We start from the raw sequence: 57,671 nt of genomic DNA on the forward strand, positions 1-57,671 counted from the left end.
CAAATTGAGATTAGTATTTCTTTAGAAAAAGGTTTAATTTGCTTAAATATCACAGACGACGGTGACGGTTTTGATAGTGCAAAAACGAAGAAGGGTATTGGCTTAAAAAACATGAAATCGCGCGTTGAAGATATAAACGGAACCATCACTTTTACCTCTGAAAAAGGAAATGGTACCCTTGTAAATGTAAAATTCCCCTATATAAATTTATAATTCATGGAACACATTAAAATATTAATGGTCGATGATCATCCGATTATAATTGAAGGCTATCAAAATGTATTGACGGCCACTAAAAAGGACGATCAAACCCTGTATATTGACACAGCTAATAATTGCGATACGGCAGTAGCAATGATGGAACGTGCTTCTAAAAAATACCCTTATCACGTCTGCTTTTTTGATATAAGTTTACCCGGATCGGAAGATGGAAAGTATGCCTCTGGTGAAGATCTCGCTTTATTGGCCAGAGAACTTATGCCAAGAACTAAAATCGTTATTTTAACGATGTTTAATGAGACCTTCCGTATTCATAATATCGTTAAAGAAATTAACCCAGATGGCTTTCTTATAAAAAGTGATTTGACGTCTATGGAATTGGCTGATGGCTTTCAGCAAATTTTAGAATCGCCTCCTTATTACAGCAGCACGGTACAGAGTTATATAAAAAAGACCATTACAAGCGATATTTACGTCGATGATATCAACAGAAAAATTCTACATTTATTAGCACAGGGTATTCGTACTAAAAATCTTAATGAGTATTTTGATATTTCTACCAGTGCTATTGAAAAACGAAAAAAACAGCTTAAAGTTTTGTTTGAAATCGAGGATGGAAAAGATGAAACGCTACTAAAAGAAGCTCGTGAAAAAGGCTATTTATAAATAAAAATGTTAAAAAACAGCTTTTTTAGTAATTTAAAAATGCTTGAAACCCCAGTAAAATAAGGAAAGTACGGTTTTACCACAACATGGTTACGGTTTTTCCGCAGTTCAAAGTTAAATGTGTTATATATCTTTGTACCATCAGCAAAAGTTAATTAATCCCTTATTAAGTTATTGTTGAATTAATAGCAAGAAAAACAAGCCTAGTTATCTCTTATATAACTAGGCTTTTTCTATTTTTTACAGTTAATACCAGGCCGAATTATGGTCTGATAACTCCACAATAAAGCAGCCCAAATAAATAAGGGCCACTATAAATTTTAAAAAGGTTGAGGCTATAAATCCTAAGAATGCCCCGAAGGCCGCTTTTAAGGCTTTATTAAAATCATTACGATGTAGCATTTCGCCAATAAGCGCACCAATAAAAGGCCCAATTATAATTCCAAAAGGAATTGGTGAAATTAAACCGATAAGCAATCCTAAGGTAGTGCCAATCATTCCGGCTTTGCTACCACCAAAACGTTTGGTGCCCATAGCGGGAATAATATAATCTAAAACATAAATAAAAATAGCAAAAAGGAGGGTGACGATTAAAAAAGTTAGACTTAAGCTTACACCTTCAGTAAAATGAAGCACTAAAAGCCCGGTCCAACTAGTGAGTGGTCCAGGTAGTATTGGTAGAAAGCTCCCTATAATCCCTAAGAGCATTAAAAGTAGGGCTAAACACACTAGAAAAATTTCCATATTCTTTAATTTAATGTAGTGATAAGACGTTTTTCAGGCTTTAATGTTACAACTTTATAACTAAAAAATTAGTTCAAACTAATTTTTTAGTTATATTAGCGATATGATTTACAGTATTATACATGGTATTTTGAATTGATTTCAAGATCTCATATTGGTTTAACATAATATGAATCCAACTTTATAGAAGGCATAACTATGAAACAATTAACTAAGGCTGAAGAGGAGATTATGCAAGCGTTATGGCAGCTTAAAAAAGCCAATGTAAAAGCGGTAATAGAAACCTTACCCGAGCCAAAGCCGGCTTATAATACCGTATCTACGATAATTAGAATTTTAGAGTCTAAAGGTTTTGTAGACTATGAGAAAAAAGGAAAAGGACATGTGTATTTTCCTGTTGTGGCTAAAGAATCTTACAGTAATCAATCCATTAATAAATTAGTCGATAATTATTTTCAAGGTTCATTTAAAAGTATGTTGTCTTTCTTTGTTCAGAAAAATGATGTAGACATAAAAGATATAGAAGTCTTATTAGAAGAAATTAATCAAAAGGACTAATTATGCTTTACACCATTCTTCAAATTATAGCATTTCAGGCTTTGTTTTTATTGGTTTACGATTTGTTTTTAAAGCGTGAAACCTTCTTTAATTGTAATCGAGCCTATTTAATGTTGACGTCTATTTTGTCGCTTATTTTACCTTTTGTAAAGTTCTCGACACTAAAAACGATGACAACTAAAGATATGGTGATTCACTTGCCTGAAGTATTTATTGGTGCCAAAGCACCAACGGTTTATGAGGTGCAAACGGCAGAATTAGCAGGTATTGTTTTAGAGCAACCGCAAACCCCAATTTGGCGAATTATCGCTTACACAGGTATTGTAATAGCAACACTTATTTTCCTCGTAAAAATCATCAATTTATATTGGGTCAAATATAAAAACCCAAAACGTTGGAAAGGGAATGTGCTTATTGTGAGTCTTATAAAGAGTGCTACGGCCTATTCATTTTTCAATACTATTTTTTTAGGAGAACGCATTTCGGAAACTGAAAAATCAACTATTTACGAGCATGAATTAGTGCATATTAAGGAACTACACACTTTAGATTTATTATTTTTTGAAGTGCTACGTATCATTTTTTGGTTTAATCCATTAGTCTATATCTACCAAAATAGAATAAAAGAATTACACGAATACATTGCTGATGCTAAAGCGGTAAAGCAAAGCGGGATATCGGAATATTATAAAAGTTTACTCAATCAGGTTTTAGATGTTAATCAGGCGTCTTTTACCAATGCATTTTTCAATTCATCATTAATCAAAAAACGAATCGTTATGTTACAAAAATCAAAATCAAAACAACTTCATCTTATTAAGTATGCCTTATTAATTCCTATGGTATTTGGGATGTTAATTTATACCTCTACCGAAGTTAGAGCGCAGGAGAAAACAACGGAACAAGAGCAGGTATCTGATCAAGAACTAACTGAGGCAGAACTGGTAGAGAAGTACCGTAATAAAATACTTGAAATGAAAAAAAATGGAGCCACCTTTTTTGAAATTTCAGATTATGCAGGCATGGATGGAAAAAGTGAAGAGCGATACATCCCATCTAAAACACGGTATTTAAAGTTTAAAGCTTACATGCAATATATTGCAGATGGTATGATTAAAAGAAAAACTGAAGACGGTACTTTGTCACAGTCCCATAAGGATACTGCAGAGCTTATGAGTATGGATACATTTGCTAGCTACCAAGAATTCAGGGATTTTAAAAACACAAAAGAGGAAAAAGAACGATGGGAAGCAAATACGGATGATGGTGTTTTAAAACTATTTGTTGAAGATACTGCCAACAAAACGGAAGAAGAAACTAAACGCTATAATGCTTTATTGAAGCAATTAGAAAATGATGCGTACTTTAATAAATTAGTAGTCACAGATGGTCGCTCAACACTAGTCTTAGATTCCTATATTTCAGCAGAGGGAGAAGAGGTTATAAAAGATGAAATTGTGGAAATTCCATTTACAGTAGTCGAAGAAAGTCCAACAACAGTTGAGTGTAAAGATTTAGAACGCAATGAGGACCGAAAGGATTGTTTGAGTATGCTTGTTAACAAACATATAAGTGAAAACTTTAATACAAGTGTGGGTGACAATTTAAGCCCAGGAAGAAAACGCGTTTTTGTACAATTTAAAATTGATAGTGATGGTACGGTAAAAGAAATTATGGCCAGAGCTCCAAGCCCAATGTTAGAAGAAGAAGCTAAGCGTGTTATTGCGACACTACCTCAGTTTATTCCGGGGAAACAAAAAGGTGAAATTGTAGTGGTGCCATTTTCTATTCCTATTGTTTTTGAGGTTGCATCAAAAGCAGAACCTAAAAAAGAATAATTCCTTATGTGTATGAAATTCATAGTGTGGAGTTTGTTTTTTCTGTCTATTTCAAGTTTAAAAGCACAAGAGCTTAAAGCTACAGCAGATGACTATTATGTTAATGGCAATTATTCAAAAGCCATCGAAACCTATAAGTCTTTGAAGAATTTAAATCCGGTTTATGATGATATCGCTAAGGCTTATGTTGCTATTGGTATCTATGATAAAGCTATAGAATATTATGAAAAAGCTATAAAATCTAATAATGAAGATTTATTAACACGATATGAATTTGCAAAACTGTTAACGCGAACAAAAAAATATAAAAAGGCCAATCAGTTGTTTTTTAACCTTATTGTATCCGATAGCTTAAACCCTAATTACCATTACGAGTTGGGCATTGTTTTGGAAAAGCAAAAAGACAGTACGGCTTTAGCGCAATTTATGGAGGCTTATCAGCTAGATAACACGCATCAAAAGGCGATTTTTAAAATTGCTAAACAGCATTTAATGAAGCGTGATTTTGTATCTACACATACGTATGCAGACAAGGGGTTAGAAAGCTATAAAAATAATGTAGAACTCATAAGCCTTAAAGCACAAGCCTATTACCATCAAGAATACTATACGCATGCTGTAGTGTGGTTTAATAAATTGTTAGATTTAGGTGAAAAGTCGGAGTTTATTCATGAGAAATTGAGCCTCAGTTATGCTGAAAATTCAGAATACAAGGAGGCTATTTATCACCGAAAACAAGCCTTAAAATATAGTCCAAATGACGCTAATGCCTTATTTGTTATAGGGTCCTATTACCAAAGTTTAAATGATTTTGAACGTGCTGAAGACTATATTAAGAAAGCTTTATTACTGAAAGATCTTCCTTTGTCAAAGGAATACCAACAATTAGGAATTGTATTGAATCGCCAGAAAAAGTACGCTCAAGCCCTTAAAGCCTTTCAGAAATCCTTAAAAGAAGATCCTACAAATGTTATGACTGAGTTTTATATCCTTAGAACTAAAGATGAATATTATGCCGATGTGGACTCTAAAATTAAGATGTACGAGCAATTTATATCACAAAAAACGAAAAGCCCATTTTTGAGTTATGCGCAAGGACGATTAAAAAAATTAAAGCAAGAAAAATTCACGGAACAAGAGTAAGTCGTCTTAAAAATTAAAATGAAGCCCTAGACCATAGCGTTCCACCTAAAAGGGAACTGTCTCATTACTTTTTGAATAAAATATCGTACTTTTCGCTATCAGAATACTAGTAATGAATCGAATTGTTTGTCTTTTAATCTTACTTATTGCAACCTCTTGCAATTATTTTGAAAAGAAAAAAGTCTATCCTGAAGATTTGCTTGAAGAAGAACTGCAAACCTTTAATTGGAACGAAGTTGACACGTATCCTACTTTTAGAAATTGTGAGGCCTTGATAGAAAAAGAGGACAAGCGCGATTGTTTTCAGAACACCTTAATAGGAAACGTGAATAGCTATTTAGCCGCACAGAACCTTTTTGTTACTAAAGATGTTAACGACACCATTAGACTTCAGATTATTATTGATAATAACGGGAAATTAAACATAAGCTCTATGGTCATTGCGCCGGAAACGCGTCAGGAAATTCCAGAAATTGATAGTCTCTTACGTCAGAGTTTAATGCACTTACCCACCATTTATCCGGCTATTAAAAGACGCCAAGAGGTGACCACAGCTTTTGAGCTGCCTATTATCGTCAATATTCAATAAACTTACTGTTTAAAACGGCGCCCCTTCCATTGGTAGGTGGTAAATAGTGATAATAAAGCAATACTAACGTTAAATAAAGGATATAATAAACTCGACAACAAATAAGTGCGAAGCTGCGATTCCTGTTTAAAAAAACGCGTCGTTTTATATAAGAGTAGAAGGTCTATACTCCATTTTAAAACCAATAAGGATAAGCTAATTTCTATTGGAATATAAGGCCATATTAATGCAATAAGCAAAGCTAAAAAGACAAGGTTACCAGCAAAAATTACAAGACCCACCAGTTTTGAAAACCAAAATTTGTATCGACTTGCCTTAGAGGCCCAGCGAATACGTTGCTGAATTAAGCTTTTAAAATCTTCTGCTAAACGGGTAGAAACAATGGCATTTTCAGCTTTTAAGTAATGCACGTTCTGCGGCGTATGGTCTATAAGTTTTTCAAGAAGAAACATATCGTCGCCACTAGCAATATTGGTATTCCCTTCAAAACCATTAACGGCCTCAAAAGTCGTTTTCCGATACGCAAAATTGGCACCGTTACACATCAATGGTTTATGAATACCAAAACTCCCTATTGTGGCGCCCTGTAAACTTAATACATCTAAGGTCTGAAAGCGGTTAAAAACGGAAGTCTCACCGTGATAATTTACCGGCGCTACAATACAATCAGGATGTTGGTTTTGAATATAGTCGTCAAAAGTGGCTAACCAAAACTCAGGTAAAATACAGTCGGCATCAGTCGTTACAATCCACTCGTGTTTCGCAAATGCAATAGCGGTGGTAATTGCATCCTTCTTTGGCGAATTTGAGGTTCTTTGGTTATTAATAACCCTAATGGTTTTGGAGGTTGAAGAACTTTGACTTTCTATCACAGCCACCGAAGCATCCCTAGAATCGTCATTAACCAATAAGACCTCAAATAAGGTGTCGGGATACTTTAAGTTTGAAACGGAAGCTAGTAAATGGGGTAAGTTTTCAGCTTCATCCCGAAAAGGAATAATTACAGTAAAGTGCGTTTTAGATTCCGTATGTTCAAAACTCGGTGTTGGCACCTGATCAATACCATAGCGGAGTAGGCCTATTACAATGACGTAGGCTAGGATGCTGCAAATAAAAAAGACGACTAACATTGTTTGATGAGTTGCGGAGTTTTAAATGTAAGTACAAAATAACTACCAAGAATACTTGGCCCTACAAAGTTGAACAGCCACATCAGGGTGGTAATCGCTAAAATAGTGAGTTCGTTAACGTCTAAAAAACCAAATAAAAATACGGCAAGACTTCCCTTTATAACCACGTCAAAAATAGAAATTGCAGGGATTATAGAAGCCAAAAGATACAGGCTTGTAATACCAATCATAGCTTCGGTGTAGGGTATAGTCGTATTAAAAATTTGTAATAAAACATAAAATTGAAAAGAGAATATGAGATAACGCATTAACGCATATAGCAGTGTTTTAAGTAAGCGGTGACGCTCTATGGATTTAAAAAAATCAAAAACAGTACGCATAGAAAAGCCTTTAATTTTAAACCGTTTGCTTTGGGTTAATCCCCAAACCGTAACCCCACAGGCCAAAAGCACGAAGCTGTAAAATAGAATCTTGGAATAATTTAGAGTTAAGGTATAGTGTTGTATAAAGCATAAGAGCCCTATAAAACCTAAAACGGTGGTAACCCCCATTTGCGCCAGATTTCCTAAAAGATTGAGGAGTACTATTTTTTTACGTAAGTCTTTGGGGTAAAACAAGGCTTTTGCACCATAATCACCAATACGGTTCGGGGTTATTAAAGAAGTGGTAAGCGCTCCTAGACTTTGGGCTGTAGCCATTTTTAAGGTAATGGGAGATAGGGTATTAACTAAGTTTTTCCATTTTAAGATTTCAAAAAACCAGTTTAAAATGCTTAATAGTATTAAGAATCCGATGATTTTAAATGAAAAAACAGCGTTTTCATTTAAAAAAGCCATAAATTCATTCCACTGAAACTTACTGTTTTCAGTTAATTTAAGAGCTATAAAATAAAATACTAGCCCTACAATACTCAGCTTAAGGAGTACAACCAATAAATGCTTAGTTTTGTAGTGTTTATTGAGATTCATACTACAAATAAAATCAAAAACTTAGAGATGCAGTACGCTTTTAAAAAATACATTTTTATTTTGGCTTGTCTTGTTATGACTTTTACAAGTTACGCCCAATATAGTAAAACGTCTAAATGGAAAGCTATATTTGCCGTGGGCCTTAATTATGCAACTACGGATGGCTTTGTGGAGGGGTCTTATGCTAAATCTGTAAATTTCCCTACCGTAAATTTAGGGGTGCAACATATGCTTACTAGCCGTTATGGGGTAAAATTAGATTTCGGCTTTAACCGATTTAAAAATGCAAGTGATACTCCAGAATTTAAAATTAACTACTCCCGTATTAATGCCCAATTAGTCTTTGATCCTACGGAGTATTTAGGATTTCTACCACCCCGGATACGTACCGTTCTACACGCTGGTCCAGGAATTAGTTTTGCCAAACCTTTAGGGACTTTAAAGGAAAATAAACAAACTTATGCCAATTTTTTAGGTGGTCTAGAATTGCATTATGCCATAAACGAAAAGGTAGCCGTCTATAGCGATGTGGCTTATATTTATGGCCTAACGTCCTTAGAGGATTACGATCCGGTACTTACGGGGCTTGGGGCTTTTAATGGTAGTGTTTTTAACCTTACCTTTGGCTTGGCTGTTTCTTTGGATGGCTGCCGATACTGTAATTGAAAGCATGATTAAAGAGAAAATTATTTTAGGGATTGATCCCGGAACCACAATTATGGGGTTTGGACTCATTAAAGTGGTAGGTAAGAAGATGGAATTCTTACAGTTAAATGAACTTATGCTGAAGAAGTATGATGATCCCTACATTAAATTAAAACTTATTTTTGAACGTACTGTAGAGCTTATAGATACTTATCATCCTGATGAAATTGCTATTGAAGCGCCGTTTTATGGGAAAAATGTTCAAAGTATGTTGAAATTAGGAAGAGCACAAGGCGTGGCTATGGCGGCCGGCTTGTCTCGCGAAGTATCGATTACGGAATACGCCCCTAAAAAAATTAAAATGGCCATTACCGGAAGCGGAAATGCAAGTAAGGAGCAAGTGGCTAAAATGTTACAAAGCATGTTAGGTCTAAAATCATTACCTAAAAACTTAGATTCTATGGATGGCTTAGCAGCGGCCGTTTGTCATTTTTATAATGAAGGTCGGGTAGAAGTTGGTAAGAGTTATTCGGGTTGGGCTTCTTTTGTAAAACAGAATAGCCCCCAAACGCCTAATGGTGGTAAGAATACTACCATTGTTAACCTCCGTAAGAAGAAAAAATAATACGATTTTGTCCAGCACCAAAAGTTTTAAAAACATAAGTAATAGTTCTTCCTCTGTAAAGAAGAGAGATAACGAGACAGCAGGCATTTACATCCATATTCCATTCTGCAAGCAAGCCTGTCATTATTGTGATTTTCATTTTTCAACGTCAATGAAGAAAAAGGAAGACATCGTGCAAGCTTTAGCTAAAGAATTAGAACTTCGGAAATCAGAATTTGAAAGCGTCACAGTAGGAACCATTTATTTTGGAGGTGGAACGCCTTCGGTTTTAAGTCCTTCTGAAATACAATTTTTGATTGATGCCGTTTACAAGCATTACAAGGTGGTGCCAGATCCTGAAATTACCTTGGAAGCCAATCCAGATGACTTGTCTAAATCGCAAATTTTAGCCTTGGCAAAAAGTAGAATTAATCGCTTGTCTATTGGAATTCAATCCTTTTTTGAAGCCGATTTAAAACTGATGAATCGGGCACATAATGCCCAAGAAGCAAAGGCCTGTCTAGAAGAAGCTACAAAGTATTTTGATAATATTTCCTTAGATTTAATCTATGGTATTCCAGGAGCGACTAATGCCCAATGGCTAGCCAATATAGAAATGGCGTTAAGTTTTGGAATTCCTCATATTTCTAGTTATGCTTTAACCGTAGAACCTAAAACGGCTTTGGCCGCATTTATAAAAAAAGGCGCTATTTCCAATGTAGACGATGATCAGGGATATGAACAATTTCACCTCCTAAAAGACCAATTAGAGGCAGCAGGATTTGTACATTACGAATTGTCTAATTTTGGTAAAGAAGGCTACTTTAGTAAAAATAATACGGCCTATTGGCAGTCTAAATCTTATATTGGTATTGGGCCGTCTGCGCATTCTTTTAATGGCAAACAACGGGGGTGGAATATAAATAACAATTCAAAATACCTCGCCGCTATTGCTGCTAATGAACTTCCAATAGAGCTTGAAACCTTAACGGAAACCGATCAGTATAACGAATATGTGATGACCGGTTTAAGAACCATTTGGGGTGTTTCTATAGCAAAAGTTCAGCGTGATTTCGGAACAGAATTTAAAGACTATCTTCTTAAAAATGCCGAGAGTTTTATTTCGCAAGGTTTATTAGATCTTAAAGACGACCACTTATGCGTCACTAAAAAAGGGCAATTTTTGTGCGATGGTATTGCTTCTGAGCTCTTTAGGTTGAACGCTTAGGAGGATCCTTTAAATTACAATTAAAATAAAGTAGTTTTGTAAGACACATTTTTGAAATTTTATACCAATAGTGACTCAAACATTAATTAAAGTTTAGTGTTCGTAAATTTAGCATCGATGATAACAACCATACAATACAATTCTAGAAAGTTAAAAATAGATTTAAAGCAACCTTTAGATATTTCAATTCCATTAACAGGTAAAGCTAGTAATGTGAATGCTTGGTATATTGGGCCGCCTAAAATTGAACCAGAAACAACAGAAGGAAAACTCATAAGTGTAGCTGATGGTGCGGTGGTTAATTTCAATACCATAACGTTTAATCCGCATGCTCATGGAACGCATACCGAAACCGTTGGGCATATTACAGAGAAAACATATAGCATCAACAAACATTTAAAACAGTTTTTCTTTTTAGCTGAGGTGGTTACGGTAGCTCCAGAAAAATTAGATGACGATTATGTAATTTCTAAAAAGCAATTGCAATTTGCTTTAGGAAATAAAAAGCGAGAAGCCATTGTAATCCGGACGCTGCCTAATACTAAGGAGAAGAAGTCTAGACAATATTCTCATACCAATCCAACGTATTTATTAGAAGATGCGGCCAATTATTTAAAAACAAAAGGCATTAAACATTTGCTTATAGATTTGCCCAGTGTTGATAAAGAGAGTGATGGAGGTGAACTTTTAGCGCATAACGCGTTTTGGAATACAAAAGGGAAATTGCGTTTAGATGCAACCATCACAGAATTTATTTATGTGTCTAATAAAATTGAAGACGGAAAGTACATGCTTAACCTTCAAATTGCTCCTTTTGAAAATGACGCCAGTCCTAGCAAACCAATCTTATACAAAGTTATGGAGTAGTCTTATGTGACCTCTATAAGTAACTTGTGTCCTATAATTAAAGCACTATGGAAACCTTTATTATCATCATTATCAGTATCCTTGTAACGCTAGGATTGGTTACGGTTTATAAAGCGTGGAAAACCCAAAATGAAGCTAATGAACAGTCCATTTTACTTTTAGATAAAATAAAAAGGGTTTGTAAGTTTGTTACTGTTGAAGGGGATTTCGCCGAAATTTACCATTATGAAGATGTAAAGGCTAAGTTTTTAAAACTTATTTCTAGTCGTAAAAAAGCCTTAGTGGTTATTAATGCGAAAGCCTATGTGGGTTTTGATTTAAGTAAAATAAAAATGCAGGCTAATGCGAAGACCAAAACCGTAGTTTTATCGCATTTCCCTGAACCTGAAGTTTTATCTATAGAAAGTAATATTAATTATTACGATAAAAGAGATGGGATGTTCAATCGGTTTGAAGCCGCGGATTTAACGGATCTTCATACCAAAGCTAAAGCTCATATTATAGATAAAGTGCCAGAAAGTGGCCTTTTTAATGTGGCAAAGCAAGAGGCTCTAGAGGCAATACATCTTATTGAGAATTTGGTGGAAACCATTGGTTGGAAGATTGATTATTCCGCTTTAAAGATAGATGGCGAGACCAGTAAAACATTAAAGTAAAATGCTTTGTTATGGATATTGAAGCTTACCGAGCATACTGTTTAACTAAAAAAGAAGTTAGCGAGCATTTTCCGTTTGATAAAGACACGCTTGTGTTTAAAGTGTGTAATAAAATGTTTGCACTAACCTCTTTAAAACAATGGGAAGAAGGAGTGCCTTTTGTAAATTTAAAGTGCGATCCTGCTTACGCACAAGAATTGAGAGCGCAATACCAAAGCATTAAACCAGGCTATCACATGCATAAAAAACTGTGGAATAGTGTGTATCTTCTTAGCGGTGAACTTTCTGTAACCCAGATAAAAGAACTTATAGACCATTCTTATGCCATGGTGGTAAAAGGCTTGCCAAAAAAACTGAGAGATACCCTTTAAGAGTTCCTGTAAATAGCGCTTTTCGGGCTATGTTTTTTGAAGGCTTTAACCTGTATGACTTGTAAGTTTATAGGCGATTTCGGCCATTTAGCTCATTTTTGCATTTCCATTAGTCGACACTTTTCTACCATCCGTCGACACTAAAAGCCAGTCAACCGAATTAAAAAATAGGATTAAATCTATAGTTTTAATTTAGTCTGATATTTAAACCCCCTTTAGGCGATGAAAACCCTTAATATTTTACTTATTGAAGATGATATGATTGAAGTTATGAAACTTAATCGTGCCTCAGCTTCTTTGCAATTAAAACATAATATTACCGAAGCTAATAACGGAGAAGAAGCTTTAAAAATCCTTGAAAATAAAGATAGTTTACCTGATATTATTTTATTAGATTTAAACATGCCAAAAATTAGTGGTATTGAATTTTTAAAAATTTTAAAAGCAGACGAACGTTTAAAATATATTCCTACCATAATATTAACTACCTCTAATAACCAAAGAGATCTATTAGAGTGTTTTAAAATTGGGATTGCAGGTTATGTTTTAAAGCCTTTAAAGTATGAGGATTATGTTTTTAAAATTGATAAAATTCTTTCGTACTGGAGTATCAATGAATTAATCACGGTGTAATGAAAGGTATTGTCTTTACAGAATTTTTAGATCTGGTAGAAGAAAAGTTTGGTTTAGAAATGGTAGATAAAATTATCACTAGTTCAGATTTAGAGTCAGAAGGTGCATACACCTCAGTGGGGACCTATCGCTTTTCAGAAATGTTGCAACTCCTGCAGCACCTTAGTGCAAATACAGGGATTTCTATAGACAACCTTCTTCTGGTTTATGCGGAACATTTTTTCGGTGTTATAGAAGACAGTTATCCGGGTTTGTTAGCGACATATAAAGACCCGATAGAGATGTTATCTTCCATTGAAAATCATATTCATATAGAAGTAAGAAAGATCTATCCTGATGCCGAACTTCCAACTTTTAAGGTGATAGACAAAACAGAAAATTCTCTTGTTATGGATTATAAATCGAGTAGAGCGATGCATCATTTCGGACTGGGTTTAATGAACAAAACGTTTGAGCACTTTAATACAACAGCCACTATTGAATTAGAAAAAATAAAAGAAGATGGCACTGAAGTCCGATTTATTATTACTAAAAATTAATGAGTGAAGCCCAAACAGACATTTTAAAACGCGCCTTAGAGCGTGAAAAAAAAGCGAGAAAAGCTGCTGAAAAAATCCTTGAAGAGAAATCTAGAGAACTCTACGTCACCTCACAACATTTAGAGGAATTATTAGACGAAAAATCCACCCAACTTCAAGGCGTATTTGAAAATATCGTTGATGCCTTTGTCTTAATGGATATTAGCGGTCATATTTTAAAATTTAATGAAGCCGCAACCCGATTGTTCGGTTATGATATTTCAAGCGAAAAAGTGAATGTTATAGACCTGGTGCATAAAGATGATTATCAGTATGCCATGGTTTGTTTTGAAGAGTTAAGGACTAAAGGTTTCTTTAAAAATTACGAAGCCCGTATTTACACTAAAGATAAAGCCGTAAAATGGGTGCATATCAATGCGAGTGTCGTCTACGACAAAAATAAAAAACCAATAGCAGCACAAGGTATTGTTCGCGATATTACCCAAGAAAAATTATTAAAAAGAGAGCTAGAAGAGCAAAAAAACCAATTGAGTATTATTATCAATAATTCTCCTATCGGTATCTCGCTTTCTAAAACAGACCATGTTGGCTTGTTACAAATAAATCAGGCCTTGGTTGATATGTTAGGCTACACCGCAGAAGAACTGAAAACGGTAAAAGCCCAAGATATAACGCACCCCGATGACGAAGCTTTGACGGTTAAACTCAGAGAGCAACTATTTAATGGAGAGATTGATAAGTACAATTTAGAAAAACGATACATTAAAAAAGATGGCGATATCTTTTGGGCAAAAACCAATGTTACAGCGGTTAGAGATGCTGAAGGTGAAATTGAATATCAAGTCGCTACCGTAGAAGACGTTTCTAAAGAACGGGAAGCTAAAGAAAAACTTATTGAATCCGAAAACAGACTGTCCACCCTAGTCTTAAACTTAGATAGTGGTATTCTTTTAGAAGATGAAAATCGTAAAGTTGTGCTTACCAACCATAAATTTTGCGAACTCCTAAATATCGATATTGCCCTTGGCGATTTGTATGGTATGGACTGCTCAGAAGCTGCAGAACAGAATAAAACCTTATTTAAAGATCCGGAGGCGTTTGTGCAACGTATGCATGTTATTGATGAGGCAAAAGAAGCTGTTTTTGGAGATGAATTAGAAATGTTAGATGGTAAAATTCTAGAACGCAACTACCTGCCAATTACCATCGGAGAACAATCTAAAGGTTTCCTTTGGACCTTTACAGATGTAACCTTAAAACGTTCTTATAGCAAGAGTTTAGAAACCCAAAAACAAAAATATTATAGCATTATTGCCAATATGAATTTGGGCTTAGTGGAGGTTGACAATGATAATAAAATTTTAATGGTCAATCAAAGTTTTGTGGAAATGTCTGGGTATTCCGAGTCCGAATTATTAGGGGAAGATGCGAGTGCTTTTTTCAATAGTGAAGAGGCTGTAGATATCATTGCTATAGAAAATGAAAAACGACAACGCGGGCAATCCAACTCCTATGAAGTTAAGGTGAAAACCAAGACCGGAGATGACCGATATTGGCTTATTAGTGGCGCTCCTAATTATGATATTAAAGGGAAAGTTGTTGGCTCTATTGGCGTGCATATTGATATTACAGAACTAAAAACTTTAGAGCTTCAAAAAGAAAAATTACTTCTAAAGTTAGAGCGTAGTAACGACGAATTACAAGAATATGCGCATATCGTTTCGCACGATTTAAAATCGCCATTACGCAGTATTGATGCCTTAGTAAATTGGTTAAAAGAAGATAATAAAGACCAACTCGATGCGGTAAGCCTTAAAAACTTCGAGCTTATAGAAGCAACGCTAGAAAAGATGGAACAGCTAATTTCTGATGTTCTCGATTATTCAAGTGTGGGGACAGAAGCCAATACCAAAGCAGAAGTAGACTTAAGTAAAAAACTTCGCAACATTCTGTCTATGCTCTACATTCCAGAGCATATAAGTATACATACCGTTCACCCATTACCTATTGTGCATGGCGATGCCACAAAACTTCAACAATTATTTCAGAATTTAATAAGTAATGCCATAAAGTTTATAGACAAAGAAGATGGTCGTATTATTATAGATTTCGAAGATTTAAAAAGTCATTATAAATTTTCAATTCAAGATAATGGAATGGGAATAGAAAAACAATACCACGATAAGATTTTTAAAATCTTTCATGCCTTAAATAAGAGTAAAGACTCTACAGGTATTGGGTTGTCTATTGTAAAGAAAATTGTGGATTTACACGAAGGTCAAATTTGGTTAGAAAGCGAGCCTCAGGTGGGGACTACGTTTTACTTCACCCTTAAAAAATAAAAATGAAAACAGTTCAATTAGTTAAACACAGTCAGGAAGACTGGGTTTATGTTGGTAAATCACAGCCTTTAAAAGCCCCTTTAGTTTTAGTTTTTGGTAATCGTTTATTGCTAGAAGATCCCTTAATATACCAAGAGATTAAAGTGCTATTTCCAGATGGGCATCTTGTTTTCGGATCTGCTTGTGCAGAAATTTCACTGCGTACGGTGAATGAAGATAGTATAACGATTACCGCGATTGAATTTGAGAAAAGTAAATTTATGATTAAGACTAGCAACGTCTTAAATACAGATTTAGACAGTTTTAAAACCGGTAAGGATCTCATTAATCAGTTTCCGTCGGAAGGTTTAAAAAATGTGTTTGTGATTTCTGAAGGAAGCTTTGTCAACGGAAGTCAACTTACCAAAGGAATGAGCGAACCCAATGATGACAATTTGTTAATTACCGGAGGATTGTGTGGAGATGACACCCGATTTGAAAAAACACTAGCCTCTTATAATGAAAACCCTAAAGAAGGTGAAATTGTAGCTATCGGATTTTATGGGGAAAGCTTAGAAATATCCTTTTCTATCTATGGCGGATGGACGCCATTTGGGCCAGAACGCACGGTAACAAAATCTGAAGGCAATGTGCTTTATGAATTAGACGGGCAGCTTGCACTAGATTTGTACAAAACCTATTTAGGTGATAAGGCTAAAGATTTGCCAGGAGCGGCCTTGTTATATCCTTTAAATGTAAAATCAGAAGATGAAAACCACGCTATAGTACGTTCTATTTTAAATATCAATGAAGAAGAAAATGCTGTTATTTTAGCCGGAGATATTAAAGAAAATTCTCAAGTACAACTGATGATGACCAATGTAGATCATATTGCAAATGCATCAGAACGGGCAGCGAAACAAGCCTTAGAATTTAGAGAAAACAAACCTGAAGTCGCCTTATTGGTCAGCTGTATTGGTCGTAAACTTGTGTTAGACCAACGCGTAGAAGAAGAGATTGATGAGGTTATTGAAATTTTAGGAGAAGGCACTACGGTAAGTGGGTTTTATAGTTATGGAGAGATCGCTCCTTTTCATGGAGAAACCGCTTGTCAGTTACATAACCAAACCATGACGATAACGCTAATTAGTGAATAATGAATTCGTTACTAAAACGGCAAATACGAAAATATTTAAGTGAAGATTTAAAGGCGCATAAAGATTTAGAAAAATTTCTTTCAGCTGTGGATCGTTCGTATAATAATTTCGATGAGCAATCTACTATGATTCAAAGGGCTATGTCTATTAGTTCCGATGAGCTTTTTGCGGCCAATAAAAAGTTACAAAACGAAGCTAAAGAGCAACAAGAACTTATAGATAAACTTAAAGACGTTATCAATACGCTTAAATTTTATAATCTAAAAGAACGTGAAAAAGCCGATGCAGTGCCGTTAACAGGTTCAGAATTGGTGAGTTTTATAGACCAGCAGACTAAGGAGATTATTGAAATGAACAAGCAAAAAGAATCGCTTTTAGATGAATTGGCCCATCAAAACCAAGAATTAAGTGATTATGCGCATATGGTGTCTCACGATCTAAAATCTCCCTTAAGAAGTATTGATGCTTTAACCGCTTGGTTAAAAGAAGACTATAAAGCTGCCTTTGATGCGCATGGTCAACAAACGTTAGACCTTATTAGAACCAATGTAGAAAAAATGGATACCCTTATTAATGGTATTTTAGAATACTCTACCATTGGTAAAGATCAGATCGAAGTTTATGATGTAGATCTTAATAAACTCGTGGACCATATTTTAAGTAGTATTGAAATTCCAAAACATATTACAGTAATCAGGGCCAAGTTGCCAATTCTTAAAGGTGATAAATACCGTTTGCTACAACTGTTTCAAAATTTAATAGGAAATGCAATTGCCTATAATGATAAAGCCCAGGGGCTTATAGAAGTGGGAGCCATCGAACAAGGTGACTATTGGAAATTTTTTGTAAAAGATAATGGTAAAGGCATTGATAATGTTTATTTTGAAAAAATCTTTAAAACATTTGAAAAACTTGAAAATAACGTAGAATCTACAGGAATAGGACTGTCTATTGTAAAAAAAATTGTAGATTTATACGAGGGTAAAATATGGCTAGAGTCTACTTTAGGTGAAGGGACAACGTTCTATTTTACGTTAAAAAAAGATCGAAATGGAACAGCCTAATTTATCTTATATTCACAGCATGTCTGGCGGAGATAAAGATTTTGAGCAAAAGTTAATTAATATCGTCAATGAAGAATTTCCTCAAGAAAAGGAAATTTATTACGCCAATATTGCGGCTAAAAACTATAAACTTACGGCAGACAACGTCCATAAACTTAAACATAAAATTAGTATTTTAGGCCTTGAAAAGAGTTATGAGACTGCAGTAGCATTCGAAAACAATTTGTTAGAAGGCCGTACTACACTTCAAGAAGAATTCGAATCTATTTTAACGACCATGACCAATTATTTGCAACAGTTATAATTAGGAGGACATGAATTGTATTATTATTGATGATGAAGCTACCGCAAGAGCCATTATAGGCCAACTTTGCGCAAGTGAAGATAGCTTGAACATTTTAGAAGAATTCCCTAATGCTATGCAAGCCATAAAATTTTTAAATCAGCATGATGTTGATTTGATATTTTTAGATATTCATATGCCCGATTTTACAGGTTTCGATTTTATTGAAACCCTAAAAAATCTACCTAAAATTATATTAACGACTTCCGATCCTCAGTTTGCTATTCAAGCTTTTGAATACGATTGTATTGTTGACTATTTGGTGAAGCCTATAACACCAGCACGCTTTAAAAAAGCCATTCAAAAAGTTGCGGCCTCTACGCATAGGCCTACACCTGCTGAAAAGTCGACCTCAGAAAAAGAAGAAAGCACATCTGGCAATGATCTCTATGTGAATATAGACCGACGTTTAATTAAAATAGACATCCCAAGTGTTTATTTAGTAGAAGCGAAAGGCGATTATATTCAAATTAAAACCGAAGATAAAAACTATACGGTGCATTCTACCTTAAAGAAAATCGCTGATAAACTCCCAGACAGTTTATTTCTAAAAGTTCATCGGTCGTATATTATTAATGTCGATAAGATTATTGATATTGAAGATAACAGCGTGCTTATAAAGAAAGATGTTATCCCGGTAAGTCGTTCTAACCGACCAGAACTGATGAAACGTCTTAATTTATTATAAGTACTAATTTATATCCATGCTCATAAAAAAATATAGCCTATCCGGGCTATATTTTTTGCGTTTATCCCAATTAATTTGGGATAGCGCGTTTACCATTCGTCTACACATCTCGGTCATCTAACGGGTCTAGATTAGGGTTTAACGAATTAAAACGAAAACCATCTAGGTCTCCCTTAATTTTGACACCAGTTCATTAGTTCATTAGATTAATAACAAGAATTAAGAGGGTTAATTAATTTTGATTGAGGCAAAAGAGAAATCTTTTGCCTTTTTTTATATGCCTATTTCTTAAGCAAGGTAAATGACGCCCAAAACCATTCATCGATAGTTAAATGCCAACCACCGTGTCTTCATTTGTAACAATCGAAAATTAAAAAATCAGGCGCTTAATTGCTTTAATTTTGTCTCAGAACCTTATAAGAAATAGAAGATGAAAACACTTTACACTTTAAGAAACCAGTTAATCCTTAGTACTATAGCATTGTGGAGTTTTACAGTTCAAGCACAAGATGTTCCTTTTAATTGCGATCATAATGCTTATCTATTTCAACGTAACGATGTGTATGCTATTGATCTTGCTTCAGGTAACGCCTACCAAGTTGCAGAAGATGTAACCCCAGGAAATATTAATGCTACGGCTTACAATCCTGCAGATGGTTTTATTTGGGGGTCTTTAAGTTCGCCATCAAAAACCATTGTAAGAATAGGTGAAAATTTCAATACGACTTCTTATTATATTAGTGAGCTGCCTAATAACAACCGTTATGTGGGGGATATCAGTTCAGAAGGAATGTATTATTTAAAAGCCGGTGGAAGCACTTACTATAAGATTGATTTAAATCCGGAATCTGAGAATTACACGCAGTATCAGGCTACGGAAAGCTTATCTCAAAGTCTTAATATTCACGATTGGGCGTTTAACGCTGTAGATGGGCAACTTTACGCGGTAGAAAAGACCAGTAATATTCTATACCGTATTAATCCTGAAACGAGTGTGGTAACCCCTCTAGGAGTTGTGCCAATTTTATCGGGATTAAACTATACCTACGGAGCGGTTTATTTCGATAATGAAGGTCGTTTTTATATCTCGGCAAACCAAACCGGAACCATTTATGTTATCCAAGCGGTACAAGATTTAAACGGTTTAAATATTATAGAGGCTAATTTATTTGCCTTCGGACCTTCTAGTTCTAGTAATGATGGGGCACGTTGTCCTACGGCTCCTGTAATGCAAGAGATTTGTGATAACGGTATTGATGATGATGGGGACGGGCTTATTGATTGTGAAGATCCTTCATGTTCTGGATTCGGATTGTGTGATGTGATACAGCCACCAACATCAAGTTCTAATGATGGAGGATTAGAAAGTAATAGTCGTCTTTCAGAACAAATTAATGCACGTAACTTCAAAAGAGCAAAAACCGGATACAAATTTGATGCCGCTACAGCACCTATTGTAGAAAGAAGATTAACCTATGCCAACCGAAATGCGAATTCTAGTTTTGTACTACAAGACTTTGTGCCCCTAACAAGTATCAATGAAGATGAAGCGGTTGAAGCGACACCATCAGATTTAATAGGAATCACTAATGCGACCGAAATCTATGCGGTTGATTATATGAAGAATGATATTGCAGTGGCGTCTGTACTGGCTTTAAAAACAGAAAATGGCGTTTATGAGCATACTAAATATATCTGTGATCGTTTATTAGGAGCTGAACTTATCTCTGTCTCTACAATTGATATTAACGAACAACAATTTATAAAATCCATTATTAAAAATGAAGATGGTACCTATGAATTTGTCTTAAGCTTATCGGCTAAAGTAGTAAATAATGAAGCTGAATTTGCCATAGAAAGCCACTGGAATCTTGATGAATACGAAGCAAATGTTACTTTCTATAACTTCCAGATTTGGTCTAATACTGTTGACGATTTGTACACCCTAGGACAAGAGGTTTTGGATTTGTTAGCGGTTCAGAAACCCATTTCTAGCTATAACAATTCTACACCTCCAACGGTATTTGTAAGAAAGGGAAGTTATACCAATGGCGGATTAGATCTTCAAATTATTAATACCAATGGGACGCAAAATGTGACTTTAGATGCGGGTTATAGAGCGACAGAAACAGAAGACTTTGGAAACCTAAATTCTACCATAGCATTAAGCGGGAATTATATCACCAATGTGAGAGTAGATACTGGGAATCTTTTCGATATCGGATTTAGAATTGGCGATGGCCTAGCCACTCCAGATGATTTATTTATGTCTGACGGCCCTTGGGGTGTAGATGCTTCACAAGATGGAACTACAGTAAGCCTTTACGATGTTACCACTAATGATTTTGATTTTGAAACTTCTGATTATCCGGTAGAAAGAAATGTAACTTTAAATGCAACAACCAACAGTTATGTTGCCGCTTACAGAGCCCTAACACCACGTTTTAAAGCTGTAGATGTGTCTGACTTTAATAGCTTTAAATTAAGCGCGAAAGGCACAGGGAATTTAGAAATAACATTTGTAAAAGAAAGTGTAATTGAGTGGGAAGACCAGTTTAAAACCACGATTAGCTTAACGGATGCGCTTCAAGATTTTACGATCTCCATAGCCGATTTAGAGAATAGCACTTTTACACCTGTAGATTTAAACGATGTGGTTACCATAGTCTTTACCATGGTGGCAGAGAACGGAACAGCGACATCAAAAGAAATGGTGTTAAACAACCTAAGATTTTCACAGACAGAAACCCTATCCCTAACCGATATTACCCCAAACCCGACGACCCTAAAACCCTACCCAAATCCCATGACCACGCACACGTCTATTAATTTTACAGCTAATTATAGCGAAAAAGTTCAGTTTGTAATTTATGATCAAACCGGAAAGGTTGTTTACACAGCTTATCACGATGTAGTTTCAGGAGCAAACACGATAAAAGTGAATAGAGAGAATTTAAGTTCAGGCTTGTATTTATGCAAGATTGTAAGTCAACAATTCGATTTTAAAACTTTTAAGTTAATGGTTAAATAACCCCTGCGTTATGTACCCCGGCATTAGGCAAAAGCGAGAGCTTTTGCCTTTTGTGTTTTATAGCGGTTTGGGTTTAAGCCTTAACGCAGAACCTAAGCGTTTTTCTTTAGTGTAGTTTTCTTTAAGAAGTTGAAAATTATAGATATCCTCTAGGGCTTACAAGATCCTTATGTGATTTCTTTATCTAGAAATCACATAAAGCGGTTTAGAGACAATTTGGTTGTGTTTTGAGGGCTCTAATCCAGAATTGGTCACTTTAAGAGTAAAAATAAAGTCGAAAAAAAAAGGCGTTCTGAACAACTCGACTGATTTGAGATAGGTGTTAGGTTACACTTAAGAATTAACCAAAGTAAGCCTAATACGATACGTAAACCCGTTATGATTTAGATGAAGACAAAACGTTATAGCCATATAGATTATAAACCTTTTATGTTGAACGTGTACAGCTGCAGACGATGCTCATTAGGAGTGTTTAAAGGTTGAGAAGGGATGTAAACACTATAAATGTTATCCCTATTGAAACCCTTAGAGCGTTATGGAATGAGTTTCTGACGGAAATTTTAAGCTTTTAACTTCTCTACATATTGGTTGATCATTAAAGCACTTTGGTTTCTGAAGGACTTAGAGTACTACAATGTCCTGATCACTTAGAGCTAAAACAGCGTATCGTTTGTTATGGCTTAAGCTAAAGTGACGTTTAGGGTAAATATGAAGCAAGCCGTTTTCTACAAAATAAAAACGGGAAGCTATAATTAGCTTCCCGTAAGGGTGAGGTAAAGTTTTAAAATTATTTGAACTCGGTGTTAGTCTCTTTGAAACAGTTTCTTCTTTAAAAACATCCATTTAAAACGTAATCCTATTTCTGTAAAGGTAAATCCAGCTGCTGTTGCAGAGGCAATATTACTACGGGTCCCATAAACATTTAGTAAACTACGTTCTGAAAATCGATATCCAAATGCACCTTGTAATCGGTAGGTGCTCTGCTTGGGGTCGTCTTCAATAAATTGATAACCAAAAGCTGCGGTGGCATTGTAAAACCAGGTTTTAGGTTTTGCTGCTGCTTCATCTTTAATGATATTAACAAAAAGTTCAACTGCATTAAATTTTTCAGGACTAAAATAGATGCTAGGCACTTGGTCTTCAAAAGTAATGTGTTGGTAATTTATACCCGCTTTTAATGAAGGTTTTGGAAGCAAATTATAGTATAATGAGGTGAATAGAAGTTGTCTGCTGTTCCCATCATTTTGTGAGGTATACATTAACTGGGTAAACCATCCTAAGTTAAAATTAGTAGCCAAATTATAATTCGCATAATAATTATTCTGTACAATCTCTCGGTCTAGCAAATCGGCATTAAAACTTTCAATCTGTCTTTTGTAACCCACTTCTAATGACTGTAATTTAAAAGATTTAATTCCGAAGGAAATATCAGTTAAGAGTTGTGTATAATTAGCAGATTCAGCTTTGGCAGAAGAGAGTCCTGCGGTTCCTTTAAAAGTGATACTCGGAATCAGTTTATAAGAAACTCCTAAAGAAAGATTGTTAGATGTTGCCGAGTTGTCGGTCACCGTATTTTTTGTGGTTCGGTAGTTGTAGTTTCCTAATAAGGCTAATTTTGTAGAGAGCGGAACATTAACACTCTGATCAAATGAGAAGGCTTGGTTATCTCCATTATCAAAGGTATGAGCCACTTTAGATTCTAGGGTAGGCGTAAAGCTCTGGTCTAATTGTTTAATAAAGTTCACCGCATCTTTTTGTTCGTCGTAAAAGGTTAAGGTATTTTCTGCAGCGGTATAGGCGCCCTCGGTTTGGCCCAAAGCTTTTAAGGCATTCGCTTTCCCGAGATTCCCATCAAAAGAAGTGCTGTCGTTTACTAAGATTTGGTTGTAATCGTTTAAGCTTGCTTTAAAATTACTTTTATAGATATTAAGTGTGGCACGCAACGCGAGCACCCAGTTTTGCTTTGGATGTTTTGTTATTAAGCTATCGATTAAGCTTTTGGCAGCAGTGAATTTTTTATTCCAAATTAAGGCTTGTGCATAACGTTCTGTAGTTTGTTGCACAACGATAGGTGTCGCGGTTGAGGATAAACTGCTGTAGGCTGTTGTGCTCAGTTCTAAAGCCTTATTTTCTTTTCCGTTTAGGTGCGCCACTAATGCCACGCCGTTTAAAGCTATGGTATTATGATCGGGCTGTTGTGCCAGTTTATGGTATGTAGATTCAGCTCGGTCTAGCTGGTTCCAGATAAGGTAAAGGTTGGCTAAATTTAATAAGCTGTCTTTATCATCTTCAAACAGTTCTAAGTTTGTAAGCAGTAAGGCTTCCGCTTTTTCGTACTGTTGTGCTTGCTGGTTTTGGTAGGCATAGCCCAAGTAAATATATTTTTTAGAGGTTAGAGCGTTAGGGTTACCAGGTGAAACCTCTAAGGCTTTGTTTACCATTTCTAAAGCCTCTTCATAGGTTTTTAAATTAGACAGTGTATTGGCAAACCCCAATAAAGCGGCAAAACTTTTTGGCTCTTCTTTGACTAAACCTTTATAGTAGGTTTTGGCTTCGCTAAAGTTGTTATTCCATAATAGGGATTCGGCATAATTTAATTTTACTTCAAAATCATTAGGGTAATCGGCAAGTAAGTTTGTAAATAAGGTATTTGCGGCTTCAGAATTTCCATTAAGGCCAATAGCTCTACCATAACACAGGCGTGCTGTTTTGTTGGTCGGATGCTCTTTTAAGACCTCTTGAAAAAAGCCCTCTGCTTTAGCATATTTACCGGTTTCTAAGTAGGTAAATCCTTCTTGCATATTTTGTGCTGAAATACCAAAAACAAGACATAAGAATGCTAAAGTAATCCGTGATTTTAAAGTCATAATATTCGTATTATTTTCTATTTGCAAGTTACGGCACATAAGTCCTCCATTCATCTACAGCAAGCAGTCATCCGTCGAAATATAGCTAACATACACGGAATTACATAAGATATTTGTGTCAGATTTAAACGAATACCTATACAAATGATGCAATTATTAGCGGTCTTAAAATCGAGAAAGGTAACACCAGAGCAGTTGTTTATGTTAAGTGTATTAACAGTAAATGGTGGCAACTATTTATACAACCTTATCTTAGGACGTGTCTTAGGACCGGCAGAATTTGCAGATGCTGCGGTTCTTATAACACTACTGTTAGTCCTGTCGTTTGTGGCGATGACCTTTCAGTTGGTTACGGCCAAATTCTCTGTACTTTTTGAGCATACTTTGTTTAAAACCTTTATTTCTAAAATTTATAAACAGGCTTTTGTAATAGGGCTTGTTTTAGGCGTTTTAATCATTGTGTTTGCTCCTCAATTAAAAGTTGTTTTTAACACCTCATCCTCTTCAATGTTTGTCATTTTTGGTTGTGGTGTACCGCTTTATTTTTTAATGAGTGTAAACAGAGGGGCTTTTCAAGGAAAAAAAGCTTATAAATTTTTATCGATAACCTATCAGGGCGAAATGCTGAGCCGGTTGCTCATTACCTTAGGCCTTATCTTTTTATTTAATCTTCAATCTTCTGCAATCATTGCTACAGGTATTGCGTTGTCCTTCATTTTTGGAATGTTTCCATTTAAAACGGACCATATCAGCTTTAAAGCGTCTCATGAATTAGCCTCAATTGACAAGAAACACATAAAGAATTTCTTTTTGTTAACAGCATTCTACGAACTCACACAAATTATCATTAACAATAGTGATATCTTACTCGTTAAACATTATTTTGAGTCTTATGAAGCGGGGTTATATGCCTCTTTGGCCTTAATAGGTCGGATTGTATATTTCCTAGCTTGGATGTTTGTAATGTTATTATTGCCCTCTGTGGTCGCCTTAAAAAAGGAAGGCAAAGAAACGGCTTCAGTGCTGTTTAAGTATGTGGGCTACATTGCAGGCATTTCCATTGTGATTGTGTTAACCTGTTTATCGTTTCCAGAGTTGATCATTAAAATCCTTTTTGGAGAACAGTATATTGCCATGGCACCCTTGTTATGGAAATACGCCATTGCCACTTCTATGTTTGCGATTTCTAACATCTTCGCTTACTATTACCTCTCTTTAGATAAGTATGTTCCGGTGGTAATCTCTGGGGTCTTCGGAATGTTGCAAATGGGACTGGTGATCTTTTTTCACGATAGTTTAGAGCAAGTGGTACACATGCAAATTGTGGCGATGACCTTGCTGTTAATCATACAGTTAGTCTTTTTTAGAATTGAGATAGCAACACATAAAAAAGCTTTATCTAAAGAATAATTCCATTCGTCTACAGTAAAGGTTGTTCCAACGAAAGTGTTGATTTTTAGAGGAAGAAAATCTGAAATTAGCACTATAATTAATTAAGACATTTAAAATACAGCAATTATGAAACTAGCAATAGTAACCGCATATCCACCAAGTAAAGTCACCTTAAACGAGTATGCTTATCATTTAGTGAAGCACTTTAGACAAAAGGAAGCGATTTCAGAATTAATTCTATTAACGGATAAAACTGAAGGTGCTAAAGACATTATGTTTAGTGAAGACGGCTGTAAGATTACGGTAAAAGAATGCTGGTCTTTTAATAATTATAAAAATATAATTTCAGTTACCAAAGCCATAAACGCTACAGCTCCTGATGCAGTATTGTTCAATTTACAGTTTATGAAGTTTGGAGATAAAAAAGTCGCTGCAGCTCTAGGCTTAATGTTGCCTTTAGTGTGTAAGTTAAAAAAGATACCAAATATTGTGTTATTGCATAATATTCTTGAAGAAGTCGATTTAGGAAGTGCTGGTTTTACATCGAATAAACTGTTGCAAAAGCTATACGGTTTTATAGGAACAAGCTTAACAAAATTGATTTTGAAAGCGGATACGGTAGCTGTAACTATGCAGAAATACGTGAATACTTTAGAAGTAAAATACTTAGCTCCTAATGTTAAATTAATCCCACACGGAACCTTTGAAATTGCAGAAAAACCAAATTATAATCTACCAAAAGGGCCTATGCAAATTATGACCTTTGGGAAATTTGGAACCTATAAAAAGGTCGAAGGTATGATTGAAGCTGTAGAAATGGTGAGAGCTAAAACGGGCATGGATTTAGAGGTGGTGATTGCTGGTACGGATAACCCTAATGTTCCTGGATATTTGGCTAAGGTGCAAGCTGATTATAAACATGTTCCTCAAGTACGATTTACGGGTTATGTTGAAGAAAGTGAAGTGCCAACCTTGTTTAATGAAAGTGCTGTGGTCGTTTTTCCTTACACCTCAACTACAGGAAGTTCAGGGGTTTTACACCAAGCAGGAAGTTACGGGAAAGCGGTAGTTATGCCAGATTTAGGGGATTTAGCCTTATTGGTACAAGATGAAGGGTACAGAGGTGAGTTCTTTAACCCAACAAGTGTAGAGAGTTTAGCCGCTGCTATAGAAAACATAGTTACGGATAACGCTTATAGAGTTAAACTTTCTAGAATTAATTATGAGGCTGCTACAGCACACCCAATGTCTAAAATAACCGATATGTATTTAGAAACGTTTACTGAGATTATAAAGAAGAGAAAAGGCGCTACGGCCATGGTTTTAAACTCTTGTAATAAATAAAAACCTATAAGCTCAGAATAGGGCGACTTTAAGGGTTGAACCTATTCGTGAGTGATATAATTAAACGCTTCCTTTTTTGTTCCATTTTTATCAATAAACCCAAAATGCTTCTGAGCATTTTTACGCCAAGGGAGGCGACCTACAACTTCCTTTGGTATATATGTAAAGTCATATAGGGTCCAAGACATAAATTGCAGATTGTTGATTGCGATAAGTTCTTGGATTTTTTTGTGATAATTTGCTTGGTCTTCTTCAGAAGCTCCAAAAGGTTTCCAAAATCCAGAATAGGAGGTTAAACCAAATTCTTGAAGAACTAAAGGTTTACTAGGTACTTTCGATTTTAAGGTCTTTACAGCTGCTTCAAATTGTTCTAAATCTTCGTAATAATGAAAGGATATGAAATCGACTTTATCCATTAATAAAGGGGCACTTTCGGCGTTAGACCAACCAATGGTTACTGGGCGAACCGTATCTATAGATTTTACCAAATGAATCATCTGATCTAACCAAGCCATTACGTTTGCTTTTCCGCGCGATTCAAAATCCAAATTGGGTTCGTTTTTTATATCCCAAGCTATAATGGCCTTATGATCTTTAAATGCCGATACAATCGTTTCTGCGTGCCGTTGGTTTAAGGTCCAATCCATCACCGAATAATCACCATAAAAATCGAATAGCGTCACTACAACATTTAAAGCTTCAGCCTGGGCAATATCTAAGGTTTGTTTTAGTTTATGAAGCTTTTCAGGCCGCACATTGGCCTTCCCAAAATCTTCATAAGGTATAAAAATACGTATGGCATTTAAGCCGGCATTTTTAATGATTTTAAAATCTTTAGATAAGATTTCTGTTGAAAATTGATCCCCAAACATATCCCATGGCGTGGCTTGTGGGTAGTAATTGATCCCTTTAATATTTAAACTGTCGGTGCTTATCCTTGCCTTTTCAAAATTATACTGTGCATTTTCCTCTTTCACCATATGCCGAATCCGCCAAAATCCATCTTCCAATAAAAGCACAATTTTATAAGTTGAGGTTTCCGTAGTTTCCAAAACCAATTGTTTCGCTTTAAAAAGGTGTTTGTATTCTACGACATGCCTATCGGTTAGGATGGCTAATTGTCCATCTTCACTAAAAAATTCTAAAGTCGGGTTATGGTGAAGTGTGGTCGCCTCTACAGTGATATTTTTAGCTTTATTAAGGGTTATAAAATCATAGAGGTTTTTTCTGGCATTATCGGTGTAATAATCTTTGATGCCTGCCGTGGTATTTGTTTTATAGGCCATTTGTTTTACGTACCAAGCATCGAGATAATCGTTTTCTAAAGCCTTTAAATTTTCCTCATCCATTGGTCGACCTTCATTTTGTAAAGGTTGCCATGTGAGTTTTGGTTGATATTGTTCTACATTTTGAATTTCGGTATGTAGCATTGTGCTGCGGTCTGCTCCTGTATTTAAATAACTAAATAAGGCGCTAACACCAGAGAGAATAAAGGCGATAACCATGATGTATGAGAGAATTAATATGGCACGTAATATGTTTTTATTAAGACTTACCATAGTTTTTTGGTGTTGAATTCTTTTGATTTTCCAGCCGTTTCTATGCTGAAATTATAATGACCGCTCGTGTAAATAGCAGGGTTTAAATTGAAGTGCACATAACCATTGAAGCTGGTTTTTACAATGCTATTTACTAAAGTCTTGTCCTTGTAAATATGCAGGGTAACGTGGAGTCCGTCTGGAATCATTTGTCCCATAAAACTTTGTAATGGACCAACGTTAATAGTTCTGTTTTTATCTGAAAATGCAACCTCAAAATCATTAATTACCTGTTGGTATGTTAATGCGATACTTGGGCTTTCAGACATGCCTTCAACATAGGCTTTGATTTCCCATTGAGCTTCGTGGTCGGGATGAATAATTTTTGCCTGTGCCACCCCATCAATAGTGGTTCCTGTGGTTTTTAAGATATGCTTATCTTGGTTGGTGATAAAAAAAGTTACAAAGGTCCCATCATTTACCACATTGTTGTGCTCATCTTTTAAAATTGATGTTGTAAAGGTGGTAATCTGGTTTCCGTCTGCATAAGCATGAGGGCGTGTGGCTGAAATGCTGAAATCTGTAGGAATAGCTGCAGCCACATTTATAGTGAATTCTTTAGAGTGAATGCCTAAACATTCTGAAGCAACTAAAAGGCGTCCGCTTTCTTTTTTAGAATAAAGATTTTTGAAGGCAATAAAATTGTTGGTGTAAATGGAATTCGCTTCTTCCGAGGCTAAAAACTGATGCGTTTCTGTCACTAGAGTGTTATTAGGAACCGGATTATCCAAGCTGTCGGTGGGGATAATAACTAACATAGTGTAATCTGTGCCACCGGCCTCTATACTTGGAGGTCCAATATAAGTCTCCATGTTACCCACTTCGGCCTTAGGGTTTAGGGTTAAGCTTCCGGAATTGGTGCTGAAGTCGGAGCGTAATTCCCAATTTAAAATCCCTATTTTTTTATTCATGTTTTCAGGGATAGTGTAGGTTAAAGCTCCAGAGGTTAAAACAGGTGCAATAAGGGTGGCGCCATAACTATTAGAGCAATACAATAAGGGTTTTTCTGAATTGGGTGCGGAAAATTTTAAAACTATAGGGGTTCCAACTTCAAACTCGGTGGTCTTGCTTAGGTACTCATAGTTCCCAGGCTCTTGCTTTTGGAGCAGGGCAAAGGAGGATAAGAACATCAATCCTAAAAGAAACAGATATGTGTATTTGTTTGGCATTAATATGGACTTCCTATATAGGAGTTAATATCTATTTTAATATAACTAAAATCGGGATGATCTATGTTTTGCAACTCTACCTCAGAATGATGTTCTATTCTATTAGGCACCACCTTACTGGTAATAGCAGCATTGGGTAAGCCATTTACAAAAATATTGCTCATATCCTCGTTGATAATTTTCACCTTCCCGTGGTTTAAAATTTCATATTCAAAATCTTGCTTCCGTTGCTGTCGGATTCCTTCTTTAACAAATAAATGATCTACCCAAACCATTTTTTTATCGGCATTATAATAGGTGATTAAGAGCTGAGGTATGGTAATTTCTTGCACACCACTATTAAATAAATGACCTTTTATACTGTGGTCTTCAATGCTCATAGCACTTAAAACAACACTTTTATAGAGGTCAGAACCCGAAACGTTTCCGGCGGCTTGAAGGTTGAATTTTGTGGGTTGTTCTTCAAATTCAATAGGTGTAAATTCATCCGGATTAAAAGTATCTGGAATCGAATCTTGTGTTTTAGACCAAGCTATGCCTTCAAAATTGATTCTAAAACTACTCACTTCTTTAGGCATTAATTTATGCTTCATGTGGTATTTAGCATTGTAAGTGGCAAGTTGTTTGTTATTGTCGTTGTACAATGTCCCTTTTAAAATGACATCAGCTGGGACATGGTCTATATTTTGAACCTCTCCAATAATAGCATAATGTCCATCATAATGCACCAGTTTGGCAGAGAGTACTTCTAAAACGGGTTGCTTTAAAACATCCTCGTGATGGGTTTGTTCTGTAGTAATGCGGCGTCTTCCTTGGTTAAAATATTTGGTGCCGTGAGCCGAGTAGAGTTGATCTGGTGGTAAATCGTTATTTAAATCGTCGGGTTGTAAATACCATTTATCACGGCGTTTTGAAAGCGTTTTATAATCTACTTTTTCAATTTTCTCTAAAGGTGTAATCCATTGAGTAGTGACTTTAGCAGCCACTGTGCTGTCGTTATAAGTGGTGATTTCGGTTTCAATAGCATCCATTTTAGCATAGCTACTTAATAGACCATCGGTGACAGAAATTTCTAACATATACTGGGCAATAGGGAGCTGACTTTTAGGATCTATAAGCTGGTGGGCTTTTTCAAATTCTTTAAAATCTAAAGCATCATAATAAGCTATTATTGCATTTTCAGGACTACGTTGGGTGTCGTTTTTTAAGTAAAATAAATACATCCCATAACCCACAACGAGGGCTAAAAATAAAGCCCACAGATGTGTAATTCTTAATACGTTCCTGCTAAAGGACTCGTAAGAACAATGATATTTTAAAAAATCAGGAATAGGTTTAAAGCGTGTTTTTAACATGTTCACCCAGAGCATTTGTATGTTAAGTATAAAAGCGACTAACATGGTTAAAAATGGCATAATTCCCCAATGGATCTTTAGCCATTGGGCCACATCGTCCTTGGGTAAAATAGATGAAATAGGTGGTATGTTTAAGCGTTCCCAAACCATAATCCCATTTTCTAATTGTCTAAGGCGTTGCCATCCACAGAAGTAAAGGATAGGGTCGTAAAACTTATCGTTAGAAAAAATGTATTTCAGATTGTACTTTTCTGGAGTGGTTAAAAACTGTTGTAAGGATCCAATACCGGCAACACCTTTAAATTTAGAATTTTCTAATCGTTCTATAGGTCTTGTGGTTAATTCGGGGAGTCGTCGTGCAGAATGGTAATTTCCATCTACGGTTAAAGCATTGGTTTGGGCACTTAGCCATGCCATTTGGTCGCCAAAGCCAAGAGTTAAAAATCGCCATTTATCATGATCATCCTGATTGAGGAAATTCACAATAGGTAACATCTTAATTTTTTGAGGTTGTGAGGGTCTAAAGTAGTTAAGGCTCATGGTGAAAATAACCATAAATACCATGAGTCCGGCTAAGAGTCCACCAATAATTCTATGATAGACAGCTCCAAATTTTGTTTGAATTAAAACCTTTAAATCACCTTCCACAAAACGATAAGCAAATTCCCCCATTAAAGGAATAGATAAAATAGATGCCCAAAGAGTAAAGCGGTCTAAGGTTAAAATATTAAACGCAGTTTCGCCTAACATTTTCAAAGGTATAGGGGTTGTGCCTCCCGTTCCTAAAACCGTACAAATAGTAACGGACAGCCCAAAAAACAAATAACGTTTACTGTAATATCTGTAAAATATATAAGGGAGTAATACCAGTAAAATACCCCAAGGAATTAAAAAGAAAACCAAACCAGAAGAGGTGATTTCAAGGAAATTATCGCGAGAACCATGCGGAATTGGGACTTGGGTAATGGGGTTGGCTTTAGAGTTTAGCCAATACGGGAAAATACAGCCCACGATTAAGATTAACGACAACAAGCCAAAACTAACAATACGCTTAAAAAGTTTTAAGAAACTGTTGAGGAAGCGTTTAAACGTGACCTCCTTCATAGAATTCACTTGTTCTCTAGAGACATCCATTAAAACCATACCTATAAGCGGAAAAATAAAAAAGACCATTCCGAAAATAGGGGTGACATGGTGTGAGGTTACTGTGACTGCTATAAGTGATAAGCTGGTGGCTAAATACCATTTTTTACCGGTTTTTAACCAAAGGTAAATTTCGGGTAAGGCATGCATTAATACCGAAACGCCTACAATACTAGGTAGCTGTCCAAAAATATGAAGGGTTTCAATAAAGGATGAGGAAAATACGGCTAAAACCGTCGCATAGCCCGCTACAGTTTTATTACCCGTCATTAATAAAGAGAACCGATAAGTTCCTGTAATAAATAGCACAATGGCAATTAAAGCTACGCTAAATAAACCAAACTTTAAACCAGCAATCATAGACAATAACCCTATGGACTGATGCACTAAAGGGGGATAACTTTGAACGGTAAATCCCGTATACCATTCGTAGTTCCAAGGCTCAAACCAACTATTAGCATAATGATCTGCAAAAAATAAATGGATCAGAGCATCGTAAGTTGTTTCCAAGGTAAAAAAGATGGAACTACCATGAAAAGCCAATCCTAAGAGAAGCGCAGATATTAAATATTTATTCGAGGTTTCTTTCATTAAAGGCCTAAGCAATTTCAATAGGGTAAAGATATATAATTTATAAAGGGCTTCAGTTTTTAATGAACTACAGAAAACGACCATTCATCTACACTTACCCTTAGGTTAAACTAAATAAGAAATTTTTAACCCTTTACTCCTGTACTTTTGAACTATCAATAATACAAAAAACAGTTTATTATGAAAGTTTTAGCCATAGATGACCAGCAGTTAGTATTACTTCCTTTACAAAAACGATTAGTAGAGTTAGGTTATGAGGTAGAAATCGAAACCGATGCCACTAAAGGGTTAGAACTATATGAAGCTTTTCAACCCGATTTAGTCATTGTAGATATAAATATGCCGGGATTATCTGGACTCGACTTTGTAAAACATATTAGACTTACCAAAAATGCGCAAACCCCAATTATGGTATTGTCTGGCAACACCCGTGATGAAACCATTACAGAAGGCTTTGAATTAGGGATTAATGATTATATGAAAAAACCTCTAAGCCTTAATGAAATTAGTGCGCGTGTTAAGCGCTTAATCGGGGCACCAGAAACCCAACATACCGTGGCTCATAATGATGTAATGATCCAAGAACGATGTGTAGGTGTTGTTATTCCATGTTATAATGAAGAAAAGCGTTTATTTAGTGACGAGTTTATTAGCTATATAGACAAGCATACTGGTTACCATTTGTGTTTTGTAAATGATGGGAGTAAGGATAATACCTTAGAATTATTATACAAGTTGCAAAAAGGTAGAGAAGATTTTATTACCGTGTATAATTGTGAGAAAAACGGAGGAAAAGCTGAAGCAGTACGTTTAGGAATGCTTCATATGGCTCAAAAAGAAGACTTGGATTATATTGGGTTTTTAGATGCCGATTTATCTACCGATTTATCAGATTTTGATGACTTAGTAAAAACGATTGAAAATTCAGATTTTAAAATTGTTAGTGGTTCTAGAATCTCTAGAATGGGAGCTAATATTACTAAAGAATCGGCTCGAAAAATAATAAGTCTAACCATTAACTTTATAATCCGTAAGATTTTAAAAATGGATTTTAAAGACACCCAGTGTGGCGCTAAAATATTTAGTAAGGACGTTATTGAAATTGCGTTTGGAGAAAAGTTTGTGACCCAATGGATTTTTGATGTTGAAATTTTTAAACGCATGAGTGTTCACTTCGGATTGAAAAAAGCTAAAGCGATGTTGTGTGAACAACCTTTAAAGCGATGGATTCATGCTGATGGTTCTAAATTATCCATGAAGGATTCTGTAAAAATTGTAGGTCAGTTAGCGCAAATTGCTTGGGTGTATAGATCAAAAAATACAACGAATAAATCGACTGAAAACTTAGAGATCGTCTAAAGTTACCTCTAGAAAATAGCTTATGAAAATTGGAGTTATCATTGTATTGCACAATAATGAAACAGAGCTCGAAACGGCCTTATGTATAAATCAGATAAAAACGTTAGAAGATACTGTGTTGTGCCTAGTGGATAATGCCAGTAAGGACAACACGCTAAGCCTACTCGATGATATAAAGGAAGTTTGTTCGGCTAAGGTGTCTGTTATTGAAATAAAAAAGAAAGGCTCAGAAATCGCAGCTATAAAAGCAGGAGTACGGTATATGCTTAATCAATTTAATTTAAAGTATTTGGGGTATATAGATGCCAATGCCTTAAAACAGCAAGGGTTTACCTTCTCTGATACCATAGAACATTTCTGTAGTCATAAAGACCAAATCATATCGCTGCATATTGAGACTTTAGCGCGTCAAAAAGTTAGAAAAACCTTACTTAAACGTGTTTTTTCTGTGGTAGGCTATTTAAAAGACATTATCAAGTCTTCTTCGTATAGTACCTCTGCTTAACCTTAACCCATAAGTTTATTCAAAATTAAAAATGATTCATCCTGTTTTAATAAAAGCAGGATTTTTTATGCCTTTAAATGTCGTGTAAGCGTTGGTTTGTTAATCTTAGGAGGTGGATTTAAAAGGCTTATGTAAAAAAGATAGGGAAAGTCTTAATTAATGATACATTTGCACAATACAATATTTATTATGTCATTAGAAAGAGAACTACAAAAGCGCAGCGGCTCAAAATGTGAGCTTAGTGGAAGTGAAGAAAACTTATCTGTTTACATCGTTCCAGATGTAAAAGAGAACGGATTAAAAACAGCATTGTATGCATCAAAAACGTGCATAGAACAAATGAACGCTGCTGACTCCATTGATCCTAACCACTGGAGGTGTTTAAATGATAGCATGTGGAGCGAACATGATGCGGTAAAAATCATGGCGTGGAGAATGTTACATCGTATTGATGCCGATTGGACGCAAGATTTATTAGGAATGATGTATATGGAAGACGATTTGCTAGAGTTAGCACAAGCGTCTGGTGATGGTGAAGAGGATGAAAATAAACTTGTTCATAGAGATGTTAACGGTGTTATTTTAGAGCATGGAGATTCCGTGGTCCTTATTAAAGATCTTAAAGTAAAAGGTTCTAGTATGGTGGCCAAGCAAGGTACGGCAGTTAGAAACATTAGATTAGATCATGAAAATGAGACTTATATTGAAGGTCGTGTAGATGGACAACAGATTGTAATTATTACCGAATATGTAAAGAAAACTTAATTCCTGTTTTCTATTATAAAGGAAAGAATATTCTACCATAAAAAAAAGCCTGAATCGTAATAGATTCAGGCTTTTTTTTATGGTTATTTCTGAATAGAATTTAGAGGAATTAACATGATTATGGGTTGATGTTAACAAGACATATCTGCGATAATTTTCCATTCGCCATTTATTTTTTTAAAAATAATTAAGAATGGACCATTGGCATCACCGATATCTCGTTTTAAGTGATAAGCTCCCATCACCCAATAATTGTCCCCTTCAATTTTTGAAATGTCTTTAATTTCAAATTTAAGCGTTCCACTTTCGGCTTTTGAAGGATAGCCTTTTTTATAATTAGCTAAAGTTTGATTCCAACCTTGCGTGAGGCCACTACTTCCGTAAAATTTAAGGGTTTCACTTTTCCAGTAACCTTGCATAAAACCTTCTAAATCATGAGTATTCCAAGCTACTTCTTGTTCTGCTATGACCAATCTAATAGCGGCTTCTGCACTGGCTTGTGATTCGCTTTGTTCAATAGATTCCGTATTGGTGACATCTGCTTTAATGCTAATACAACTGAAGCAGGATAAGGCTATTGCTAAAGTGATGATATATTTCATAGAATTGAATGTTTTAGTTCAATCTAAAATAAGAACAATTTAGATAATAAGGTTTAATTAATTTATGAAGTTTGTTACAGAACACTTTATCAACATCTCTAATAGACTAGCGAATAACTCATTGTTGCAATATGTCCCTTTGAATGAACTTTAGGGGTCTACTCTAAATGTTAAACAATTCTATAAAACACCTTTCTGTTGCTTATAAAAAGCATCGGCTTGGTTTTGCATAAGTTGTCTTGCCTGTTTTCGCTTGTAGTTTATAACGTCTTCTTCGTCTGCAATCTCCTGGTAAACTTTATTGTTAATGGCGTTATCCGTTGTTAATAGTAATTGTCGTTCTGCAACTTTCTGTTGGCTCCAGGTTTGTATGGTAGTTTCATAGTCTTGTAATTTATAATCAAACTCTCCTTTTGGGGCTAATAATTTTGCAATGATTGGTGAGGCTTCTATTGCTAAGAACAAGAGGAAAATAAAAAATGACGGTAACCAAGGTAAAGTGTCTAATGCCGTTATCCGTGCCATTAAACCATCAAAATTATCAATAATGGGTTGGACGGTTTTTACATGAGTAGCGTAATCGTACTGAAGGTTTGCTATTTGAGTTTTAAGCGCTTCAATTTTACTAGCATTATTCGTTTTTAATTGTTGTAGTTCTGCTAATGCTAGATCATGTTTATCTCGTTTTTCTTTATATACAGGACCTTTGCCTAAACGATTGGTACCAGAGGTTCCTTCAGCTTCCGAAATATAAGTGTTGTACAACGTGTTAACTTCGGCTTCTTTCTGCTCAATTTGAGCATTTAAACCTGAAATTTCATTCTCTAGCGTTGCAATTTGAGGATGGTACTGCTCCGCAATTTGATTTTGATTGGCTAGCGTTAAATCGTTTTTTTGTTCTAATAACACTTGATTAATTTCCTTTTCAAAAATCTTTAATTCTAAAGGTTTTGAAATGACCACAGCAATAATAAGTGCTAAGAATAGTCGAGGAGTCGCTTGAAGAATTTCTTGAGTAATATTGTCTCGTTTTTTTATGGTGGACACAATATAACGATCCAAATTAAAAATGAGTAAACCCCAAATGAGTCCGAAGAAAATGGAGGTATACAGATTGTCAAAAACAGTGAAAAGGGCATAACTGGCAGCAATGCTTGCCATAACGGCGGTAAAGAAAACGGTGGCTCCAATACCAGCATATTTATTTTGTTCGCCAATGGAACAGTCCTTTAAAATGTCCGTGTCAGCGCCAGAGCAAAGGATGAAGAATTGCTTTAACATAAGTGTTCGTTTTTTGATTGTCCTAAAAATTAGGCTGATTGATTGACTATTAGAACGCTAAAGCATGGGGTTTGTTACATGTTTAGATGAAAAAAGCCTCAATGAAGCGGCTTTAGCCGTAAAAGTTTTAAGTTAAATAGACGGAATTATAGGTCATCTGTAAACTGGTGATACTGCTATTTGGGAAGTGGTTTTGGGCCTGTTAAATAGAAAAGCCCTATGATTATTACTAATCATAGGGCTTTTAGTGATTTTATAAGTGTTAATTAAGTCGCTTATTTATTTAGATAATTCTGTAAAGTATTTATAGAAATGCGGAATGGTTTCAATACCTTTTAAGTAATTCCAAACTCCAAAATGTTCATTTGGTGAATGAATAGCATCACTGTCTAAACCAAAGCCCATTAAAATCGTTTTACTTTTTAGTTCTTCTTCAAAGAGTGAAACAATAGGAATACTTCCACCACTACGTTGTGGAATTGGTGTTTTTCCAAAGGTTTCTTCATAGGCTTTTGAAGCCGCTTTATAACCTAAACTATCAATAGGTGTTACATAGCCTTGTCCACCATGATGAGGCGATACTTTTACGGTTACCCCTTCAGGAGCAATGCTCTCAAAATGTGTTTTAAATAATTGGGTGATTTCTTCCCACTCTTGGTGTGGTACTAAACGCATAGAGATTTTAGCATAAGCCTTGCTCGCAATCACAGTTTTGGCACCTTCACCGGTGTAACCACCCCAAATACCATTAACATCTAAAGTTGGGCGGATGGAGTTACGCTCGTTGGTGGTATAGCCTGCTTCACCGTAAACGGCATTAATGTCTAACGCTTTCTTGTAAGCCTCTAAAGAAAATGGGGCTTTTGCCATTTCTGCACGTTCAGCATCCGATAAGTTTTCTACTTTATCATAAAATCCAGGAATGGTAATATGATTGTTTTCATCATGTAGTGAGGCAATCATTTTTGTTAATACATTGATTGGGTTGGCTACAGCACCACCATATAATCCTGAATGTAAATCTCTATTTGGTCCTGTGACTTCAACTTCAACATAACTTAAACCTCGAAGCCCTGTAGTAATCGAAGGGACGTCTATAGAAATCATTCCGGTATCTGAGATTAAAATAACGTCGTTGGCTAATTTCTCTCTATTGCTAGCTACAAATTTAGCAAGGTTAACACTACCAACTTCTTCTTCACCTTCAATCATAAACTTGACGTTACAAGGCAATTCGTTATTGCTGGTCATGTATTCCATGGCTTTGACATGCATATACATTTGACCTTTGTCATCACAAGCACCACGAGCAAAAATAGCACCTTCTGGGTGTAATTCGGTCGTTTTAATAACCGGCTCAAACGGTGGTGAATTCCATAAATCTAAAGGATCTGGCGGCTGCACATCGTAATGGCCATAAACTAAAATTGTTGGTAAGTTTTTATCGATAATTTTTTCTCCGTAAACAATAGGATAGCCTTCTGTTTCACAGATTTCAACATGGTCGCAACCCGCTTTTTCAAGACTAGATTTTACCACATCGGCAGTTTTTAAAACATCACCTTTATAAGCAGAATCAGCACTAATGGATGGTATTTTTAATAAATCGATAAGCTCGTTTAAAAAACGATCTTTATTCGCTTCGATATAAGATTGAATGGTTTGCATAATTAAGAATTCGGTTTGTAACAAAAATAAGAATTATAAGATGGATAAGAGAGGCTGTACACAACTTTAAGTTTTATTTTACAGCGCTTTTTTTAGTTTTTTACAGGTTAAAAATCTGATTGTAAGTCCCTCATTCTATAGAATGCGAATAAAAATGTGAAATTCTTTAAAAACTTAAAAATTTAATATTTGTATATTAAAACTATTGTTTATATTTGCATCCCAATTATAATTGGAAGTTGCAGGCGTGGTGGAATTGGTAGACACGCTAGACTTAGGATCTAGTGCCGCGAGGTGTGAGAGTTCGAGTCTCTCCGCCTGTACAGAGTAAAAAAGCTAACTTTAACGAGTTAGCTTTTTTTATTTCTACTTTTTAAGGCTGTACATAATTCACAGGGTCTTAGCAGACTTACAGTACTAAGGTTAAAATTGCATAGATATTAGGTAAGCGACTTGGTTTTAATTCCGGTTGATCTATGGAAATTTGCCCCTTGGAATACACAATACAAAAAACGATTTATGAAAGAAGGATTTTCTAATAAAAAAGCATTGTTATCCTTAGCAATTGGTGGTTTTGGAATAGGACTTACCGAATTTGTGATTATGGGCATTTTACCCAATGTGGCCCATGCTCTAAACATAACAATTCCAGAGGCAGGCCATTTTATATCGGCTTACGCGTTAGGGGTTGTTGTTGGGGCGCCTTTATTAACCAGTTTTAGTCATAAACTTCAACCTCATCGTATGCTATTGCTGCTTATGGTTTGGTTTACGGTATTTAATACGCTTTCGGCATTTTCTGCAAATTATAATATGCTATTGGTGATGCGCTTTTTATCGGGGCTTCCACATGGTGCTTTCTTTGGAGTTGGGGCTGTCATTGCGGGGAAATTAGCAAAGAAAGGCAAGTCGGCTCAGGCTATTGCAATGATGTTTTCAGGATTAACTGTAGCTAATGTTATTGGCGTTCCTATAGGAACCTATTTAGGAAATCAGTACCATTGGAGTGCTTCTTTTCTTATGGTTGGTGTTGTAGGGTGTATCACCTTAGCAAGTATTTTTTATTGGATGCCTCAGTTTGAAAAAGAAGAGAAAGCCCCTCAAAATAGCGATCATAAAGGATTAAAGAATCCTGAGCTTTGGGCATTGATAGCACTGACCACAATTGGGACCGGCGGTTTTTTTGCTTGGTACAGTTACATTGCGCCCTTACTTACAGATGTGGCTCATTTTTCTGAAAATGTGGTAAGTTATGCCATGATACTAGCGGGGTTAGGGATGTTTATTGGTAATTTTTTAGGTGCGAAAATGGCCAATGCGTTTACGCCGTTACGCGCTGTAATGATTAGTCTTTTGGGAATGGCTTTCATTTTAGTTGTGAATTCATTTTTGGCCTCTAACGCGGTCTTAGCGTTGCTACTAACCTTCCTCATCGGGTTAATTGCTTTTAGTATTTCTACGCCAATACAAATGGCTATTATTAATACGGCTAAAGGTGCCGAGATGTTAGGTTCTTCTATGAATCAAAGTGCCTTTAACATGGGGAATGCCATGGGCGCTTATTTGGCGGGATTGCCAATTGCTTTTGGTCATAGTGTTACCTCATCGTCTCTTGTTGGGGCCTCATTAGCGTTTTCTGGAGCCGTCATAGCGATTACTATTTTGATGTATAGGAAACAGAAACAAAGAAAAAAGGATAATATGTTATGTGAATCTCATTCCTAATAAAAGTCATTAGACGTTCCTTATCTGTATGAGGAAAGAATAAAAAAAGAGCTTCCTAATGGAAGCTCTTTTACTTTTGTGTTAGGTTATTACCCTTATAACTTTATAAGCTTTGAGGTTAAGGTCTGTTGGTTGCTGTTTTCAATTTTTACAAGATACACACCAGATTTTAAGCTTGAAATATCAAAACTATCCGTTTGTGTAAATTGCCCTTGAAACGCCTTTACACGTTTTCCGGTTAAGTCATAAATCTCAACTTGAGAGACATTCACGTTAATGCTAAAAGCATTTGATGTTGGGTTAGGAAACAACTGGAAGCTCATGGCTTCAACTTCATTAATACTTAAGGCATTTGAAGCTTTATTACCTAAAATTCTAAATTGACCCGCAGGAATTGTAATGGAGGTCTCACTGTTGCTCACGGTTGTAGTTACTGTTGCATCCATTAAATCATACCACGTTGCGGTAAGTCCACTTGGGAAGTTTGTCGGTACCGTTTGAGAGACCACATCAAAATTAGCCAAGATGATAACATGGTTTAATTCAGAATTAGGAATTGAAGTATCAAAAATGTCAATTCTAGGGGTGAAATTTCCTGAGGTCATGCTGTAATCCCCTTCAAACACTGGTTCTTCTGTTTTAAGAGCATGGAATTTAGACCAATCGTTATAAATTTCGCTTCTTAAAGCATCCGTAATCCAGTTATTCGTCCATTGTGGTTGTGGCTTTGTAGAGAGCTTACATCCATCGTTATTATAACTGCCGTCGCTACAGGTAAAAATTGATAGGTCCATACCTAAGTCTCCAAAATGCCAAATCATTTTAGGTCCTGGGATGAGCACGCTTACAGCACCTAAAGCAGACATTCTTGATAAGGCTGTATTTAAATTTTGCACGTTATGGCTTGCTGTACTTGTATTTCCGTAAGCGATATTCTTGTACATAAGGCGTTCCTCATCATGACTTTCAGCATAACCAACAACGCGAGGTCCATTAAATCCGGTATGAGCATTATGTCCCATACGGTTGATGTTTTTATTACCACTTTGCGCCATTGTTAATTCACTGTAAGGCGAATTCATAATGCCCCACATCATTACACCTTTCCCTTCATCTAATCGGTAATTAGCCCATTCTTTTTCTTCGTTATCAGAACCTAAATGTTCAAAAATAACATAGTGATCAGGGTCTACAGCCCACGAGTGGTCAGCGTATTCTTTTAGCACATCAACACGGTCTTGTTGGTAACTTCCGGTACAACCTTCATCACCGTATTCCGAACCATTACCACAATTTTGTGTAAAACCTTTGGTTAAATCCCAGCGGAAACCATCAATTTTGTATTCTTCAATCCAATAAGAAACCACTTGTTTTACGTAGTTTTTAGTATAGGTAGAACTGTGATTAAAATCGTTTCCAACACTGTAAGAGTGTGTAGGAAGTTCATTAAAATAAGGGTTTTCTGAAGAAGGCGCCCCCCAACCATCTCCATCAGGATCGTTCATCCACATTCTTACCATTGGATTTCTTCCGTAGGCATGATTAAAGGCAATATCTAAAATGACGGCTATTCCGTTTTGATGAAAAACGTCTACTAATTCTTTGAATTTTTCTTGACTGCCATAAAATTTATCAAGCGCCATATGAAAAGCGGTGTTATAACCCCAACTCTCATTACCTTCAAATTCCATTATTGGCATTAATTCAATAGCATTGATGTTCAGGTTTTTAAAATAATCCACTTTATCAATTAAATCTTGAAAATTTCTATCGGCATCAAAGTCTCTAATTAAAACTTCATAAATAATTAAATCTTCTTTATTGGGTTTGCTAAAATCAGTCACTTGCCAATCATAGGCCGTTTGCCCCGTTTGTAAAACGGTAACTTCAAAGTTTTGACCAGCAGGATAGGCAGGTCTGTTTGGGTAAGACGTTTCAGGAATATAGGCATCATCAAAAGGTGATAACACTAAGACCGAATAAGGGTCTGCTACCTTTACTAAAGATGGTGAATTTGCAATAGGTGTGGCATCTCCTACCCAATATTGGTAAGTTTCAATTTGTTGAGGTGTTAAGCCGGTAAGCTCTAACCAAAATTGATCAGTGCCTGGGTTTTTATACATCGCATAGGCACTAGTGGCTTCCCAATTATTAAAACTACCAACCACATAAACAAAATCTTTGTTTGGTGCTGTTAAGACTAAAGTTGCTTTAGTAGCATCTGTAGCGTCGTAATTAATACCATCTTTTAATCCAGAAGACAGCGCCTGTTCTGTAGTGTTATTAACAATGATTGTGAAGGTTTTTGTAATGCTTACCCCATCTTGGGTCACCACTAATTCACAAGATTGATTTTCTGTTAAGTTGCTAAAATAATACCCATTATAAAATGTAGTATTGTTTTGTGTGTGTATGCTAACACCATTGGCAAACAACTCATAATCTGCTGGTCCGCCTGTGTTTTGTGCTAAAATCTGTGTATTTGCGCCATTATCAACCACTACAATACCATTTGCATTAGTTGATGGGTTAATCATATTCACCTGAAAGGCCCCAATATTATAAACGAAATTGCTACAACCTGAAGCTTTTAGCTCTTGGTTGCCAGCGGCATTTCGGAATACCATTCCCATTTTAGTAACTGTAGATTCTTGTTCCGTTGTTAAATTGAAATAGGTATTAGGTGTGAAGGTGATACTCCAAGTACCGTCGTTGTTATTGCTCATTTCGCCAATGCCATCATCTTCGCCCCAGTTTCCAACCACGGCAATACCATATTCATCGTTATCGTCACCAACACCTAAATGGGCATAGACTTTAGTTGGGTTACTAATGCTGTTACAATCCGTGTCTGTACTATTAAGATCTACAGTAAGAGTTACAGGTTGATCTATGAGTATTGGACTAGGATTGGTGGTTACTTGTGCTAAGGCCAATAGCGGCAGTAGTACAAATAAATAGAGTAAGTGCTTTTTCATAATATTTTAGATATCTAAAAAAAGGCTATGAGTATTCATAGCCTTATTTGTTTGTTAAAATGATATTATTCTACAGGGATAAGAATGTATCCACCGTCAAGGTCGTTAAACCAAACATCATAAGTTCCTGCAGAAACCGGAATGTTTGCACCATCTTGAGTTCCAAATCCACTTATTGCAGTTGTGCTTCCCCAGTTTACAGCCCAATCATTATCGGCTCTAAACTTTAGTTCACCGTCTACAAACTCAACACCGGTAGCACTCCAAATGTGGCTATCAAAAGAAGATTGCGTTAAATCTGTATCAGCATCCCAACCTCCAGGAGTAGAGTCTCCTATCATACTAACTGTAGTATATGTTGCGGCCGCTGAAGCATCGTAATCCACTAAGGTATACGTCATGTCATCAATGTTGATGTTGAATTCGTAATACCCATCTGCAGCGATTGCGAATGCAGAAGGATCACTTCCTGAACCATCGTTTACAGCTGCTTCTCCTGGGTTTTCTCCAGCACCCCATTGTGGTTGCCATTGTCCTAAAGTTTCTAATAATTTAAAACCTTCACCACCGCCTACAAAGAAACCTTTATAGGTGTACATGTTAGTGTTATCAGCATGTCTTATTAAGGCTGGGTTGTTGTTGTTTTCACTCCATCCTGGAGCTGTAGCATCACCAACTAAAAATAAATTTAATAAAGGCTCTTCTACAACACCACCATCACCTTCAATTAATTTTAAATTTAAGGCTTGCATATCAGAAACGATTTCTAAAGCAGCATCGGTACCAATGGTTGCTCTTACTCTAAAGTAAACACTTCCTGTATTTGGCATATCTTCTGTAGTGGCATCGTTATCTAATCCTGCTTCTTCAGCATAATCTAATAATTCCCCAATCGTTACAGCATATGAGTTTTCTGCTGTAGTTCCTACAACTTCCATATCTGTAAAATCTCCAGAAATCGATTTTTGTAATTCGTAATTAATGCTAGTTTCAACATCAAAGTCAGCATCATTCCATGTAAAACGCTCTCCAAGGTTTCCAGAGGCAGAAGGAATTAATACATATTCTTCTAAAAAGGAATTAGTGAAGCTTAGTTCCCCGGCAGGTTGTGCCGTATAGGTTAAGCTGTCGTCACTCTCACAGGCATTGAAACCAATGGCAGCAAGTAATAGTAAGGCTATAAGTTTTATTGTTTTCATAGTGTTGTTGTTTATATTAGTATCCGTCGTTTTGAATTAAATTAGGGTTGGTTGAAATGGTATTTGTTGGAATTGGGAATACGCTTCTATAAGCATCTACCGCCGTACCATTAGCTTGGTTTCCTTTAAATGGCCATAAATAAGCATTTGTAGTAAAGTAATTGTAACGAATTAAATCGGTACGTCTTTGACCTTCCCAATACAATTCTCTTGAACGCTCATCAAGTACAAAGTCTAAAGTTAAATCTCCAGAAGTGATATTACCACTCGTATTACCATAACCTCTTTCTCTTAATTCGTTTATTTTATCTACTGCTGTACTAATGCTACCACCGCCACCTCTTAAGTGGGCTTCTGCATAGTTTAAGTAAATTTCTGCTAAACGAATTACAGGTAAATCCGTATCTACAAAGTCACCACTACTATCGCTTCCTTGGTTTCCGTTAGAATCGATGTTTTTAAATTTGGTTACCGCATAACCTTCTGCAAAAGGAGGGATGCTACCAATCTCTAAACTTTGTCCGTCTGTATAGAACATGCCTCTATTGTCTCCAGCAGCTTCAATAGCTTCGAAACTATAGGTTAGTGTAGCTAAATTAAGAGTTACAAGATAGGTTCCTGCAGTTACAGTGATGTTTTCACCACCTGCTTCTAACGAGCCGTCTGCACCATTGTCTCCGTAGTTGTTACCCCAATTTTCATTGAATCTAAACTTTAATTGACCATCAGCCAATGTAATGTAGATTTGGTATACGTCCGTTGAGGTTTCGTACATTTCAACATCTTCATCACCCCATTCGTTAAGATCTCCAACAAGACCCCAATCTGATAGTGATCCGCCTAATTGACTGTTTAAAGTAGGGACATCAATCTCAGAACTTTCAAATTTTTCAACCAAAGCTTTAGTGGTTCTTAGACCTCCCCAGCCTCCGTTAATTCCTAAACTTAAAGGATCCATACTTCCACCTGTAGCAGCGTGTACTAAAAATGTAGACCCTCCATAAGTTTGTGATTGAATACCATCAAAGTTTAAAGCGAATATAAATTCTTGTTGTGCACCGTTGGTATCGTTATCAGCAAGGAACAATTCGTCATAAGCATTTCCGTTACCATTAGCGTCATTCATATTAATACTGTACGAAGAATTTAATACATGCTCTGAATAAGTAACACATTCTGAATAACGTGGAGTTCCCGTCCATACTTCAGCATTTAAATAAAGCTTCGATAATAAAGCCCAAGCAGCGACTTTATCTACACGTCCGTATTCATTAGAATCTAAAAGTAAATCTTGAATCTCTAATAATTCAGACTCTACAAAATCGAATAATTCTGTTCTAGAACTTTGTGACGGTAAGTCTGTAGTAATTTGAGTGACTAAAGGCACATTAGCGTAAAAGTCAATTAAGTTGTAATAAGCAAAAGCTCTTAAAAAACGGGCTTCAGCAATAAAGGTCTGTGCTTCGGCATCTGGTAATGCAGAGGCATTTTGAATAAACGCATTAGTAAACGACACTTCTTGCGCTAAACGCAGGTACATGGCTCCGGTAAAGTCATTTCCTGCAGACCAGTATAATCCGTGTAAATCTGGTAAACCAGCATCTCCCCATCCTACAACGGCGTGGTCTGTGGTTAACTCATTAAGATTAAAAAGCATACGTGTATACTGTGAGAATCCTTCATCAATACCAGAGATATCAGGTTGTCCTGAAGGACCTTGTTGTCCTGTTAGCGCTAAACTCGCGTAGAGTTTGGCTAAGGCTTTCTTAGCTTCGGTTGTATTAACAAATACATCCTGTTCTGTAAAACTATCTGGATCAATAGGATCTTGATCTAAATCATCATGACATGCGGTCATAAATAATGAGATAGTTACAATAAAAATTATATATTTCATTCTATTTTTCATAATTCAAACTTTTTTAAAAATCAACGTTGACTCCAAATACAAATGATCTTGGTCTTGGATAGAAGTTGCTATCAATACCTCCAGTGATTTCTGGGTCTAAGCCTTTATAATCTGTAATTGTAGCCACGTTTTGAACCGAGCCGTAAAGTCTTACAGAAACATCCTTAATGGCTTGATCTAAAGTGTAACCTAATGTAATGTTGTCTATTTTAAAGAAAGAAGCTTCCTCAATATAGTGACTACTTAAAAAGGTGTTTTCATTAGATTGACTTACAAAACCGTTTTCTAAATAACTCGCATGGATGTTTGTTAAAAAGTTATTGGTTGTTGGAATGATACCATCTAAGTAAGAATTTCCAGCAGCTACATCATTATAAGCATAGTTTCCGATGTTGGCTCTAGTCACTACAGATAGATCCCATTTTTTATAACTTAAGTTGGTGTTTAATCCCATAATAACATCAGCGTAAGGGTCTTTATAGATGTATTTATCCGCATCGTTTATAACGTTGTCGCCGTTACGATCTACAAAAGCACCTTCAATTGGTTTTCCGTTGTTATCGTATACTTGTTGAAAAACGTAGAAGCTATAAGGCGCTTCACCTTCAGTATGTAATTGTACGTTGTTACCAACACCTCCACTGATACCTCCAGTTTCTTGATCGAATGGAAGGCTTGTAATTTCATTGTCATTAAATGCAATGTTGTAGCTTAAAGACCATTCAAAATCATCTGTTCTTACAGGAACTAGGTTTAAGGCAAATTCAAACCCTCGGTTTTGCATATCGCCAATGTTCTTTTCAATAGCTGAACCAAAGTTTGTAAATGGATCTACAGAAGCAGAGGCAATTAAATCTTTAGTTTGTTTTTGGTACACATTTACAGAACCAGAAACTCTTCGGTTAAAGAAACTGTAATCTAAACCAACGTTTAAGGTGTTACCAATTTCCCATTTTAAGTTTTCATTTAATGGGTCTGGACGGTAGGTTTGGTAGAATGCGTTTCCAAATTGGTAGTTTGCTGTAGACTGACTACCTGTATAACGGGTTAAGAATAAATAATCTCCTAAACCATTAACGTTACCAACTTCACCATAACCTAATCTTAATTTTAACTCATTTATATTGTTGCTGTTTGATAAGAACTCTTCATTATGTAAATTCCAAGCTAAAGCAACAGAAGGGAAATAGCCCCAACGATCATCTGGATTTAATTTAGAAGATGCATCGGCTCTTAACGTTGCAGTAACTAAATACCGACCGTCATAATCATAGTTTAAACGTCCGAAGTAAGACAGGAGTACATTTTTAGACTTATCAATAAACTCAAAGTCGTTACCATCTTCTTCCGCTTCACTGTCATAACTATAGTTGTCATATTGAAAAGACTGGTAAGAATACCCTGCTACGGCAGTGATGTTGTGAATATCGTTAATGGATTTATTATAGGTTAAGTACGCATCAAATAACTTGTTCGTTGAGTTATTGGTGTACGTGCTACGCGATCCATTCCAAGTTAAATCTGAAGTTGGTATAAGTTCTGATACTAAAGTTCTACCATGACTGTTAGCTTTATCGATACCGGCACTTACAGTTGCTGTAATATCGCTAAAGAAATGAAGCTTATAATCGGCTTTACCGTTTAAAATAAGACGTCTAACCTCTGAGCTATCATCATTTAAGTTTAATAAAGCTACTGGGTTTGTTCCTGCTAAATTAGGTTGCTGTCCTGTTGAACTATCAATCCAAGAAAAATAACCACCATATTGCGAGTTAGGATCGTAAACAGCTTGTGTAGGATCGTAGTTATTCGCACTAGAAATGGCACCACGATTGGCGAAAAAGTTTTCAGTGTAGTTCCCTCTAGCGGTAAGATCTATCTTTAAGTGATCGTCAAATAATCTTGGTGATAAGTTTAACGAAGCTGTTGTTCTTTGAAAGTTATCACGTTTTAAGGTTCCATCATGATCAGAATGTCCTAAAGACACACGCATTGGAACACCGTATAAACTACCTAAAGCACTAAAAGAGTGATCTTGACCAAAAGCGGTTTGGTAAATCTCATCTTGCCAATCGGTATTTGCATTTCCTAAAAGGCCAATTGTAGTAGCATCGGCTCCAGGGTGCGTGTTAACGATACTTCTAAATTGGTCAGCATTTAAAACGTCTACACGGTTTACAGCGGTACGTACCGTAGTAGAACTTGTGGCGTTGAATCTAAATTCAGAGTCTTTACCTTTTTTAGTCGTAATCATAATTACACCATTGGCAGCTCGTGATCCATAAATAGAGGTTGCAGAGGCATCTTTTAATACCGTCATGCTTTCAATATCATTTGGATTGATAAGGTTTAATGGGTTTCTAGATCCGGCTACACCACCTTGGTCTAATGGAATACCATCTAAAACGATAAGCGGATTGCTCGATAAGGATAAAGATCCATTACCTCTAATCACAATATTCTGACCATCTCCTGGAGATCCACTTGATGAGGTTACAGAAACACCGGCTATTTTACCTGATATTAATTGTTGAGCAGACACTAATGGTCCTTGGTTAAAATCTTCAGCTTTTAATAAATCGGCTGCACCTGTTAAATCGTCTTTCTTTACAGAGCCATAACCAATAAGAACCACTTCTTCTAATTGAGCGGGATCTTCTGCTAGGACTACATTAATTGGCGTTTGGCCATTAAAGACGATTTCTTGTGTCGTATAGCCGACATACGAAATCACTAATATCTCTCCTTGACTTACTTCTAGTGCGTAATTACCATCGAAATCTGTCGATGTTCCTCGGGAGGTTCCCTTAATTACAACATTTACACCAGGTAGAGGCATGGCGTTTGCTTCATCTGTAACGGTACCAGTGACAGTTGATTGTGCCATCAAGGATGCTGGTAGTATTAAGAGACAGAATAGTAAAGCATTTAAAATTGTTTTCATACAATGTGTTTAAGTTAATTGCTTAGTTAATTAGTTTATATTTTCACTTCTCGGGTTAAATCTATGTAAATTTAATGTGAATACGTGAGTAAAAAATATGATGAAAGTCACGAAAACGTTTTCGTGTTAAAAACTTTTCCCGAATATTAACATTCTCAAGATATTTAACAAAAACTGAGCATCTTATATTAAAAAGATGTAAAAATTACGAACTCCAAAATTCTAAAATTTAAAATCCACTTATTTTAGTTGTATCTTAGCTACGATTATTTAGACCTCTATGAAACGAAAAATTACCTTAAAACAAATCGCCAGAGAACTTGATGTCTCTATTTCTACTGTCTCTAAAGCCTTGCGGAATAGTGCCGAAATTAGTGATGATACCAAACAGAAAGTTCAGGCCTTTGCGAAACTCTATAATTACAAACCTAATAATATTGCTTTAAGTCTTAAAAACCGAAGAACCAATACCATTGGGATTATTATTCCTGAAATTGTACACCATTTTTTCTCTAAAGTGATTAGTGGCGTAGAATTGGTGGCTAATAAAAGAGGGTATAATGTTATTGTTGGTTTGTCTAACGAGTCTTTTTCTAAGGAAGTAATTAATATGGAAATGCTCGCCAACGGCAGTATTGATGGGTTTGTACTGTCTATGTCTAAGGAAACTTTAAAATTACAAGACTACCATCATTTTAATGAAACCATGACGCAGGGGATGCCTATAGTGATGTTTGATCGTGTGGTTTCTGATGTAAACTGTGATAAAGTTATTGTAGATGATTTTAATGGCGCTAAAAAAGCGGTCAGAAAATTAATAGATAATGGGTGCCAATCTATTGCTTTAATTACTACCGAAGATTACGTGAGTGTAGGGAAATTAAGAACACAGGGGTATTTAGAAGCCTTGGAAGAGCATGGCATTATTCCGAAAGCCGAATTAATTCTAAAAATCGACGAATCTTTAGATTATGAAGCCCATATGGAAGCGCTTGAAAGTGAAATTGAACACTTATTTAAGTCTAATCCGAACTTAGATGGCGTATTTGCGGTAAATGAAATTTATGCGTTATTGGCTATGAAAATTGCACGTCGTTTAGGGCACGATGTTCCTAATGATGTTCAGGTTATTGGCTTTACAGATGGCGTCTTGTCTAAGCATGCAACCCCGAGTCTCACTACGGTAAGTCAACATGCACAACAAATGGGAGAAAAGGCTGCAGAGCTATTAATTGATAAATTAGAAAAAGAATTTAACAGTGCCGATGAGGTTTTTCAAACCGTCGTGATTACCACGGATTTGGTGGAGCGCGAATCTACCAAATAGAAATTTATTATTGCCGTTTTAAAATCTTTTATATCTTTGTGGCATAATCAAAACTTATATTTTCACTTCTCACTGAAATAAGTTTTGATAAGCTAAGCTTGTCAGAATAGTATTAATATTAATATACTATTTAATGGAAAAGCGTAGATTAAGTTTCTGGCAAATCTGGAACATGAGTTTTGGATTTCTAGGAATACAGATGGGTTTCGCCCTTCAAAATGCCAACGCAAGTAGAATACTTCAAATTTTCGGAGCTGATGTTCATGAACTGTCATGGTTTTGGATCATTGCACCTCTTATGGGACTTATTGTTCAGCCTATTGTTGGGCATTATAGCGATAAGACTTGGGGAAAATTTGGCCGTAGAAAACCTTATTTTCTAATCGGTGCAATTTTAGCGTCTATAGGTTTAGTGCTTATGCCGCAAGCGGATATGTTTATTGCCTTTTTGCCAGCACTTTGGGTGGGGGCAGGAATGCTAATGATCATGGATGCTTCGTTTAATATTGCTATGGAGCCATTTCGTGCTTTAGTCGGTGATAACCTTAGAACCGATCAGCGTACAGCAGGGTTCAGTATTCAAACGGCCTTAATTGGGTTTGGTGCTGTTATAGGGTCTTGGTTACCTTATGCTTTAGCAAATTGGTTTGGTGTTTCTAACCAAACCGAAGCAGGAGCCGTGCCTGCAAATCTTATTTGGTCGTTTATTATTGGCGCATTAATATTGATCATTTCAATATTAGTTACCGTCATCACGACGAAAGAGTATTCTCCTGAAGAAATGCATGCTTTTGATCAAGAACATCCGGAACATGATGGTCTTGAAGTGTCTGAGGACGAAAAATCAAGTCTTTTAGATATTCTAGACGATTTTAAGCAAATGCCAGTCACCATGCGCCAACTGAGTTGGGTCCAATTCTTTTCTTGGTTTGGACTCTTCGGAATGTGGGTTTTTGCAACCCCGGCCATTGCGCAGCATATTTATCACTTACCACCTACAGATAGTAGTAGTTCTACGTATCAAGATGCCGGGGATTGGGTAGGGATTCTTTTCGGAATCTACAATCTAGTTTCGGCCTTTTACGCCTTTGCCTTACCGTATATCGCTAAGAAAATTGGACGTAAGCGTACCCATGCCATCTCTTTAATTATTGGAGGTATTGGTTTGCTTTCGGTCTATGTAATGCCCGATGAAAATTGGCTTATTGTTTCTATGATTGGTGTAGGTATTGCGTGGGCTAGTATTTTGGCTATGCCATACGCTATTTTAGCAGGCTCTATTTCTCCAAAAAAGATGGGGGTTTACATGGGGATTTTTAACTTCTTTATTGTCATACCTCAAATTATCAATGCCCTTATTGGTGGGCCACTCGTAAAATATGCTTACGGCGATCAGGCCATATTTGCCTTAGTGATCAGTGGGGTCAGCTTTTTAATCGCTGCAGCTTTAGTTTCAAAAGTAAAAGACGTTGATGACGTCATTCAAAAATAAAAGTAAATGAACAAAAAAGGATTCATATTCGATTTAGATGGTGTCATCGTAGATACTGCAAAATATCATTTTTTAGCTTGGCAAAAGTTAGCTAAAGGCTTAGATATCAATTTTACAGAAAAAGAAAACGAACAATTAAAAGGGGTAAGCCGCGTGCGGTCTTTAGAGAAAATCTTGGCCTGGGGAAATAAAACTATTTCAGACCAGCTGTTTCAAGATTTAATGGGGAAAAAGAACGAAGAGTACTTAGGCTACATCGCAGAAATGGATGAGAGTGAAATTCTTCCCGATGTACCTAGAGTTTTACAGTACCTCAAAACTAATAAGCAACCTATTTCTTTAGGCTCAGCAAGTAAGAATGCAAGAACCATTTTAGAGCGTGTTCATATTATTTCAGACTTTGATGCCATTGTAGATGGTAACGATGTGTCTAAAGCAAAACCCGATCCTGAGGTGTTCTTAATTGCCGCTAAAGAAATTAACATGAAACCCGAAGACTGTATTGTTTTTGAAGATTCAGTAGCTGGTGTAGAAGCGGCCAATGCGGCTAATATGATTTCTATAGGGATTGGAAGCAAGGATGTTTTAGGACATGCCGATTATGTGTTTAACGACTTCACTGAGATGTCTGACGATTTCTTAAAATTTTTAATTGAATATTAATAAAAATAAACGTCTCAATAGAGGCTACTAAAATAGTATACTAATGAATCTAGATTATATCATACCAAACAATTGGTCAATCTTAGAAGAAGGATTCGATCCTCAACAAGTTAAGGCATCAGAAAGTTTATTTAGCATCGGTAATGGTGCCATGGGACAACGTGCTAATTTCGAAGAAAACTACTCTGGTCCTACTTTTCAGGGGAGCTATATCGCAGGGGTCTATTACCCTGATAAAACCAAAGTAGGCTGGTGGAAAAATGGATATCCAGAATATTTCGCTAAAGTTTTAAATGCACCGAGTTGGATTGGGATTAACGTGTCTGTTAATGGCGAAAGTTTAGATTTACATACGTGTAAAGCGGTAGAGGACTTTAAGCGCGAATTGAATATGAAAGAAGGTTGGTTGTCTCGAAGTTTTACAGCTACACTTCCTAATGATATTACTGTTAAAGTTGAAGCGAAACGTTTTTTAAGTCTAAAACGCGATGAGTTAGGTGTTATCCATTACGCCGTTACGCCTTTAAATACGGATGCTGAAATTACTTACCAACCTTATATAGATAGTGGTATTACTAATGAAGATACCAATTGGGATGATAAATTTTGGGATACTTTAAAGATTTCTAAAGATGGTGAAAAAGCCTTTATTGAGGCTAAAACCATGAAGACAGAATTTTACACCTGTACCTTTATGGAGTCGCAATTGTTTAGTAATGGTAAGCCTATTGAAGTAGCCTCTAAAGTAGAGGAAACAGACACTACGATTGCGTTTTCATACACGTATAAGGTGGCTAAAGGTGAGGCTTATACCATTCATAAATTTGGAGGCTACACTGTAGATCGTAATCACGATAAAAACGAATTGATTACCGTAGCTTCAGAAGTTTTAAAAGCGGCTAAGTCTGTTGGGTTTTCAGAATTATTAGAAGAGCAAAAACAAGCTTGGGCTCAGATTTGGGACATGGCAGACATTACCATTGAAGGTGATGTTAAAGCGCAACAAGGAATCCGATTTAATATTTTCCATTTAAACCAAACGTATTTAGGAACGGATAAAACCTTAAATATTGGTCCAAAAGGATTTACTGGCGAAAAGTACGGTGGAAGTACCTATTGGGATACCGAGGCTTATTGTATTCCATTTTATATGGCAACCAAAGACCAAAGTGTGGCTAGAAATTTATTAGCCTATAGACATAATCACTTGCAAAAAGCAATTGAAAATGCCGAAAAACTTGGGTTTAAAAATGGAGCGGCTTTATATCCAATGGTAACTATGAATGGAGAGGAATGCCATAACGAATGGGAAATTACCTTTGAAGAAATCCATAGAAATGGGGCCATTGCCTTTGCTATTTTTAATTATTATAGGTTTACTAACGATTACAGTTATATTCCAGAAATGGGCCTAGAAGTGTTAATTGGTATCGCGAGATTCTGGCACCAAAGAGCAACTTTTTCAGCGGATAAAAATAAATATGTTATCCTAGGTGTTACCGGACCTAACGAATATGAGAATAACATAAATAATAATTTCTATACCAATTATATTGCTCAGTGGTGTATTAAATATGCGGCTGAAAATATTGAAAAAGTAGAGGCTGAATACAGTTCAGACTATACCCGTATTATGAATAAGGCTAAACTGTCTAAAGCGGAAGTGCAAGAGTGGTTAGAGGTAGCAAATAATATGTATTTCCCATTTTCAGAAACACACAATGTTTACTTACAGCAAGACGGCTTCTTAGATAAAGAACTTATTACTGTGGCAGATTTAGACAAGTCACAGCGCCCAATTAACCAGAAATGGTCTTGGGATCGCATTTTAAGATCGCCTTATATTAAGCAAGCGGATACCTTACAAGGGATGTATTTCTTTGAAGATCAGTTTTCAATGGAAGAGTTAGAACGTCATTTTGATTTTTATGAACCATTTACTGTTCATGAGAGTTCATTATCGCCTTGTGTTCATAGTATTCAAGCGGCAAAATTAGACCGTATGGAGCAAGCTTATACCTTCTATTTAAGAACCTCGCGTTTAGATTTAGACGATTATAACCATGAAGTACATGAAGGTTTACATATTACCTCTATGGCTGGAACTTGGATGAGTATTGTAGAAGGATTTGGAGGCATGCGTGTTAAGAATAACACCTTGTCTTTTGAGCCTAAAATACCACAACAGTGGGAAGGATACTCGTTTAAAGTGAATTTTAGACATCAAATTATTACCGTTAGTGTAAATCAGAATGAAACCCGTTTTGAATTGGCTGGTGATGAAGACTTACAGATTTTAGTTCATGGTAAGGAAATTACAATTAGCCCTAACAATTTAGTTACGGTTTAAATGGTTAGTGCTGATGTGAGGCTTTCTTTTAGCCTACATCATATATTTTAATATCCTACAAGGTTTTCTAAACCTTGTAGGTGTTTTTTCATTATTAAATGAAAGCAACTCATTTTTCAGTGCAGTGAAAGTCTAAATACCAATTATATGAATGCATTAAAACTTATAGGAATTGTTATAGGTCTTAGTCTTTTGTCTTGTACAGAAATGACTTCAAAACATCAAGTAAGCACTGAAAAAGTTACTGAAATAAAAAACGATATTCAACGTGTAGAGCCTCCACATTGGTGGGTGGGCTTTAAAAATAAAACCTTACAACTGCTCGTGCATCATCCTGAAATAGGAAATGCAACTCCTCAAATAAATTATACGGGCGTTTCAATAACAGCCGTGCATAAAGCAGAGAGTCCTAATTATCTGTTTTTAGATTTAGAGCTGGCTGAAAATACGCTTCCAGGTCAATTTAATATTACATTTCAATTTGAAGATCAACCCGATCTTGTTCAAACCTATACCTTAAAAGCAAGATCACAATCGGCAGAAGATTATGTGGGCTTTAAGAGTTCAGATGCTATTTACCTCATTACACCAGATCGTTTTGCCAATGCTAGCCCACAAAATGATACGGTAGAAGGATTGTTAGAACAAGGTGTTGATAGAGCCGATAATTATGCCCGTCATGGTGGCGATTTGCAAGGAATTACGGAACATTTAGATTATATAGAAGACCTAGGCTTTACGGCGGTTTGGCCTTGTCCTGTATTAACCAATGACATGCCTTCTGGCTCGTACCACGGTTATGCAATGACAGATTTCTATCAGGTAGATCCGCGCTTTGGTACTCTAGCCGATTATAAAGCATTAGCAGAAAATTTAAGAGGACGTCATATGAAACTTATTATGGATCAAGTGGCTAATCATTGTGGCTTACAGCATTGGTGGATGAAAGATTTACCGTTTAAAGATTGGGTGAATTATCAAGAAAATTACGAAAAATATAAGTCCGATTGGGATTGGAAAACGACCATAACTTCTAACCATAGACGTACCACAAATCAAGATCCATACGCTTCTAAAATAGATTATAAGGAAATGACTGAGGGATGGTTTGTGTCTGATATGCCCGACCTTAACCAACGCAACCCGTTTATGGCAACTTATATCATTCAAAATAGTCTGTGGTGGGTAGAAACATTGGGCTTAGGTGGTATAAGACAAGATACGTATCCTTACCCCGATAAAACGTTTATGGGTCAGTGGGCAGAGGCTATTATGACGGAATATCCCAATTTTTCAATCGTTGGGGAAGAGTGGAGTTATAATCCCTTATTAATTGGGTACTGGCAAAAAGGACATCATAATACCGATGGGTATCAATCTCATTTAAGTTCTACGATGGATTTTGCGATGCAAAAGAATATTATTGAAGCTTTAAATGAAGAA

At 36.0% G+C, this 57,671-nt stretch carries 45 protein-coding genes and 1 tRNA gene (2 of these 46 running past the window's edge); 32 read left to right on the forward strand and 14 right to left on the reverse strand.

The window, feature by feature from the left end; all coding sequences use genetic code 11:
- Together DFQ08_RS03500 and DFQ08_RS03505 are read left to right on the forward strand one after the other, a co-directional pair.
- Positions 1 to 213 carry the end of a tetratricopeptide repeat-containing sensor histidine kinase gene (locus tag DFQ08_RS03500; RefSeq protein ID WP_114308397.1) on the forward strand. The gene continues 1,833 nt to the left of window position 1, outside the view, so only the last 213 of its 2,046 coding nucleotides appear in the window; its start codon lies beyond the left edge, outside the window; the stop codon is at positions 211 to 213.
- Positions 214 to 216: 3 nt separating this feature from the next.
- Positions 217 to 885 carry a response regulator gene (locus DFQ08_RS03505; protein ID WP_114308398.1) on the forward strand — a complete coding sequence of 223 codons (669 nt, stop codon included), beginning with the start codon at positions 217 to 219 and terminating at the stop codon, positions 883 to 885.
- Between the two features lie 246 nt (positions 886 to 1,131).
- Here the strand turns inward: DFQ08_RS03505 and DFQ08_RS03510 are convergent, their stop codons facing one another.
- Entirely contained in the window at positions 1,132 to 1,629 is a 498-nt protein-coding gene (locus tag DFQ08_RS03510; protein WP_114308399.1) for a DUF456 domain-containing protein, read from the reverse strand.
- A gap of 198 nt (positions 1,630 to 1,827) precedes the next feature.
- Here DFQ08_RS03510 and DFQ08_RS03515 point away from each other — a divergent pair, with 198 nt between their 5' ends.
- The 4 genes from DFQ08_RS03515 to DFQ08_RS03530 all read left to right on the forward strand — a co-directional run bounded on the left by DFQ08_RS03515 (position 1,828) and on the right by DFQ08_RS03530 (position 5,757).
- Positions 1,828 to 2,187: a BlaI/MecI/CopY family transcriptional regulator gene (locus DFQ08_RS03515; protein ID WP_114308400.1), complete on the forward strand. Its 360-nt coding sequence runs from the start codon at positions 1,828 to 1,830 to the stop codon at positions 2,185 to 2,187.
- A gap of 170 nt (positions 2,188 to 2,357) precedes the next feature.
- Positions 2,358 to 4,025: a M56 family metallopeptidase gene (locus DFQ08_RS03520; RefSeq protein WP_181858352.1), complete on the forward strand. Its 1,668-nt coding sequence runs from the start codon at positions 2,358 to 2,360 to the stop codon at positions 4,023 to 4,025.
- 12 nt (positions 4,026 to 4,037) lie between these two features.
- Positions 4,038 to 5,168, forward strand: coding sequence for a tetratricopeptide repeat protein (locus tag DFQ08_RS03525; RefSeq protein ID WP_114308402.1), 1,131 nt, complete (start codon positions 4,038 to 4,040; stop codon positions 5,166 to 5,168).
- Positions 5,169 to 5,280: 112 nt separating this feature from the next.
- Complete coding sequence (locus DFQ08_RS03530) at positions 5,281 to 5,757, forward strand: hypothetical protein (RefSeq protein WP_114308403.1); 477 nt, start codon at positions 5,281 to 5,283, stop codon at positions 5,755 to 5,757.
- Between the two features lie 2 nt (positions 5,758 to 5,759).
- On the opposite strand, the gene DFQ08_RS03535 is transcribed toward DFQ08_RS03530, so the two are convergent.
- Complete coding sequence (locus tag DFQ08_RS03535) at positions 5,760 to 6,887, reverse strand: glycosyltransferase family 2 protein (protein WP_114308404.1); 1,128 nt, start codon at positions 6,885 to 6,887, stop codon at positions 5,760 to 5,762.
- Positions 6,881 to 7,855 (reverse strand): flagellar type III secretion system protein FlhB, encoded by a 975-nt coding sequence (locus DFQ08_RS03540; protein WP_114308405.1) that lies wholly within the window; start codon positions 7,853 to 7,855, stop codon positions 6,881 to 6,883. The genes DFQ08_RS03535 and DFQ08_RS03540 overlap by 7 nt, the downstream gene beginning before the upstream one ends.
- Before the next feature lie 75 nt (positions 7,856 to 7,930).
- Between DFQ08_RS03540 and DFQ08_RS03545 the strand changes: the two genes are divergently transcribed.
- The 14 genes from DFQ08_RS03545 to DFQ08_RS03610 all read left to right on the forward strand — a co-directional run bounded on the left by DFQ08_RS03545 (position 7,931) and on the right by DFQ08_RS03610 (position 22,002).
- Positions 7,931 to 8,521, forward strand: coding sequence for a cell envelope biogenesis protein OmpA (locus DFQ08_RS03545; protein ID WP_245935358.1), 591 nt, complete (start codon positions 7,931 to 7,933; stop codon positions 8,519 to 8,521).
- 4 nt (positions 8,522 to 8,525) lie between these two features.
- Complete coding sequence (gene ruvC, locus DFQ08_RS03550; RefSeq protein WP_245935370.1) at positions 8,526 to 9,125, forward strand: crossover junction endodeoxyribonuclease RuvC; 600 nt, start codon at positions 8,526 to 8,528, stop codon at positions 9,123 to 9,125.
- A gap of 34 nt (positions 9,126 to 9,159) precedes the next feature.
- A complete protein-coding gene (gene hemW / locus DFQ08_RS03555; RefSeq protein WP_245935371.1) occupies positions 9,160 to 10,332 on the forward strand; it encodes a radical SAM family heme chaperone HemW in 1,173 nt (390 codons plus the stop codon).
- Between the two features lie 117 nt (positions 10,333 to 10,449).
- The gene (locus tag DFQ08_RS03560; protein WP_114308407.1) at positions 10,450 to 11,199 is read left to right on the forward strand and encodes a cyclase family protein; all 750 of its coding nucleotides are present in this window, start codon (positions 10,450 to 10,452) and stop codon (positions 11,197 to 11,199) included.
- Positions 11,200 to 11,246: 47 nt separating this feature from the next.
- Positions 11,247 to 11,855 (forward strand): DUF4230 domain-containing protein, encoded by a 609-nt coding sequence (locus DFQ08_RS03565; RefSeq protein WP_114308408.1) that lies wholly within the window; start codon positions 11,247 to 11,249, stop codon positions 11,853 to 11,855.
- 11 nt (positions 11,856 to 11,866) lie between these two features.
- Positions 11,867 to 12,226 (forward strand): MmcQ/YjbR family DNA-binding protein, encoded by a 360-nt coding sequence (locus tag DFQ08_RS03570; protein WP_114308409.1) that lies wholly within the window; start codon positions 11,867 to 11,869, stop codon positions 12,224 to 12,226.
- Between the two features lie 222 nt (positions 12,227 to 12,448).
- Positions 12,449 to 12,859, forward strand: a complete 411-nt coding sequence (locus DFQ08_RS03575) for a response regulator (protein WP_114308410.1) — start codon at positions 12,449 to 12,451, stop codon at positions 12,857 to 12,859.
- Positions 12,859 to 13,398, forward strand: coding sequence for a heme NO-binding domain-containing protein (locus DFQ08_RS03580; protein ID WP_114308411.1), 540 nt, complete (start codon positions 12,859 to 12,861; stop codon positions 13,396 to 13,398). The genes DFQ08_RS03575 and DFQ08_RS03580 overlap by 1 nt, the downstream gene beginning before the upstream one ends.
- Positions 13,398 to 15,740, forward strand: a complete 2,343-nt coding sequence (locus DFQ08_RS03585; RefSeq protein WP_114308412.1) for a PAS domain-containing sensor histidine kinase — start codon at positions 13,398 to 13,400, stop codon at positions 15,738 to 15,740. Before DFQ08_RS03580 ends, DFQ08_RS03585 begins: the two co-directional genes overlap by 1 nt.
- Positions 15,741 to 15,742: 2 nt before the next feature.
- On the forward strand, positions 15,743 to 16,876 hold the full coding sequence (locus tag DFQ08_RS03590) for an FIST signal transduction protein (RefSeq protein WP_114308413.1): 1,134 nt from the start codon (positions 15,743 to 15,745) through the stop codon (positions 16,874 to 16,876).
- Entirely contained in the window at positions 16,876 to 17,940 is a 1,065-nt protein-coding gene (locus DFQ08_RS03595; protein ID WP_114308414.1) for a sensor histidine kinase, read from the forward strand. The genes DFQ08_RS03590 and DFQ08_RS03595 overlap by 1 nt, the downstream gene beginning before the upstream one ends.
- Positions 17,927 to 18,244, forward strand: a complete 318-nt coding sequence (locus DFQ08_RS03600; protein ID WP_114308415.1) for an Hpt domain-containing protein — start codon at positions 17,927 to 17,929, stop codon at positions 18,242 to 18,244. Before DFQ08_RS03595 ends, DFQ08_RS03600 begins: the two co-directional genes overlap by 14 nt.
- A 10-nt stretch (positions 18,245 to 18,254) precedes the next feature.
- Positions 18,255 to 18,971 (forward strand): LytR/AlgR family response regulator transcription factor, encoded by a 717-nt coding sequence (locus tag DFQ08_RS03605; RefSeq protein WP_114308416.1) that lies wholly within the window; start codon positions 18,255 to 18,257, stop codon positions 18,969 to 18,971.
- 430 nt (positions 18,972 to 19,401) lie between these two features.
- Positions 19,402 to 22,002, forward strand: a complete 2,601-nt coding sequence (locus DFQ08_RS03610; RefSeq protein ID WP_114308417.1) for a DUF6923 family protein — start codon at positions 19,402 to 19,404, stop codon at positions 22,000 to 22,002.
- Positions 22,003 to 22,805: 803 nt separating this feature from the next.
- On the opposite strand, the gene DFQ08_RS03620 is transcribed toward DFQ08_RS03610, so the two are convergent.
- Entirely contained in the window at positions 22,806 to 24,869 is a 2,064-nt protein-coding gene (locus DFQ08_RS03620) for a tetratricopeptide repeat protein (RefSeq protein ID WP_114308668.1), read from the reverse strand.
- 147 nt (positions 24,870 to 25,016) lie between these two features.
- On the opposite strand from DFQ08_RS03620, the gene DFQ08_RS03625 reads away from it, so the two are divergent.
- Positions 25,017 to 26,279 carry an oligosaccharide flippase family protein gene (locus DFQ08_RS03625; RefSeq protein WP_114308419.1) on the forward strand — a complete coding sequence of 421 codons (1,263 nt, stop codon included), beginning with the start codon at positions 25,017 to 25,019 and terminating at the stop codon, positions 26,277 to 26,279.
- Between the two features lie 108 nt (positions 26,280 to 26,387).
- Entirely contained in the window at positions 26,388 to 27,605 is a 1,218-nt protein-coding gene (locus DFQ08_RS03630) for a glycosyltransferase (protein ID WP_114308420.1), read from the forward strand.
- A 41-nt stretch (positions 27,606 to 27,646) separates the two neighbouring features.
- Here DFQ08_RS03630 and DFQ08_RS03635 read toward each other — a convergent pair whose 3' ends face one another.
- Genes DFQ08_RS03635 through DFQ08_RS03645 form a run of 3 tightly spaced genes read right to left on the reverse strand, consistent with a single transcriptional unit; the run spans position 27,647 to position 33,461 of the window.
- Entirely contained in the window at positions 27,647 to 29,164 is a 1,518-nt protein-coding gene (locus tag DFQ08_RS03635; protein WP_114308421.1) for a glycoside hydrolase family 2 TIM barrel-domain containing protein, read from the reverse strand.
- Entirely contained in the window at positions 29,158 to 30,372 is a 1,215-nt protein-coding gene (locus DFQ08_RS03640; RefSeq protein ID WP_114308422.1) for a hypothetical protein, read from the reverse strand. The genes DFQ08_RS03635 and DFQ08_RS03640 overlap by 7 nt, the downstream gene beginning before the upstream one ends.
- Positions 30,372 to 33,461 carry a hypothetical protein gene (locus DFQ08_RS03645; RefSeq protein ID WP_114308423.1) on the reverse strand — a complete coding sequence of 1,030 codons (3,090 nt, stop codon included), beginning with the start codon at positions 33,459 to 33,461 and terminating at the stop codon, positions 30,372 to 30,374. Before DFQ08_RS03645 ends, DFQ08_RS03640 begins: the two co-directional genes overlap by 1 nt.
- Positions 33,462 to 33,641: 180 nt before the next feature.
- On the opposite strand from DFQ08_RS03645, the gene DFQ08_RS03650 reads away from it, so the two are divergent.
- The 3 genes from DFQ08_RS03650 to DFQ08_RS03660 all read left to right on the forward strand — a co-directional run bounded on the left by DFQ08_RS03650 (position 33,642) and on the right by DFQ08_RS03660 (position 36,090).
- The gene (locus tag DFQ08_RS03650) at positions 33,642 to 34,820 is read left to right on the forward strand and encodes a response regulator (protein WP_114308424.1); all 1,179 of its coding nucleotides are present in this window, start codon (positions 33,642 to 33,644) and stop codon (positions 34,818 to 34,820) included.
- 22 nt (positions 34,821 to 34,842) lie between these two features.
- Entirely contained in the window at positions 34,843 to 35,325 is a 483-nt protein-coding gene (locus tag DFQ08_RS03655) for a glycosyltransferase (RefSeq protein WP_114308425.1), read from the forward strand.
- 189 nt (positions 35,326 to 35,514) lie between these two features.
- Complete coding sequence (locus DFQ08_RS03660; RefSeq protein ID WP_114308426.1) at positions 35,515 to 36,090, forward strand: PhnA domain-containing protein; 576 nt, start codon at positions 35,515 to 35,517, stop codon at positions 36,088 to 36,090.
- A gap of 131 nt (positions 36,091 to 36,221) precedes the next feature.
- Here the strand turns inward: DFQ08_RS03660 and DFQ08_RS03665 are convergent, their stop codons facing one another.
- The 3 genes from DFQ08_RS03665 to DFQ08_RS03675 form a co-directional block, all read right to left on the reverse strand.
- Entirely contained in the window at positions 36,222 to 36,692 is a 471-nt protein-coding gene (locus DFQ08_RS03665) for a YybH family protein (RefSeq protein WP_114308427.1), read from the reverse strand.
- A gap of 180 nt (positions 36,693 to 36,872) precedes the next feature.
- The gene (locus DFQ08_RS03670) at positions 36,873 to 37,973 is read right to left on the reverse strand and encodes a DUF4407 domain-containing protein (protein WP_114308428.1); all 1,101 of its coding nucleotides are present in this window, start codon (positions 37,971 to 37,973) and stop codon (positions 36,873 to 36,875) included.
- 279 nt (positions 37,974 to 38,252) lie between these two features.
- The gene (locus tag DFQ08_RS03675; protein WP_114308429.1) at positions 38,253 to 39,641 is read right to left on the reverse strand and encodes a dipeptidase; all 1,389 of its coding nucleotides are present in this window, start codon (positions 39,639 to 39,641) and stop codon (positions 38,253 to 38,255) included.
- A 241-nt stretch (positions 39,642 to 39,882) separates the two neighbouring features.
- On the opposite strand from DFQ08_RS03675, the gene DFQ08_RS03680 reads away from it, so the two are divergent.
- Both DFQ08_RS03680 and DFQ08_RS03685 read left to right on the forward strand, forming a co-directional pair.
- A tRNA-Leu gene (locus DFQ08_RS03680) sits at positions 39,883 to 39,964 on the forward strand.
- Between the two features lie 196 nt (positions 39,965 to 40,160).
- On the forward strand, positions 40,161 to 41,366 hold the full coding sequence (locus DFQ08_RS03685; RefSeq protein ID WP_114308430.1) for an MFS transporter: 1,206 nt from the start codon (positions 40,161 to 40,163) through the stop codon (positions 41,364 to 41,366).
- 95 nt (positions 41,367 to 41,461) lie between these two features.
- On the opposite strand, the gene DFQ08_RS03690 is transcribed toward DFQ08_RS03685, so the two are convergent.
- The 4 genes from DFQ08_RS03690 to DFQ08_RS03705 form a co-directional block, all read right to left on the reverse strand.
- The gene (locus DFQ08_RS03690; RefSeq protein WP_114308431.1) at positions 41,462 to 44,344 is read right to left on the reverse strand and encodes an alpha-amylase family glycosyl hydrolase; all 2,883 of its coding nucleotides are present in this window, start codon (positions 44,342 to 44,344) and stop codon (positions 41,462 to 41,464) included.
- A 65-nt stretch (positions 44,345 to 44,409) separates the two neighbouring features.
- On the reverse strand, positions 44,410 to 45,543 hold the full coding sequence (locus tag DFQ08_RS03695; protein ID WP_114308432.1) for a SusF/SusE family outer membrane protein: 1,134 nt from the start codon (positions 45,541 to 45,543) through the stop codon (positions 44,410 to 44,412).
- Between the two features lie 16 nt (positions 45,544 to 45,559).
- Positions 45,560 to 47,452 carry a RagB/SusD family nutrient uptake outer membrane protein gene (locus tag DFQ08_RS03700; RefSeq protein WP_114308433.1) on the reverse strand — a complete coding sequence of 631 codons (1,893 nt, stop codon included), beginning with the start codon at positions 47,450 to 47,452 and terminating at the stop codon, positions 45,560 to 45,562.
- A 13-nt stretch (positions 47,453 to 47,465) separates the two neighbouring features.
- A complete protein-coding gene (locus DFQ08_RS03705; protein WP_114308434.1) occupies positions 47,466 to 50,396 on the reverse strand; it encodes a SusC/RagA family TonB-linked outer membrane protein in 2,931 nt (976 codons plus the stop codon).
- Positions 50,397 to 50,676: 280 nt separating this feature from the next.
- On the opposite strand from DFQ08_RS03705, the gene DFQ08_RS03710 reads away from it, so the two are divergent.
- The 5 genes from DFQ08_RS03710 to DFQ08_RS03730 form a co-directional block, all read left to right on the forward strand.
- Positions 50,677 to 51,723, forward strand: coding sequence for a LacI family DNA-binding transcriptional regulator (locus tag DFQ08_RS03710; protein WP_114308435.1), 1,047 nt, complete (start codon positions 50,677 to 50,679; stop codon positions 51,721 to 51,723).
- Positions 51,724 to 51,856: 133 nt separating this feature from the next.
- Positions 51,857 to 53,215 (forward strand): MFS transporter, encoded by a 1,359-nt coding sequence (locus DFQ08_RS03715; RefSeq protein WP_114308436.1) that lies wholly within the window; start codon positions 51,857 to 51,859, stop codon positions 53,213 to 53,215.
- Between the two features lie 6 nt (positions 53,216 to 53,221).
- Positions 53,222 to 53,878 carry a beta-phosphoglucomutase gene (pgmB, locus tag DFQ08_RS03720; protein WP_114308437.1) on the forward strand — a complete coding sequence of 219 codons (657 nt, stop codon included), beginning with the start codon at positions 53,222 to 53,224 and terminating at the stop codon, positions 53,876 to 53,878.
- A 43-nt stretch (positions 53,879 to 53,921) separates the two neighbouring features.
- Positions 53,922 to 56,228, forward strand: a complete 2,307-nt coding sequence (locus DFQ08_RS03725) for a glycoside hydrolase family 65 protein (RefSeq protein ID WP_114308438.1) — start codon at positions 53,922 to 53,924, stop codon at positions 56,226 to 56,228.
- A 147-nt stretch (positions 56,229 to 56,375) separates the two neighbouring features.
- Positions 56,376 to 57,671, forward strand: partial view of a glycoside hydrolase family 13 protein gene (locus DFQ08_RS03730; protein WP_114308439.1) — the 5' portion only. The gene runs 654 nt beyond the window's last position; only the first 1,296 of its 1,950 coding nucleotides appear in the window; it begins with the start codon at positions 56,376 to 56,378; its stop codon lies beyond the right edge, outside the window.

Source organism: Winogradskyella arenosi (genome assembly GCF_003337305.1).
Lineage (GTDB): Bacteria > Bacteroidota > Bacteroidia > Flavobacteriales > Flavobacteriaceae > Winogradskyella > Winogradskyella arenosi.

What these genes read in the sequence shown, in the direction of transcription:
- DFQ08_RS03505 (WP_114308398.1), top strand. Translation starts at nt 217, where the DNA reads ATGGAACACATTAAAATATTAATGGTCGATGATCATCCGATTATAATT.
- DFQ08_RS03510 (WP_114308399.1), bottom strand. Translation starts at nt 1,629, where the DNA reads ATGGAAATTTTTCTAGTGTGTTTAGCCCTACTTTTAATGCTCTTAGGG.
- DFQ08_RS03515 (WP_114308400.1), top strand. Translation starts at nt 1,828, where the DNA reads ATGAAACAATTAACTAAGGCTGAAGAGGAGATTATGCAAGCGTTATGG.
- DFQ08_RS03520 (WP_181858352.1), top strand. Translation starts at nt 2,358, where the DNA reads ATGACAACTAAAGATATGGTGATTCACTTGCCTGAAGTATTTATTGGT.
- DFQ08_RS03525 (WP_114308402.1), top strand. Translation starts at nt 4,038, where the DNA reads ATGAAATTCATAGTGTGGAGTTTGTTTTTTCTGTCTATTTCAAGTTTA.
- DFQ08_RS03530 (WP_114308403.1), top strand. Translation starts at nt 5,281, where the DNA reads ATGAATCGAATTGTTTGTCTTTTAATCTTACTTATTGCAACCTCTTGC.
- DFQ08_RS03535 (WP_114308404.1), bottom strand. Translation starts at nt 6,887, where the DNA reads ATGTTAGTCGTCTTTTTTATTTGCAGCATCCTAGCCTACGTCATTGTA.
- DFQ08_RS03540 (WP_114308405.1), bottom strand. Translation starts at nt 7,855, where the DNA reads ATGAATCTCAATAAACACTACAAAACTAAGCATTTATTGGTTGTACTC.
- DFQ08_RS03545 (WP_245935358.1), top strand. Translation starts at nt 7,931, where the DNA reads ATGACTTTTACAAGTTACGCCCAATATAGTAAAACGTCTAAATGGAAA.
- ruvC (WP_245935370.1), top strand. Translation starts at nt 8,526, where the DNA reads ATGATTAAAGAGAAAATTATTTTAGGGATTGATCCCGGAACCACAATT.
- DFQ08_RS03560 (WP_114308407.1), top strand. Translation starts at nt 10,450, where the DNA reads ATGATAACAACCATACAATACAATTCTAGAAAGTTAAAAATAGATTTA.
- DFQ08_RS03565 (WP_114308408.1), top strand. Translation starts at nt 11,247, where the DNA reads ATGGAAACCTTTATTATCATCATTATCAGTATCCTTGTAACGCTAGGA.
- DFQ08_RS03570 (WP_114308409.1), top strand. Translation starts at nt 11,867, where the DNA reads ATGGATATTGAAGCTTACCGAGCATACTGTTTAACTAAAAAAGAAGTT.
- DFQ08_RS03575 (WP_114308410.1), top strand. Translation starts at nt 12,449, where the DNA reads ATGAAAACCCTTAATATTTTACTTATTGAAGATGATATGATTGAAGTT.
- DFQ08_RS03580 (WP_114308411.1), top strand. Translation starts at nt 12,859, where the DNA reads ATGAAAGGTATTGTCTTTACAGAATTTTTAGATCTGGTAGAAGAAAAG.
- DFQ08_RS03585 (WP_114308412.1), top strand. Translation starts at nt 13,398, where the DNA reads ATGAGTGAAGCCCAAACAGACATTTTAAAACGCGCCTTAGAGCGTGAA.
- DFQ08_RS03590 (WP_114308413.1), top strand. Translation starts at nt 15,743, where the DNA reads ATGAAAACAGTTCAATTAGTTAAACACAGTCAGGAAGACTGGGTTTAT.
- DFQ08_RS03595 (WP_114308414.1), top strand. Translation starts at nt 16,876, where the DNA reads ATGAATTCGTTACTAAAACGGCAAATACGAAAATATTTAAGTGAAGAT.
- DFQ08_RS03600 (WP_114308415.1), top strand. Translation starts at nt 17,927, where the DNA reads ATGGAACAGCCTAATTTATCTTATATTCACAGCATGTCTGGCGGAGAT.
- DFQ08_RS03605 (WP_114308416.1), top strand. Translation starts at nt 18,255, where the DNA reads ATGAATTGTATTATTATTGATGATGAAGCTACCGCAAGAGCCATTATA.
- DFQ08_RS03610 (WP_114308417.1), top strand. Translation starts at nt 19,402, where the DNA reads ATGAAAACACTTTACACTTTAAGAAACCAGTTAATCCTTAGTACTATA.
- DFQ08_RS03620 (WP_114308668.1), bottom strand. Translation starts at nt 24,869, where the DNA reads ATGACTTTAAAATCACGGATTACTTTAGCATTCTTATGTCTTGTTTTT.
- DFQ08_RS03625 (WP_114308419.1), top strand. Translation starts at nt 25,017, where the DNA reads ATGCAATTATTAGCGGTCTTAAAATCGAGAAAGGTAACACCAGAGCAG.
- DFQ08_RS03630 (WP_114308420.1), top strand. Translation starts at nt 26,388, where the DNA reads ATGAAACTAGCAATAGTAACCGCATATCCACCAAGTAAAGTCACCTTA.
- DFQ08_RS03635 (WP_114308421.1), bottom strand. Translation starts at nt 29,164, where the DNA reads ATGGTAAGTCTTAATAAAAACATATTACGTGCCATATTAATTCTCTCA.
- DFQ08_RS03640 (WP_114308422.1), bottom strand. Translation starts at nt 30,372, where the DNA reads ATGCCAAACAAATACACATATCTGTTTCTTTTAGGATTGATGTTCTTA.
- DFQ08_RS03645 (WP_114308423.1), bottom strand. Translation starts at nt 33,461, where the DNA reads ATGAAAGAAACCTCGAATAAATATTTAATATCTGCGCTTCTCTTAGGA.
- DFQ08_RS03650 (WP_114308424.1), top strand. Translation starts at nt 33,642, where the DNA reads ATGAAAGTTTTAGCCATAGATGACCAGCAGTTAGTATTACTTCCTTTA.
- DFQ08_RS03655 (WP_114308425.1), top strand. Translation starts at nt 34,843, where the DNA reads ATGAAAATTGGAGTTATCATTGTATTGCACAATAATGAAACAGAGCTC.
- DFQ08_RS03660 (WP_114308426.1), top strand. Translation starts at nt 35,515, where the DNA reads ATGTCATTAGAAAGAGAACTACAAAAGCGCAGCGGCTCAAAATGTGAG.
- DFQ08_RS03665 (WP_114308427.1), bottom strand. Translation starts at nt 36,692, where the DNA reads ATGAAATATATCATCACTTTAGCAATAGCCTTATCCTGCTTCAGTTGT.
- DFQ08_RS03670 (WP_114308428.1), bottom strand. Translation starts at nt 37,973, where the DNA reads ATGTTAAAGCAATTCTTCATCCTTTGCTCTGGCGCTGACACGGACATT.
- DFQ08_RS03675 (WP_114308429.1), bottom strand. Translation starts at nt 39,641, where the DNA reads ATGCAAACCATTCAATCTTATATCGAAGCGAATAAAGATCGTTTTTTA.
- DFQ08_RS03685 (WP_114308430.1), top strand. Translation starts at nt 40,161, where the DNA reads ATGAAAGAAGGATTTTCTAATAAAAAAGCATTGTTATCCTTAGCAATT.
- DFQ08_RS03690 (WP_114308431.1), bottom strand. Translation starts at nt 44,344, where the DNA reads ATGAAAAAGCACTTACTCTATTTATTTGTACTACTGCCGCTATTGGCC.
- DFQ08_RS03695 (WP_114308432.1), bottom strand. Translation starts at nt 45,543, where the DNA reads ATGAAAACAATAAAACTTATAGCCTTACTATTACTTGCTGCCATTGGT.
- DFQ08_RS03700 (WP_114308433.1), bottom strand. Translation starts at nt 47,452, where the DNA reads ATGAAAAATAGAATGAAATATATAATTTTTATTGTAACTATCTCATTA.
- DFQ08_RS03705 (WP_114308434.1), bottom strand. Translation starts at nt 50,396, where the DNA reads ATGAAAACAATTTTAAATGCTTTACTATTCTGTCTCTTAATACTACCA.
- DFQ08_RS03710 (WP_114308435.1), top strand. Translation starts at nt 50,677, where the DNA reads ATGAAACGAAAAATTACCTTAAAACAAATCGCCAGAGAACTTGATGTC.
- DFQ08_RS03715 (WP_114308436.1), top strand. Translation starts at nt 51,857, where the DNA reads ATGGAAAAGCGTAGATTAAGTTTCTGGCAAATCTGGAACATGAGTTTT.
- pgmB (WP_114308437.1), top strand. Translation starts at nt 53,222, where the DNA reads ATGAACAAAAAAGGATTCATATTCGATTTAGATGGTGTCATCGTAGAT.
- DFQ08_RS03725 (WP_114308438.1), top strand. Translation starts at nt 53,922, where the DNA reads ATGAATCTAGATTATATCATACCAAACAATTGGTCAATCTTAGAAGAA.